The organism is Brenneria roseae subsp. roseae (assembly GCF_003115845.1).
GTDB lineage: Bacteria > Pseudomonadota > Gammaproteobacteria > Enterobacterales > Enterobacteriaceae > Brenneria > Brenneria roseae.
The window spans coordinates 57,672-115,342 of sequence record NZ_KZ819030.1; the positions used below are offsets into that span (position 1 = coordinate 57,672).

A 57,671-nucleotide genomic window follows, 5' to 3' on the forward strand; every position below is an offset into this window, starting at 1 on the left:
GGATACCGCCCCGCGACACCACGTTCGTATCCGGATTGTGCGCCATCAGCACAAGTAGCGTGTGCAATAGCGCCGTTTCTTCATCAGCTCCCGCCGCGATGGCCCGCTTCAACGCCGGTAATGAAAACTGGCGAACGGTATTGAAGCCGCTGGCCGCCTCCCCTCTTGCACCGGTTAATCCATAACGGCGATACAGGTGTTCGCCGGCCGTTGCCGCACGCCCCCCGCGTTCCAGTTCGTTGTGGACCAGGTCGCGGCACATTTCCGATACGCTCAGGCATAGCCCCTGCTGCGTCACGCACTGCCCCCTGCCGGCCAGCCATCCGGCCGCCGAGCAAAGCAGTCCAAAAGCAAAGATCCCGCCTTTATGCGTATTGACGCCTTTTGTCGCTGCAAACATCGCTTGTTCACAGGCCATCCCGATGGGTCTGACCTGTGGAAGCAATTGTTGCAGGGGTAAACAGGCATAGCGCCAGCCAGCCTCGGTAAAACGACGAAACCAGGGAGATACCGCGCGAATGCTGCGCTGAAACAACGCGAGATCCATATCGCGATGAGCCCCGTTGTTCGCCCGGTCCACCAGTCCTGGTTTAGGCGTCAGCGTCACTTCTATCGTCAGTGCCCGCGTTACCCAACGATCAATATCAGGCAAGGTAGCGGGCAGCGGCGCCTCTTCCGGGTACGCCGGGAAGACCGAGGCCAATAATTCAGGCTGGATTGAAATAGGCATTAAGCATTCCCTCAATGTGCTGAACCAGCTCCGGCAAGGGATGGCGTCGTGAACGGCTGCACGCGTGAGCCGCCTGTTCGCACAACAGGCAGCGGCGCCCGCCATGCGCCAACATGGAACGGCCGATCGCGCCTTCCTGCGGACAGAACACATCGACATCCCATAACCGGCCTAACGGGTGCCGATCTTCCAGCGCGATCGTGGCCGCTTTCACCGTCAGCGCATCTTTATTGATCGCCCAAAAACCTTCAGCGCCGGTCGCCAGCCAGTGAATCTGTTGCTCCAGCACTGGCCAACCGCGCGACTGGCAGAGCGCATTCAACGCATTTATCGCTTCGGTCATGGCACGACGATACCGTTCGCTGTCTTTTATCGGTCCCGGCGTGACCAGCGTCAAAGACACCAGCGTCGCGTCATACTGCGTTAATAACGCATGCTGCCGCGCTGCGCGGCGTTCCTTCGCCGCGAGCAAGTTTTCCAGAGAAATGAATACCGGGTCTGTCATTGTCCGATCCTTGATTCATTCATCTGTTTCTTTCACTTGACGAACCACATCGATCACGCGGCCATCACGGTAGCGGATCACGCCGACAATGCGGTCATGAAACTCGATCGCCCGGGGTTCGCCGACCAATTCAATGGCGCGTTGATACAAATCCTCGATCGACATCATCGTCAAGCCCGCCTTTTGCAGACGTTCAGCCACTTCCGGGCGTTTCGGGTTCACGGCAATACCGTGATCGGTAACCAGAACATCGATACTTTCCCCCGGCGTCACACGGGTTGTGACCTGACGAACCACGGTCGGGATACGACTGCGGATCAGCGGCGCCACAACAATCGTCAGATTCGCGGCGGTGGCAACATCGCAATGGCCGCCCGACGCTCCGCGCATCACGCCGTCCGAGCCGGTAATGACGTTAACGTTAAAGTCGGTATCGATCTCCAGTGCGCTGAGGATAACCACATCCAGCTGATCGCAGCAGGCGGCTTTTGATGTCGGGTTAGCGTAGACATTGGTCGAAACTTCAACATGATTCGGATTTTTAGCCAGTGAAGCCGCGGCGTTGGCGTCAAAACACTGGGTGTCGATCAGTTTCCCGATGAGTCCTTTTTCATGCAAATCAACGATACTGCCGGTAATACCGCCCAACGCAAAGCTGGCCACGATATTCTGCTGGCGCATTTTATCTTCCAGAAAGCGGGTACAGGCCGTGGACGCGGCGCCAGACCCCGTCTGAATGGAAAAGCCGGATTTGAAATAGCCGGAATGTTCGATGACGTCGGCTGCGGAACGGGCGATCAGCAGTTCACGCGGATTGCTGGTCACGCGCGCCGCCCCCACGCTGATCCTGGCCGGGTCGCCCACTTCATCGACCTGCACGATATAGTCCACCTGATCCTGTACGATGCTCGCAGGCATGTTCGGGAACGGCACCAGGCTTTCCGTTAGCAGCACCACTTTGCGTGCATACCGGGCGTCCACCATGGCATATCCCAGTGAACCGCAGCTTGATTTTCCCACCGTACCGTTGGCATTGCCGAATTCATCGCTGCACGGCACGCCGAGAAATGCCACATCCACGTTCAGCTCACCGCTTTGCAGCAGATGCACCCGCCCGCCGTGCGAGTGAATCTGAACCGGCTCTTTCATCAAACCGTGGGAAATGGCATCGGCTAGCTTGCCACGCATACCGGACGTATAAATGCGGGTGATCACGCCGGCTCGAATATGTTCAATCAGCGGCGCATTGCAACTCATCAGAGAGCTGGAAGCCAGCGTCAAATTTTTGAATCCCATCTGCGCCAGCGTGTCCACCACCAGATTAATCACTTTGTCGCCTTCGCGGAAATGATGGTGGAAAGAGATCGTCATGCCATCTTTCAGACCACTTTTACGAATGGCATCGATCAGATCGGCACAGAGTTTACGTTCATGTTTCTGCGTCACATCGTTCAGCCAGGGGGTCTGGTGGTTTGCATTCACAAAAGGTTGCAGATGGTGAGTTTGCGGATATTGCTGTTGCAGCGCTTCAATAAAGTTACTCATTGTCTAATCCTGTGATTCCTGAGGTCTGTCGTTGCCGGGTCGTCGGGCAACGATCATTTACGAACGCCGGAAGCCTGAGCGCGTTCCAATACCACTCTGGCGTGATTGATGATCGGGCCATCGATCATTTTCCCGTTCAGGGAAATCACGCCCAACCCGGCACGTTCTCCCTCTTCCGCGGCGTTGATCACCAGATGGGAATAATCCACTTCATCCTGCGTCGGCGCATAAGCGTTATGTAACAACTCAATCTGACGCGGATTAATCAGGGATTTGCCGTTGAACCCCAGTTTGCGAATCAACTCGACTTCCCGCAGGAAGCCCGCATCATCGTTCACGTTGGAATAGACGACGTCGAACGCGTCAATACTCGCCGCGCGCGCGGCATGCAGCACGGCACAACGGGCGTAGAACAATTCTGTGCCATCGCCTCGTTCGGTCTGCATATCCATGACATAGTCGAATGCCGCCAGCGCAATCCCGATCATACGTTCTGACGAGCGGGCAATGGAGACGGCGTTAATCACCCCCACCGCCGACTCAATCGCCGCCATGATGCGGGTTGAGCCCACTTCACGCCCGCACGCTTTCTCAATACGAGCCAGATGATGTTCCAGTTCATCCACGTCATCGGTCGAATCGGTTTTCGGCAAGCGGATAACATCCGCACCACCGCGCACGGCAGCTTCCAGATCCAGCAGGCCGAACGGCGTACTCAGTTGGTTAATTCGCACCACGGTTTCAATATCGCGGTACATTGGATGCTGTAACGCATGGAAAACCAGCAGACGGGCGGTGTCTTTTTCGCGCAGGGAAACCGCATCCTCCAGATCGAACATGATGGAATCGGCTTTATAAATGAAGGCATTTGACAACATGGCAGCATTCGCTCCCGGCAGGAATAACATACTGCGGCGCAACTTTTTCATTATAATTTCTCCCATTCCACCTGCTGAACATCTGCGGCGCGTAATATCGCGCTTTGCACCCGGGCACGAATAACGCAATCCAGCGCGCCTTTATCGTCAACAATGATCGTCCCCTCCGTAACGTGCAGACCTTTCAATGTTTCATTCACTACGTGTCTTATTTGATGGCCGAATTGTTTTATCACTTCACTATTAACCACCACGGTGAGTGTCCCTTCAGCCGGTGCGACCTTAACCAGCAAATCGCTGGATTCAAAGGTCCCGGCCAGAGACGCCTTAATAATCTTCATAGAGTTTCCTGATTAATTTAATTAAGCGTATTCAGGTTGGTAATAGTGCTGCAAATGCGCCAACGTTGAGGGCGGCACAATTTCCTGAATACGGCTGTACTGCCGAAGCGTTAATAACCTTCTGACCTCTGAGGCGGAAATCGCCAGTCCGGAAAGTTCTCGTTTGCGATCAATTTCAATCACGTTCAACGCTGGCGCTTCTACGGTCAGATCTTTTTCCAGCCAGTAATGCATATCCTGATTATATTGATGCGTTACCGGACAAAACGGTTCTGTACCAACAAAGCGCTGCGTAATACCTAACGCCGGGGCGATGTATTTTCTGAAAATAATTAAATCCAGCGCCGCATGCGCACGCGTAATTAATTTTTCCTCTTTCAGAAAATAACCCGGGAAAGTGGCCTTTGAGATCATATATGCCGATCCGGCATGCACCGTCAGATTTTGAATATGCTCAACGCCCTGCCGCACCATTTCCAGACGTTCGCTAAAAGGGAAAAAAGACACATCTTCCCGTACCACGAAAACGTGCAGCCAGTCACACGACTGCGCCGCATGCTCAGCCAGATACCGATGTCCAAGCGTGAACGGATTGGCATTCATCACAATGGCTCCGATGTTTTTCCCGGGTCGGGAAAACGTCGCCAGAGACTGGCAATACTGTTTAATACCAATCGGGGTGTTTTCCATCAGCACCGCCGTATCTTGATATTGCGCCAGCGGATAAAAACCGCATCCGCGAAAAATGGCGATATTTTCCGGTTTGGTATAGAGGAAAAGATGAAAATGGCCGCGCAGTGCCGCCTGCTGAACCACTTCATTAACCACCTGAACGCCCAGATTCAGATCCCGGTATTCCGGGGCAACCGCGACACATTTAATGGTGTTTGACGCCATGCCGGCACAGGCCACCCGCTTGCCGTCTAACCGGCCGACGACAAACGTCTCGATATCGTTATCCATGCCGAGTTGGCACTGCGCCAGAAACTGGCGAATTCCCGCCATCTCCCGGGGCTGCATGCGAACATCCAGCGTGTCAAAAAAGATGGAATCATTGGCATACATAACGGTTAATCCTGCATCTGGCGGTTATTCAATATAAAAACATTCGCAAACCTCCGGGTTATCCCGGAGGCTTATCGCTTAGTGCGCAGCCGCAACAGATGCGCCTTCAGCCGGCTTCATCGTCTGGCCGGCATCAACCACGACATTGCGTAAATGACCAATGTTCTCAATCTCAACTTCAATGCAGTCACCCGCTTTCATGAAAAGAGGCGGGTTGCGTTTTTTGCCTACCCCTCCCGGCGAACCGGTAATGATGACGTCGCCAGCGCTCAGCGCGGTGAAGGTACTGATGTATTCAATCAGTTCGGCTACCTTATGGATCATGCTGCCGGTATTGTCATCCTGCACCATCCGGCCATTCAGATAAGTGCGAATCGCCAGCACATGCGGATCGGGAATTTCATCCGCCGTTGTCAGATAAGGGCCAAATGCGCCCGTTTTCTGCCAGTTTTTACCTGCGGTAAACCAGCTGTGCTGCCAGTCGCGCGCGGAACCGTCCATATAGCAGCTGTAACCGGCAACGTGAGAAAGCGCCGCATCGCGGGAAATATTTTGTCCGTCCTTGCCGATAATGACCGCCAGTTCCCCTTCATAATCAAACTCGTTGGAGTAATGCGGTTTAATAACGGGCGTAGCATGCCCGGTTTGTGAATCAGCAAAACGGACAAATAATGTCGGCGCGGGATTCACTTCATCAAACTCTTTGCGTTTTGCCGCATAATTCATACCGACGCATAATATTTTTCCCGGCTCGACAATCACCGGTAAAAATGTCACATCCGATACCGGTACATCCGGCGTGGCATGAATAAACTCTTGTGCGACATTTAATGCATCCTGCATGAGCAGCGATTTTAAATCAGCGTACTGGCGCCCTATTTTACTGCCGAGATCGATTAAGCCGGTCGGTGTATAAATACCGTAGCTGTTCTTACCGTTATAACGGTAGCTTGCAAGTTTCATAATATTTCCCGTTGAAAATAAGCCCACGATAAACCGCAGCGTTATTTCTTTTCGATAGTGTGCTCAGACTAAAAAATTGGCCAATATCAGCAGTGCAACCGATACGTTAATCGCCCCGCCGATACGCGTTGCAATTTGTGCGAACGGCATCAGAACCATACGGTTACCCGCCGTCAGGATCGCCACATCCCCCGTACCGCCCTGTCCGCTCTGGCAACAGGAAATAATGGCAACATCAATAGGATGCATCCCGATTTTCTTGCCAACAAAGAATCCCGTCATTACCAGCGCAGTAACCGTGGAAACGATCACCAACAGGTTTTGCAGCGTGAATGCATTCACCAATTCCTGCCACGGCGTAATGGCAACCCCTACGGCAAACAGAATCGGATAAGTGACTGACGTCTGGAAGAATTTATAGACGACCTGCGAACCTTCGAGCATTTTCGGCGACACGCCGTGAAGCAGTTTCACCAGCACCGCAACAAACAACATCCCTACCGGTGCGGGCAGACCGATCATTTTGTGTCCCAGCATGCCAATCATATAGAGCAGAATGGCCAGCAGGGCGCCCGACGCGATGGTCGTCACATCGGCTTTACCGCTGAAACCCGCTACAGGCGTGCCGCTGTCGGTTTTTCCCAGCTCATTGCCTTTATTCGGCATCAGTTCGCCTTCGCCCGTCAGATGCGGATAACGCTTGCCAAGTTGGTTCAACATGCCGGCAATAATAATCGCGGTCAGGCTGCCCAGCATGACGACAGGAAGGATTCTTCCCAACGCAACACCTTGTTCCATATGCAGAATAGTGGCATAGCCGATCGATAGCGGGATCGCGCCCTCTCCGACGCCACCGGCCATAATAGGCAGAATCAGGAAGAAGAAGATTTGGAACGGGTCCATACCTAATGCGATACCAATCGCCATACCAATCAGCATACCGGCGACTTCACCACATAACATCGGGAAGAAAATTCGCAGAAAGCCCTGAATCAGCGTTTGCCGATTCATGCTCATAATGCTGCCGACAATAATGCAGCAAATATAGAGGTAGAGAATATTGGTGCTTTTATAGAACTTGACCGTGGATTCAACCACGACATCCGGCAGCAGACCGTAATACACCATTGCTGATGGAATAAAGGTGGCGCAAATTGCCGCCGCGCCCATTTTGCCGATAATCGGCAGACGCTTGCCAAACTCACCGCAGGCAAAACCGAAGAACGCCAGTGTGGCGACCATCACCACAATATCACTCGGCAGTTTGCCATTCAGACAGTCAATGCCGATTAATGCGCCGGCCAGTAAAAAGAGTGGGACAGGTATAATACCTACCTTATAGGTATCAAGAATGTGCCACCATTTTTCCTTTAATGAAACCTTACCCGTCGTTTCATTATTTACCACAATATATGAATCATCAGTTGTACTCATAACCCAATCCCCTTTGTATTTTGTTTGCGCATCATAGGGAGTCGATCATTATTATTATGTGATTATCTTCAAATTAAAAAATGAGTTTTAAAGGCACTTATGGTTTTTATGGGTTATATTAATAAAGACTTTACAAAACAAATAATTATGAATTTTTAACGAAAAATATAAATTTTATGGTTTATATGGGTTTTATGGTTTTTATTTCCTAAAAAGAATTATGTTGGTAAAAAGTAATTAAGTTGTTTATTAAAAAAGAATTTACGTTTAATTTTTTATAACGTAAAGCGACTGAAACAGCTAATAACAAAATTTAAACGTGGAATCGCTCACAAGTTTCTTTTTCCTTCTGCCTGGCTATTCTCATTCATGTTAAATTACCGGCTATTTTCAGCTAATCAGACGGACTGGCTTTTATCATGCCATTGAAAATTTCTTTTCATATCAAATTATTTATCTATTTGATTGTTTTTTTCTCTATATTGCTGACATTGGCCGGCGTCTATTACTACCATGATATTGATAAACAACTTTATTCCGAAATGGGCGCCCGGGCGCAGGTTCAGGCCCGGGAAATTGCCGTCATTCCTTCGCTGGTCGAGTCGGTGAGAAACCAGGATATCGATCAGATTGATACCCTCGTTCGTCAGTTGAAACAACGCAGCGATGCCAGCTATATCGTCATCGGCGATAGCCGGGGCCGACATCTCTTTCATTCGGAAGACAGCCGACAGATAGGCACCGCCATGGTCGGCGGGGATAATCCCGAGGTCCTGGCCGGGAAAAGTATTATCTCCGTTCGTCGTGGCGGAATTGGCATTTCTCTGCGCAGCAAAGCCCCGATTATGGATGGTGACAGAGTCATCGGCATTGTGTCGGTCGGCTATCTGAAAACGCACATCGATAACCTCACCTTCGCCAAACTGGCACGCATTTTACTGGTCATCCTTACCATGTTTGTTGCGCTGTTTATTTTTTCGTGGTGGTTCTCCCGTAACCTGAAAAAGCAGATGTTCGGTCTGGAACCTCATGAAATCCGCCTGTTGGTTCGACAACAGAAAGCCTTGCTGGAATCGATTTATGAAGGCGTGATTGCCATTGATAAGCAGCATCGGATTGCGGCAATCAATCATGCCGCCAAAGAAATTCTGACCCTCACCGAACCCTCTAACCGGCTGCGGGGCCGGCCGATTGAAGAGGTTATCAAACCCGTTCCCTTTTTCTCCGGCGAAGAGATGTGGATAAACGATACGCACGACGAAATTTGCCGTTTCAATCATGCCACGGTGATCGCCAGTCGCGTGCGCATCATGCTGGAGGATGAACTGCAAGGCTGGGTCATCAGCTTTCGGGGAAAAAATGATATTCACACCCTCAGCATGCAGCTCAGTCAGGTAAAACGGTATGCCAACAGCCTGCGGATTTTACGCCATGAGCAGTTGAACTGGACCGCCACACTCGCCGGGCTGTTGCATTTGAAACGCTATGATGAAGCGGTTCGTTACATCGAAGCACAGTCGGAAAGCGCTCAGGTGATACTGGACTTCATTTCCCGGCGTTTCTGTTCACCGGCACTGTGTGGATTGCTGCTGGGTAAATACGCGGCGGCCAGAGAAAAAGGCATTGAAATGATCTTCGATCCCCGCTGTCAGCTGACTCACATTCCTGCGGCGCTGAGTGAAACCGAACTGATGTCCATCATCGGGAACCTGCTGGACAACGCGGTGGAAGCCACGCTTGCGAATCAAACGCCGCACTATCCGATAGAAATTTATATTCACGACGGCGAGCAGGAATTGGTCATAGAAATCGCCGATCAGGGAACCGGGATCGATCCGGCCATCGCCGACAACGTATTCGAGCTGGGCGTTACCAGCAAAACGCAGGGCGATCACGGGTTGGGGCTGCATCTGGTCGCCAGCTATGTCAATCAGGCCCAGGGGTTTATTGAAGTCTCGGCCAATCAGCCGCAGGGCAGCGTATTTTCCATTTTTATACCTAAAAAATCTTCCGCCTATACCCACTGTATTTCAAGCTGATGGGTATGACACTAACAGGGATTCAGAGAATGATGCACACTGATAATTTCGATGTCTTAATCGTTGAAGATGAGAAAAGGCTGGCAAATATTCATGCTGAATTTATTGAAAAAAATTTCGGCTTACGCGTCGTTGGCATCGCCGCGACGCTGTCGGACGCCAAAAGATTACTGCAACAACATAAGCCCCGCCTGATTCTGCTGGATAATTATCTGCCGGACGGCGAAGGCGTTTCGCTCATTGAGAGCGAATGGCTCAAAGGGCTTAATTGCTCGGTGATTTTCATCACTGCCGCCAGCGATATGAACACCTGCGCCCAGGCAATCCGCTGTGGCGCGTTTGACTATATCATCAAACCCGTGTCCTACCCGCGGCTACGCTCATCGCTGGAGCGCTTTATTCAGTTTGTCAAAACCCAGCACACATACAAGTTTGTCGACCAGCAAAACGTCGATATTCTCTACCAGTTGCAATCCTCTGGATCAGCGGCGGGTTCTGTGGGCAAAGGCATCGAAGAGAATACGCTGGGCCTGATTCGGCAGATTTTTGTCAATGACGACGAAGACCTGCTCTATTCCGTGGATGATGTGGTAGCGAAAACCGGTTTAAGTAAAACGACCGCGCGTCGCTATCTGGAATATTGCGTGGAAAGCCACTTTCTCGATATCGAAATGCGCTATGGAAAGATTGGGCACCCTCGGCGGCTATACCGCAAAAAACCGACTGAATAACCGACACGCCCGGTCACTCTGGCGATCCCACGGTAATAAAATAGCCGATTGGGTTAATTCAGCGGCATCGTCATCGGGTCGGGGTATTGATATTCAAACCCGAGCTCATGACAAATGCGCTGTCCGTCAACCAGACGCCCCGGAGCATTATTGTCGTCCGCAACAAACTGCGGCGGGGGCAGATTTAATTTGCGAGCCTGATCGGGATAGTAGTCCCGTTTGGCAGGATGTTCCAGCGCACAAAGGTTATAAAGATGTCCGCCATGCGGTCGTTTCAGCAAGAGTTGAATGGCCGACATCACATCTTCCTGATGAACCAGATTCACGCCCTGAGAGCCGTCACGCAATCCCGTTTTCCCCGCCAGAAAACGCCCCGGATGACGCTCTCCGCCAACCAGTCCCGCCAGGCGCAGAATATCCACCGAAGTATCAGGCAAATGTTGCAACCATTGCTCAAGCGCTACCAGCACTTTACCTGCGGTAGTGACAGGGTTGAGCGGCGAGTTTTCTTTTACCGTCCCCGCAGTGCTGCCATAAACAGACGTTGAACTGGTAAAAATAATGCGAGGCACATGAAAAACGCGGGCCGTATTGACCAATTGCTGCACTGCCTGGGCATAACTTTCCCCGCCTTGCGCAGTCCGGCTGACCGGAAGCGTGATAATAAGCACATCCACTTGCAATAACGCACTCAGTTCATTGGCATCACACTTCAGTTCGGGAGTAAGCAGAAGCGGATAACATTCGATGCCGCTCAGCCGGGCGGCTTCCACGCCATCAATCGTCGTTTTACTGCCGACGACCTGATAGCCTTGCCCATTCAGCGCCAGTGCCAGCGGCATACCCAGCCAGCCTAATCCGATAATCGCCACTTTTTTCATCATTTGCTCTCCCAGATAAGGAATCCCCTAACTTGGGTCATCGAGAATGTATAGCCAAGATAGCTTTACTATAATATCGCTTCAGAAGGTAATGCTGATTTCTTTTTAATTTTTCCAAACATTCGCCCTTGCCGACCTTCCCCTATTCAGTAAAAAAGTGTTGCATACATACCCGCACATGGTTTAGGTTATCCGACAGGCAGTATTACACAGATATAACCAAGAGACATTTTATGACATGCGTTCTGTTTAACCACCATCATCACCATCATCCTGACTAGTCTTTCAGGCGATTGGTGCTGGAAGACGTTCAGATCTTCCAGTGGCGCAGAACGAAAAGAGAGCCCTCGGAAGATCACTTCCGAGGGCTTTTTTATTGGCCCACATTTTTGAAAATAAGTATTTAATTTGACAGGTTAATGAGGTTTCCATGCTGGATAAAACACGTTTACGGATAGCAATGCAAAAGTCAGGTCGTCTGAGTGACGATTCACGCGAACTGCTGGCACGTTGTGGTATTAAAATCAATTTACATCAACAACGTCTTATCGCTTTTGCTGAAAACATGCCGATCGATATTCTGCGCGTCCGCGATGATGATATCCCTGGTCTGGTCATGGATGGTGTTGTCGATTTAGGTATTATCGGTGAAAACGTGCTGGAAGAAGAACTGCTTAACCGCCGCGCCCAAGGCGAAGATCCGCGCTACTTTACGCTGCGTCGGCTGGATTTCGGGGGATGTCGTTTGTCTCTGGCCATGGCGCTGGACGAAGAATACACCGGACCGCAATGCCTGCAAAACAAACGTATTGCGACCTCCTACCCTCACCTGCTCAAGCAATATCTCGATCGTAAATCCATCAGTTTCAAATCCTGTCTGCTGAATGGCTCCGTTGAAGTCGCGCCACGCGCCGGATTGGCGGACGCCATCTGCGATCTGGTATCAACCGGTGCAACACTGGAAGCGAACGGCCTGCGCGAAGTCGAGGTTATCTACCGTTCCAAAGCCTGCCTGATTCAGCGCGATGGTGAAATGTCCGCCGATAAGCAGGAATTGATTGATAAATTGCTGACGCGTATGCAGGGCGTTATTCAGGCCCGCGAATCAAAATATATTATGCTGCATGCGCCAAGCGAGCGCCTGGACGACGTTATTTCATTATTACCGGGCGCCGAACGCCCCACCATTCTGCCGCTGGCCGGCGATCAAAGCCGCGTCGCCATGCACATGGTCAGTAGCGAAACTCTGTTCTGGGAAACCATGGAAAAACTCAAATCACTCGGCGCCAGCTCAATTCTGGTGTTGCCGATTGAAAAAATGATGGAGTAATGTCGATGCCCAACAACATGCCCAATACCAACACAACCGGCAGCTTCAATACGCTCATCGATTGGCAGAACTGCTCGGTTGCAGAACAACGCCAGCTGCTGACGCGCCCGGCTATCTCCGCATCAGACCGCATCACCAGTATCGTCAACGATATTCTGGCAAATGTGAAAAGCAGCGGTGACCGCGCATTACGCGAATATAGCGCGACCTTCGATAAAGTTCAGGTTGACGCTATCCGTGTTTCCAGAGAAGAAATCGCTGCCGCGTCAGCGCGTCTGAATGAAGAGGTAAAACAGGCAATGGCGGTGGCCGTGCGCAACATTGAAACCTTCCACAATGCGCAGAAACTCCCCACGGTTGACGTTGAAACTCAGCCCGGCGTGCGCTGCCAGCAGCTCACTCGCCCGATAGCCACCGTCGGTTTGTATATTCCGGGGGGGTCGGCCCCCCTGCCGTCAACGGTGCTTATGCTGGGTACGCCGGCGCGCATCGCCGGTTGCAAACGCGTCGTCTTATGTTCACCGCCGCCGATTGCCGATGAGATCCTGTATGCCGCTCAACTATGCGGAATTCAGGAAGTGTTCCAGCTCGGCGGCGCGCAAGCGATTGCCGCCATGGCTTTCGGCACGGAAAGCGTACCTAAAGTAGATAAAATATTTGGTCCTGGTAACGCCTATGTCACGGAAGCCAAACGTCAGGTCAGCCAACAACTTGATGGCGCGGCGATTGATATGCCCGCCGGTCCTTCAGAGGTGCTGGTGATCGCCGATAGCGGCGCCACACCGGCATTCGTGGCGGCCGATTTACTCTCTCAGGCCGAACACGGCCCGGACTCACAGGTTATCTTGCTGACGCCCGATGCGGCTATGGCCAAAGCCGTTGCCGACGCGGTAGAGCAACAGCTCACCCAGCTTTCACGCGCCGGGATTGCCCGTCAGGCATTATCCAGCAGTCGCGTTATTGTCGCCCGCGATTTGGCGCAATGTATTGAAATCAGTAACCAATATGGTCCTGAACATTTGATTATCCAGACGCGTAACGCGGAGTCGCTGGTCGATAGCATTACCAGCGCGGGTTCCGTATTTCTGGGGGACTGGTCGCCTGAATCTGCGGGCGACTATGCGTCAGGCACCAACCACGTGTTGCCGACCTACGGTTACACGTCGACCTATTCCAGTCTGGGACTGGCTGACTTCCAGAAGCGTATGACGGTGCAACAGTTGACCCCGCAAGGCTTGCTGCAACTGGCGCCGACCATTGAGACGCTGGCACAGGCTGAACAACTTACCGCACATAAAAATGCCGTCACTCTCCGTGTCGCCGCGCTGAAGGAGCAAGCATGAGTATTGAAGAACTGGCGCGCGCCAATGTTCGCGCCCTGACGCCTTACCAGTCGGCGCGCCGTTTGGGAGGCAATGGCGATGTCTGGTTGAATGCCAACGAGTACCCGGAGGCTCCGGAATTTCAACTGACGTTGCAGACGCTGAATCGCTACCCTGAGTGTCAGCCGGCGACCGTGATAAACCGCTATGCGGAATATGCCGGCGTGCAGCCGGAGCAAGTTTTGGTCAGCCGCGGCGCGGATGAAGGGATTGAGCTGCTGATTCGCGCGTTCTGCGAACCCGGCAAAGATGCCATTATGTTCTGCCCGCCGACCTACGGCATGTATGCCGTCAGTGCGGAGACGTTTGGCGTTGAGCGCCGCACCGTCGACAGCAAACCGGACTGGCGGTTGGATCTGGACGCCATTGCCGCACAGCTGGACGGCGTTAAAGTCATCTATGTTTGCAGCCCGAACAATCCGACCGGCAATCTGATCCCCCAGGATGAATTACGTCAACTGCTCGCGCTGGCGCAGGGTAAAGCCCTGGTGGTTATTGATGAGGCCTATATCGAATTCAGCCCTCAGGCGACAACCGTCGGCTGGCTGGAAGCGTACCCGCATCTGGTTATTCTGCGTACCTTATCAAAAGCCTTTTCTCTTGCCGGTCTGCGCTGCGGTTTTACGCTGGCTAACGCCGATCTCATTCAGTTACTGCTGAAGGTGATCGCCCCTTACCCGCTGTCTACGCCGGTCGCCGATATCGCTGCACAGGCACTGAGTCAGAAGGGGATCGCCAAAATGAAAGCGCAGGTGGCGGAAATCACTGAGAACCGGGCATGGTTCAGTCAGGCCCTGGAAAACATCGCCTGCGTTGAAAAAGTTTATCCCAGCGAAAGTAATTATCTGCTGGTTCGCTTTACCGCCGCGCCCTCTGTGTTTAAAACGCTGTGGGATCAGGGCATTATCCTGCGAGATCAAAATAAGCAACCCGGACTTGCCGGTTGCTTGCGCATTACTATCGGCAACCGTTATGAATGTGAGCGCGTGCTCGACGCGTTACAATCATTACCGGGCATCAACGCTTAATCCTAAGGAGCCAATGTGAGCCAGAAATACCTCTTTATTGACCGTGACGGAACATTGATTGCTGAACCTCCTGAGGATTTTCAGGTTGACCGACTGGATAAACTGGCACTTGAACCCGACGTGATCCCATCGCTGCTGGCGCTGCAAAAAGCGGGCTATACGCTGGTGATGATCACCAATCAGGATGGTCTGGGAACCGCCAGTTTTCCGCAGGAAACCTTCGATCCGCCGCACAATCTCATGATGCAGATTCTGACTTCTCAAGGTATTCATTTTGAGGAAATTCTGATTTGCCCTCACCTGCCGGCCGACAATTGCGAGTGCCGTAAACCCAAAACCGCGTTGGTGACGAAATATCTGCAAGATGGCGTGATGGACCTCACTCACAGCTATGTCATCGGGGATCGGGAAACCGATTTGCAACTGGCGCAAAACATGGGCATTACCGGATTACGGTATCAGCGTGAAACCCTGAACTGGCAGGAAATCACCCGCCAGTTGACGAAACGCGAGCGTCAGGCGCATGTTACCCGCGTGACGCGTGAAACGGCCATCGACGTTAACGTCTGGCTGGATCAGGAAGGCAACAGCAAAATCAATACCGGTGTCGGCTTTTTCGACCACATGCTGGATCAAATCGCCACCCACGGCGGTTTCCGTATGCAAATCGACGTCAAAGGCGATCTGTATATTGACGATCACCACACCGTAGAAGATACCGGACTCGCACTGGGTGAAGCGTTGAACAAGGCGCTGGGAGACAAACGCGGTATCGGTCGTTTTGGTTTCGTGCTGCCGATGGATGAATGTCTGGCGCGCTGCGCGCTGGATATCTCCGGGCGTCCGCATCTGGAATACAAAGCCGAGTTCAGCTACCAGCGCGTGGGCGATTTAAGCACGGAAATGGTAGAACACTTTTTCCGCTCACTGTCCTATGCCATGGGGTGTACTCTGCACCTGAAAACCAAAGGACGTAACGATCACCACCGGGTAGAGAGTCTGTTCAAAGTCTTTGGCCGGGCGCTGCGCCAGGCTATCCGCGTAGAAGGCGATACGCTGCCGAGTTCTAAAGGGGTGCTGTAATGAAGGTCGTCATTCTGGATACCGGTTGCGCCAACCTCTCTTCGGTTACCTATGCCGTGCAACGTCTGGGCTACCATCCGATTGTCAGCCGTGAAGCCGAAATTGTGCTGCATGCCGATAAATTGTTTCTGCCCGGTGTAGGCACCGCGCAGGCGGCCATGAACCAGTTGGCTGAACGCAATCTGATCGACCTCATCAAAGCCTGTACCCAACCGGTACTCGGTATTTGTCTGGGTATGCAGTTGCTCGGTACCTCCAGCGATGAAAACGGCGGTATTCAAACGCTGGGCATCGTTGATGCACCCGTGAAACTCATGCTCGATCATGGGCTGCCGTTACCACATATGGGCTGGAATCAGGTGACCCCGCAGGCCGGACATCGCTTATTCCGCGATATCGACGACGGCGCCTATTTCTATTTCGTACACAGCTACGCCATGCCGGTCTGCGCCAATACCATTGCCCAGACCCTCTATGGCGAAGCGTTTACCGCGGCGGTGGAAAAAGACAACTTCTTTGGCGTCCAATTCCACCCTGAACGCTCTGGCGCCGCCGGCGCTCAGTTGCTGAAAAATTTTCTGGAGATGTAAATCGTCATGATTATTCCCGCATTGGATCTGATTGACGGACAGGTTGTCCGTTTACATCAGGGCGATTATGGTCAACAGCGTCAGTACGGCAGCGATCCGTTGCCTCGGTTACAGGATTATCAGCAGCAAGGCGCGCAGGTTTTACATCTGGTTGACCTGACCGGCGCCAAAGACCCTGCCGCACGCCAGATCCCTCTGCTCAAAAAACTGTTGTCGGGCGTCGATGTCCCGGTACAGGTGGGTGGCGGTATCCGTAATGAACAAGACGTTGAAGCGTTGCTGGAAGCCGGCGCCCGCCGTGTGGTGATCGGTTCCACCGCCGTCAAAGAGCCGGCCCGCGTACAGCAGTGGTTCACCCGCTATGGCGCCGAAGCGCTGGTTCTCGCATTGGATGTTCGTATTGATGCCGATGGCGTCAGGCAGGTGGCGATCAGCGGATGGCAGGAAAATTCCAATGCGACGCTTGAGCAAATCGTCGAGCAATATCTGCCCTTCGGATTGAAGCATGTGCTGTGCACCGATATTTCCCGCGACGGCACGCTAAGCGGCTCGAATGTCGAGCTTTATCGTGAAATCAGCCAACGCTACCCGCAAGTCGCCTTCCAGGCTTCCGGCGGCATCGGCAACCTGACTGACATCGCCAATCTGCGCACCAGCGGCGTTCAGGGCGTCATCGTCGGACGTGCGCTGCTGGAAGGTAAATTTAACGTAGCGGAGGCTATTTCATGCTGGCAAAACGGATAATCCCTTGTCTGGACGTGCGTAACGGGCAGGTTGTTAAAGGCGTACAGTTTCGCAATCACGAAATCATCGGCGATATCGTACCGCTGGCGCAGCGTTATGCTCAGGAAGGCGCTGACGAACTGGTATTTTACGATATCACCGCGTCATCTGACGGCCGCGTTGTCGATAAGAGCTGGGTATCCCGCGTAGCGGAAGTTATCGATATCCCTTTCTGTGTCGCTGGCGGAATTAAAAGCGTCGAAGAAGCAGGACAAATTCTCTCTTTCGGCGCGGATAAAATCTCCATCAATTCGCCTGCGCTGGCCGATCCTGAATTAATAACCCGGCTGGCCGATCGTTACGGTGTACAGTGTATCGTTGTCGGCATTGATACCTGGCATGATGCGGCCACTGACCGATATCACGTCAATCAATACACGGGCGATGAAGCACGGACCAAAGTCACGACCTGGGAAACGCTGGACTGGGTTGAAGAAGTGCAAAAGCGTGGCGCAGGTGAAATTGTCCTGAACATGATGAATCAGGATGGGGTGCGCAATGGGTATGATTTGCACCAGTTAAATCTGGTACGTCGCGTTTGCCACGTCCCGCTCATCGCTTCCGGCGGTGCGGGTACCATGGCGCATTTTCTGGATGCGTTCCAGACGGCTCACGTTGACGGCGCACTGGCTGCATCAGTGTTTCATAAGCAGATCATTAATATTGGTGAGCTGAAACAATATCTTAAACAACAAGGCGTGGAGATTCGGGTGTGTTAAGTGACGAACCTTTTTTAAACGACGAACAAAGAAACCAACTTGATTGGGAAAAAACGGATGGAATGCTGCCTGTAGTGGTGCAACATGCCGTTTCCGGTGAAGTATTGATGTTGGGATATATGAATCAGGACGCGCTGAAAGCGACCGAAGAAAGCGGTAAAGTGACGTTCTTTTCACGAACCAAACAGCGGTTATGGACAAAAGGCGAATCTTCCGGTCATTTTCTGAACGTGGTTTCCATCACGCCCGACTGTGATAACGATACCCTGCTGATTCTGGCCAATCCCATCGGGCCTACCTGTCATCTGGGCAACAGCAGCTGTTTCTCACCTGCCGCCAGCGACTGGGCATTCCTCTATCAGTTGGAGCAGCTCATTGCCGAGCGCAAACACGCCGATCCAACCAGCTCTTACACCGCTCGTCTCTATGCCAGCGGCACCAAGCGTATTGCGCAAAAAGTCGGCGAGGAAGGTCTGGAAACGGCGCTGGCTGCTACCGTGCACGATCGCGAAGAGTTGACCAATGAAGCGGCCGACCTTATGTACCACCTGCTGGTTCTGTTGCAGGATCAAGATTTATCGCTTGCCGCCATCATTAACCGTTTACGTGAACGGCATAAATAACAGGCTGTCGTCGTCGATTGGCTCTGGATCTGTATGGGGTATTTTCGGCATTCGGCGCCGGTGGGACAGATGTTGAATCCCCCGACGCCGACAGCATAGCGCTTTTCCTCGTAATATCTCTCTTACCGTCTCTTCCTGTGATGGTGTGAAAGAGCCGCTAGGGGGAAAAGCTTTTCATTCGCTAATGTTGTTGCCCAATCGCGATCGCCGGTGGTAAAGCAGTCTGATCGTCAAGCTTAAAGGCGGCCATTGCCATCACCAGTTGCCGGGACTGCTCTTCAAGAGAGCGCGTCGCCGTCGCGGACTCTTCCACCAGAGCGGCATTCTGTTGCGCCACCTCCTCCATCTGGTTTACCGCGACGTTAATCTGATCTATACCATGGCTTTGTTCCTGAGATGAATGGGAAATTTCCTTCATCAATACGTTGACGTTAAGGATTTGTTCCGCGATGGTGGACATGGTTTCGCTGGCCCGGGAAGCCAGATGAGTACCTTCACTGACGCGCAAATTGGAATCGCTAATCAGTGCATGAATCTCTTTCGCTGCCTGCGCACTGCGCTGAGCCAACGTCCGCACCTCGTTGGCCACCACGGCAAAACCCCGTCCCTGTTCTCCCGCACGGGCGGCCTCAACTGCCGCATTCAGAGCGAGGATATTGGTCTGAAAAGCAATGCCGTCAATGACGCCAAGAATACCGGCAATGCTGTTCGCGCTACGAGATATCTCCTGCATTTTGTCCATTACATCACGTACCACAGTACTACCCTGATTCGCTATATCAGCCACGTTCTCCGTCAGTTCATGCCCTTGCTGCGCGTTGTCCGCATTATGTTTAACCGTTGCGGTCAACTGTTCCATACTGGCGGCAGTCTGTTCCAGCGAAGAAGCGGATACTTCAGTTCGGCGCGATAGATCGTCGTTTCCCAGGGCTAATTCACGGCTACCCACGTCAATTTGCAGACAGGCATCGCGCACATGAGAAACGGAAGTAACCAGCGATTGCCGCATCGCTTGCAGAGCGGCATTTAACCGCCCAAACTCGTTGTTACCAGCGGGAGGCAGCGCCTGTGTCAGGTCGCCAGATGAGACAAACTCCAAATGGTGAATCGCGGTATTGAGCGGATTAAGCAGCATTTTTCTCAGCACCACCCAAGAAAAAATGATCAGCAGCACGACCAACAGGCAGCAGAAACCAATAAGCATAATCATTTGCTTTCGATCATTGCCGGCCTGAGTCACCTGTTCAATACCCATTTGCTGTGCATAATCGAAAAATGCTTTATTCGCCTTATCAAACTCGGTTCCCAGCGGTCGCAGCTGGTTCTCAATCAAATGATAATACGTCTGGGCATCCTGCCGGTTCAGCGCTTCCAGCATAGGGGCAATTCCCTGCTCATAATAATTCTGGTAGGCCTGGTTAATCTCATTCGCCAGTATTTCTCCTTGCCCCCTCCCTTTGGTTGCCGTAAAAAAACGCTGCAAATCCTCTTTCGCCGCGTTGGAATACTGAGCGGCCCGCCCCGCGGCCGCGGCCGCCTCCTCCGGCCGATCCGTCTCCATAGCGCGCACGGCAAGCGAAGCGACGACACGAATACGCTGCATGTTAGTATTGCTGCTGGACAGATTTCCTAATTCAATCCCCTGAATCAGATTCACCGAATTGAGAGAATGGTAGCTTTTGTTAATAGCAATAATTCCCATCCCGCTAACACACAGTAATAACGAAGCCATAAGGGCTAATAAAAACAGTAACCCGGTACGAATAGATATTTTTTTTAACATAATAGCACCTGTTTAGATCTGTTTAGATGTGGACTTACTCAAGGAGGGGGTTAGCAAGATCATCGACGAAATAGGGAATAACTTTAGTTTAATAATTACAAATGAATAACCTGCGGGGATTAGGGATTAGGGATTAGGGATTAGGGCAAGTTAACGCGCGCTTATTGCCTATACCAGAAAATAGGATCGTCAGATTTGGATGCACCCAAGATACCGTGCCGCCAATGCAAAAAAATGGCGCCTTTTCAGGCACCATTCTATAAACCATCTTGCAAGCAATACTACAGATAAAAATTAACCGTAGATATTGGCGCGGTCGCGCAATTCTTTACCTGGTTTAAAGTGAGGGACGTACTTACCTTCCAACTCAACTTTTTCGCCCGTCTTAGGATTACGGCCAACGCGCGGTGCACGGTAGTGAAGTGAAAAACTGCCGAACCCACGGATCTCAATACGATCACCTTCAGCCAGCGTAGTGGCCATCTGTTCGAGCATCTCTTTCACTGCATCCTCAACCGCTTTGGCTGGGATATGAGATTGCTGTCCAGCAAGTCTTTCAATAAGTTCAGACTTGGTCATAGTTCCTCCAAGTGCATGGTTATGAATAACCACGATAACTTACTACCGCTCCAAGAATGAGCAACCGAAGTCGCTCACTCCACCGTTATTACTCGCCTTTTGCTGCCTTGAACGCTTCAGCCATAGCGCTAGAGAAATTGCCTTCTTCCTGCTTGTTGTTCACAGTCGCGATAGCATCTTTCTCGTCAGCTTCGTCTTTAGCACGAACAGACAGGCTGACAACGCGGTTCTTGCGATCAACACCGGTATATTTCGCTTCAACGCTGTCACCAACGTTCAGCACCAGAGTTGCATCTTCAACGCGGTCGCGTGAAGCTTCAGAAGCGCGCAGGTAGCCTTCAACGCCGTCAGCTAATTCAACTGTAGCACCTTTGGCGTCAACTGCGGTAACTTTACCAGTAACAATAGCACCTTTCTTGTTTACAGACAGGTAGTTATTGAACGGGTCTTCAGCCAGTTGTTTCACACCCAGGGAGATACGTTCGCGCTCAGCATCAACCTGCAGTACAACCGCGGCGATTTCGTCACCTTTCTTGTATTCGCGAACGGCTTCTTCGCCAGCCACGTTCCAGGAGATGTCGGACAGGTGAACCAGACCGTCGATGCCGCCATCCAGACCGATGAAGATACCGAAATCAGTAATGGACTTGATCTTACCTTCAACGCGGTCGCCTTTGTTGTGGGTTTCAGCGAATTGCTGCCACGGATTGGCTTTGCATTGTTTCAGACCCAGAGAAATACGACGACGTTCTTCGTCGATATCCAGCACCATCACTTCCACTACGTCGCCAACGTTGACAACTTTGGACGGATGGATGTTTTTGTTGGTCCAATCCATTTCGGATACGTGTACCAGACCTTCAACGCCCTCTTCGATTTCAACGAAGCAGCCGTAGTCAGTCAGGTTGGTCACGCGGCCAGTCAGACGAGTGCTTTCCGGGTAACGCTTAGCGATAGCGACCCATGGATCTTCGCCCAGCTGTTTCAGCCCCAGAGACACACGAGTACGCTCACGGTCGAATTTCAGCACTTTAACCGTGATTTCGTCGCCCACATTGACGATTTCGCTCGGATGTTTAACACGTTTCCAAGCCATATCAGTGATATGCAGCAGGCCGTCAACGCCACCCAGATCAACGAATGCACCGTAGTCGGTAAGGTTCTTGACGATACCTTTAACTTCCATGCCTTCCTGCAGGTTTTCCAGCAGTTGATCGCGTTCAGCGCTGTTTTCAGATTCAATAACTGCACGGCGGGAAACAACAACGTTGTTGCGTTTCTGATCCAGCTTGATAACTTTGAACTCAAGCTCTTTGCCTTCCAGATGCAGCGTGTCACGTACCGGACGAACGTCTACCAGAGAACCAGGCAGGAACGCGCGAATGCCGTTCAGCTCAACAGTGAAACCACCCTTGACTTTACCGTTGATAACACCGGTAACCGTTGCAGCTTCTTCGTAAGCTTTTTCCAGCATCAGCCATGCTTCATGACGTTTAGCTTTCTCACGAGACAACAGCGTTTCACCGAAGCCGTCTTCAACAGCGTCCAGCGCTACGTCTACTTCATCGCCAACCTGAATTTCCAGTTCGCCCTGTGCGTTTTTGAATTGCTCTACCGGAATGGCGGATTCAGATTTCAGACCGGCGTCAACCAGTACGACATCTTTATCAATAGCAACAACAACACCACGAACGATGGAACCAGGACGGGTTTCGATTTCTTTCAGGGATTCTTCAAAGAGTTGAGCAAAAGATTCAGTCATGTTGATAATCTTAGGAGTCTTCAATTTAACGTCCATCTGGCATCCTGCTCGATGGGGTTGTTTAACATGCCCCGCTGTGCGTCCTTACAGCGAGGTAAAAATTCGGTTACATGCGATCGTTACGCTAAAACTTCACGGGCATAAGCCAGTGCGCGCGCAATCACTTCATCAATGGTCATTCCCGTCGAATCCAGCACCAGTGCATCAGCAGCGGGCACTAAAGGCGCGACGGCCCGATTACGGTCACGGTCATCCCGTTCCCTTATCTCGGATAAAAGACGTTCAAAGTTAACACTAAAGCCCTTCTCCTGCAACTGTAGCATGCGTCGTTGCGCGCGTTCTTCTGCGCTTGCATCCAGGAAGATCTTCACCGGGGCGTCCGGAAACACGACGGTTCCCATGTCGCGGCCATCGGCAATCAGCCCTGGCGCTTCGCGAAAAGCTCGCTGCCGACGCAATAACGCTTCACGAACCCGGGGGAACGCCGCGGCCTGGGAGGCCGTATTACCTACTGTTTCAGTTCGGATTTCATTGCTGACATCCTCACCTTCTAAAATCACTTTCAGCAGCCCGTCTTCTGAAATGAAGCGGACATCCAGATGAGAAGCCAATGGAACCAGCGCTTCTTCCGAACCAATATCCACCTGATGGTGTAAAGCAGCCAGGGCCAGAACACGATAAATCGCGCCCGAATCCAGTAAATTCCACTGTAAAGCTTCTGCCAGCGCTTTGCACAACGTACCTTTACCTGCGCCACTCGGTCCGTCAACCGTAATCACCGGTGCAGTCACCGCCATCTTTCTCTCCTTTACACTGGGAAATCCCGTTGATGCCGTTTTAGACATTACGGTGCTTCATTATACGCATCAATGACGAGAAAGGTTATATCGACGGGAAAAATAAGACGGTGCCTGATCGTGTCGGAACGGACATTCGGAAAGAATCAGGCCCGATTTCCGGACCTGTTTTATTATGGCTGTACGCTTAGGCGAGCCAGTTGTTCAAAATAGTCCGGGAACGTCTTGGCCGTGCATTTTGGATCAAGAATGGTGACCGGCGTATCAGACAGGGCAATCAGAGAAAAGCACATGGCCATCCGGTGATCGTTATAGGTGCCGATTTCCGCAAACTTCAGCGCGGCTGGCGGCGTGACGCGAATATAATCCTCACCCTCTTCAACCTCGGCGCCGACTTTACGCAATTCAACCGCCATGGCGGTCAGGCGATCGGTCTCTTTAACCCGCCAGTTGTATATATTGCGCAGCGTCGTGGTTCCGCCCTGAGCAAATAACGCCGTGGTCGCGATGGTCATGGCGGCATCCGGGATATGGTTCATATCCATATCAATGGCATGGAGTTCGCCACGCTGGCATTCGATATAGTCATCCCCCCAGCGGATCTGCGCGCCCATTTTTTCCAGCACATCGGCAAAACGGATATCCCCCTGCACACTCCCGCGGCCTACGCCGGTGACACGCACAGTTCCCCCTTTAATTGCCGCGGCGGCCAGAAAATAAGACGCAGAAGAAGCATCGCCTTCCACCAGATAATCCCCCGGAGAACGGTATTGCTGGCGGCCGGTCACCGAGAACCGCTGGTAGTTCTCATTACGTACGTCAATGCCGAACGTTTTCATCATGTGCAACGTGATATCGATATACGGCCTGGAAACCAGATCGCCCTGAATGCTGATCTGTGTGTCTTGTGCCGCCAGTGGCGCCATCATCAGAAGTGCGGTGAGAAACTGGCTGGAAACACTGCCATCAACGCTGATTTCGCCGCCACGGAAGCCGCCGCGCAAACGCAGGGGCGGATAATTTTCCTGTTCGAGATAATCAATTTTCGCGCCGCCCTGACGTAGCGCATCAACCAGATGCCCAATCGGACGTTCTTTCATCCGCGGCTCACCCGTCAGCACGATATCGCCTTCGCTCAGGCAAAGGGCCGCCGCCAATGGGCGCATCGCCGTTCCGGCATTCCCCAGAAACAGTTCGGTAGGTTGGGAAGCTTTCAATACGCCGGCCAGACCGGTAATTTCACACTGCGTGCGATCGGCAGAAAGCTGATAGTCCACACCCAGTGCTTTCAACGCATTCAGCATGTGGCGAACATCGTCGCTATCCAGCAGGTTGGTCAGCCGGGTTGTTCCTTCAGACAGGGCGGCCAGTAAAAGCGCGCGATTTGATACGCTTTTTGAGCCGGGGAGGTTAAGCGTGCCGTTAATCAGTTTAATAGGCTGTAGAGTCAGGGATTCCTGCATGTGAAACATATTCTCCAATCGTGAACACAAAAACCCCGGTTTAGCCGGGGTTTTCAAAAAGCAGGCGTTGGACGCCATTAGACCATTAACCGTGGCGACGCTCAAAGTCAGCCATGAAATCGGTCAGTGCTTTGACGCCTTCAATTGGCATTGCGTTGTAGATGGAGGCGCGCATACCACCCACCACACGGTGTCCTTTCAGCGCGTGTAGCCCCGCAGTCTGGGCCTCCTCAAGGAACACTTTATCCAGCGCGGCATCGGCCAGCAGGAACGGCACGTTCATACGGGAGCGGTTGGCTGCTGCGACATCATTACGATAGAAGTTACTGTTATCAATGGCGCCGTAAAGCAGATTCGCCTTATCCTTATTGCGTTTTTCCATTTCCACCAGGCCGCCATGCTCTTTCAGCCATTTGAAGACCATGCCAGAAAGATACCAGGCAAATGTCGGCGGGGTGTTAAACATGGAAGCATTATCAGCCAGAATCTGATAATTGAGGATAGAAGGCAATTCACGACGCGCTTTGCCCAGCAAATCGTCACGCACGATGACCAGCGTCAACCCCGCCGGACCAATGTTCTTCTGCGCCCCTGCGTAGATAACGCCATAACGACTGACATCAATAGGACGAGACAGGATACTGGATGAATAGTCCGCCACGACAATCTTGTCGCCGAAGTCTGGCATTTCTTCAATCGCCACACCGTCAATGGTTTCATTCGGGCAATAGTGCACGAAAGCGGCATCATCAGATAATTGCCATTCGCTCATCGGCTTCACGCCGCGCAAGTCGTCCACGCGGGTTTTTACATCAACGATATTGGGAGTACAGTATTTTTCTGCTTCATTGATCGCGCTGTGCGCCCAGTAACCACCGTCGATGTAATCTGCGTGAGATTTATCCCCCAGCAGATTGAGCGGAACGGCAGCGAACTGCGCCCGGGCTCCGCCGTGACAAAACAGGACTTTATAGTTGGAGGGGATTTTCAGCAGATCGCGCAGATCTTGTTCGGATTCAACCGCAACCTGCATAAATTCTTTACTACGGTGGCTGATTTCCATTACCGATGTACCCAGCCCATGCCAGTTACATAATTCCTGTTCAGCCCGACGTAATACTTCAACCGGCAGCATCGCTGGACCGGCGCTAAAATTAAAAACCTGAGTCATTTCCCCTCACCACATCTGAAAAATAGCGACTGTTTTATCACAACACGCTGGTTATAAACACAACGCGCTAGACGCACTGTTTTACCCTGCTATCGGTTTTATCACTCGTCACTCGCGGCTGCAACGCTTATTGCTCTCTATCATACAAAACACGTTGGCAAACAAAACGCCATGTCACCGGGCAAACACTCTCTGTTATCAAAGTGTTTAGAATAAATAGAGTCCGAGTTAAAAAGCCCGTATCATGCTCCTCCTGTTAATACATAACTAAGTGGAAACCATGACCCAAACATTTATCCCAGGAAAAGACGCCGCCCTGGAAGACTCCATCGCCCGTTTTCAACAACAACTCCAAGACCTGGGGTTCAACATCGAAGAAGCCTCATGGCTGAATCCGGTGCCAAATGTCTGGTCCGTGCATATTCGCGATCGTGAATGCCCGCTGTGTTTTACCAATGGCAAAGGCGCCAGCAAGAAAGCCGCACTGGCTTCGGCGTTAGGGGAATACTTCGAGCGGCTGTCGACCAACTATTTTTTTGCCGATTTCTACCTGGGCAAAACCATTGCGAATGGTGAATTCGTTCATTATCCAAATGAAAAATGGTTCCCGATCCCTGCGGATGATTCGCTGCCTGAAGGTATTCTGGATGCCCGCCTGCGTGAGTTCTACGATCCGGAACAAGAGCTGAACGCCAGTAACCTGATCGACCTGCAATCCGGCAACGACGCGCGCGGCATTTGCGCCCTGCCGTTTACTCGTCAGTCCGATCAGCAAATCGTTTATATTCCGATGAACATCATCGGCAATCTTTATGTTTCCAACGGTATGTCGGCAGGAAACACCGCCAATGAAGCCCGCGTTCAGGGACTATCAGAGGTTTTTGAGCGCAGTATTAAAAACCGTATCATTGCCGAATCCATTAGCCTGCCGGAAATTCCGCAAGACGTATTGAACCGCTACCCGGGCGTCGTGGAAGCGATTGCCACGCTGGAAAAAGAAGGCTTCCCGATTTTCGCTTACGATGCATCGCTGGGTGGAAAATATCCGGTTATTTGCGTTGTACTATTTAACCCGGCCAACGGCACCTGTTTCGCCTCGTTCGGGGCGCATCCTGATTTTGGCGTCGCGCTTGAGCGTACCGTGACCGAACTGTTACAAGGGCGCGGTCTGAAAGATCTGGACGTTTTCACTCCACCGACATTCGACGACGACGAAGTCGCCGAACACGCGAATCTGGAAACCCACTTTATCGACTCAAGCGGTCTGATTTCCTGGGATATGTTCAAAAACCAGGCCGACTATGCGTTCGTCGACTGGAGTTTCAGCGGCACCACCGAAGAAGAATTTGCCATACTGATGGCCATTTTCCAGCAGGAAGATAAAGAAGTTTACATCGCTGACTATGAACATCTGTCCGTTTACGCTTGTCGCATACTGGTTCCCGGTATGTCAGATATTTATCCTGCCGAAGATCTGCTGTTAGCGAACAACAGCATGGGGGCACACCTGCGCGAAACGCTGCTTGCCCTGCCTGACAGCCAATGGGAAAAAGAAGCATATCTGGCGTTGATCCAGCAACTGGATGACGAAGGCTTTGATGACTTCACCCGTGTGCGCGAGCTATTGGGTATTGCAACCGGCAAGGATAACGGCTGGTTCACGCTGCGTGTCGGTGAGCTGAAAGCGATGCTGGCACTGGCAGGCGGCGATCTGGAGCAGGCATTAATCTGGACCGAATGGACACAGGATTTCAACGATTCTGTCTTTACAGCACCACGCAGCAATTATTATCGTTGCCTGCAAACACTCTTGCTTTTGGCGATGGAACCTGAGCGCGACTCCGCCGAATATTATGATGCTTTTGTCAAAATGTACGGACGCGAAACGGTCGATGCCGCCAGTGCCGCCATCAATGGCGAGCAAAGTTTCTACGGCCTTTTCGCCGTGGATGATGGCTTCACTACATTGCCCGCCCACCGGTCTCTGCTGGCCGCTTACGAGAAGCTGCAACAGGCGAAACGCCGGTATTGGCAGAGCAAATAATGCGGCTATTTGCCGGTGGACAATAACAAAGGCAGCAGAGAAAACAGCATTCCACGCTGTTATTTAACCTTGCCATAATTTATCAAAAAGACTTAAATAGCCCTTATTTTACAAGGGCTATTTTTATTGATGAAAAGTATTTTTCTGACAGTAAGACACATAAAAGACATATTGTTATTAAACGGTAAATATTTAATTAAATTACATCAACCAGACGGTACTTAAAATACACAAAACATTATTTTCATTAACGCTAAATCGGGTGCTAATCCCCTTTAGCTTCAAATCTTTTTGTAAAGTTTAAAATATTTTTTCTTGTTAAAAATCAATGCATTATTCGATAAAAAACCCTTTCCTGACGCACTGGAGCACCGACCAGTTTAGCGCAACATGATCCACGTCAATTTTTGCCGTATACTGCTTTGTTAGTATCTCAACGCTGATAATTTTTAAGAGAGAGTTAGTGTGAAAGCTGACAACCCCTTTACGCTATTACTACCGGCCGCAATGGCAAAAGTCGCCGAAGATGCCGGTGTCTATAAAGCAACGAAGCATCCGTGGACAACCTTTTATTTAGCAATTACTGCGGGCGTTTTTATTTCGATTGCCTTTGTCTTTTATATTACCTCTACTACCGGTACGGCGACGATACCTTTTGGCATCGCCAAATTGATCGGTGGTATTTGTTTCTCTCTGGGGTTAATGCTGGTCGTCGTTTGTGGCGCAGACTTATTCACTTCTACCGTACTGATCGTCATTGCCAAAGCCAGTGGACGTATCACCTGGAAGCAACTAGCCTGTAATTGGATCAATGTCTATATCGGTAACCTGTTTGGCGCACTGTTTTTTGTTGCTCTGATCTGGTTCTCTGGCGAACATATGGTCTCTAATGGCGCATGGGGGCTCAACGTCCTGCAAACGGCGGAACACAAGCTTGAGCACACATTTGTCGAAGCGCTGTGTCTGGGGATTCTGGCAAACCTGATGGTCTGTCTGGCCGTGTGGATGAGCTATTCCGGTCGCACCCTTACCGACAAAATGTTTGCGATGATTTTACCAGTCGCCATGTTTGTCGCCAGTGGTTTTGAGCACAGTATCGCGAATATGTTCATGATTCCCATGGGGATCGTAATCAAAAACTTCGCAGCACCAGAATTCTGGCATGCCATCGGCATGGTGCCATCTCAGTTTGAGCATTTAACCGTCAGCCATTTCATTACCGCTAATCTGATCCCTGTAACCATTGGGAACATCATCGGTGGTGGTTTACTGGTAGGATTAACATACTGGGTAATTTATTTGCGCGGTGAAGACAAGCACTAAGGTGCTATTGACCGCAACACGCAACATCGGGTTCTAAGAAATCCATATCAAAGGTAGGTGTAAAATGACCGAGCTGAATGAAAAATTGGCCAACGCATGGCAAGGTTTTAGCAAAGGTGAATGGCAGGATGGAGTTAACGTTCGTGACTTCATTCAGAAAAACTACACGCCGTATGAAGGTGATGAGTCTTTCCTGGCTGGCGCCACCAAAGCGACTTCTTCGCTGTGGGACAGCGTTATGGAAGGAGTCAAACAGGAAAACCGTACCCACGCGCCTGTTGATTTTGATACCAACGTTGCTGCAACCATCGTTTCCCACGATGCCGGCTACATCAACAAAAGCCTGGAAAAAATTGTTGGTTTACAAACTGATGCTCCGCTGAAACGCGCGCTGATCCCATTCGGCGGCATCAAAATGGTTGAAGGTTCCTGTAAGGTTTATGGCCGTGAACTGGATCCTCAACTGAAAAAAATCTTCACCGAATACCGTAAAACGCACAACCAGGGTGTTTTTGATGTTTATACCCCTGACATCCTGCGTTGTCGTAAATCAGGTATTCTGACTGGTCTTCCTGATGCCTATGGCCGTGGCCGTATCATTGGTGACTACCGTCGCGTAGCGCTGTACGGTATCGACTACCTGATGAAAGACAAGTTCGCTCAGTTCACTTCTCTGCAATCCAAACTGGAAAACGGTGAAGATCTGGAAGCGACCATTCGTCTGCGTGAAGAAATTGCCGATCAGCATCATGCGCTGAACCAAATCAAAGAAATGGCCGCCAAATACGGTTGTGACATTTCTGGCCCGGCAACGACTGCGCAAGAAGCGGTACAGTGGACCTACTTCGGCTATCTGGCCGCGGTTAAATCTCAGAACGGTGCGGCGATGTCCTTCGGTCGCGTATCCACCTTCCTGGATATCTACTTCGAACGCGATCTGAAAGCTGGCAAGATCACTGAAGAAGTGGCTCAGGAACTGATTGACCACCTGGTCATGAAACTGCGTATGGTTCGTTTCCTGCGTACGCCTGAATATGATGAACTGTTCTCTGGCGATCCGATTTGGGCAACCGAATCTCTGGCCGGTATGGGTCTTGATGGCCGTACGCTGGTCACCAAAAACAGCTTCCGTTTCCTGAACACCCTGTACACGATGGGGCCGTCTCCGGAACCGAACATGACCATTCTGTGGTCTGAAAAACTGCCGTTGAGCTTTAAAAAATACGCAGCTAAAGTGTCCATCGATACTTCTTCTCTGCAATACGAGAATGATGATCTGATGCGCCCTGACTTCAACAATGATGACTATGCCATTGCTTGTTGCGTAAGCCCAATGGTCGTTGGTAAGCAAATGCAGTTCTTCGGCGCCCGCGCCAACCTGGCGAAAACCATGCTGTATGCTATCAACGGCGGCGTGGACGAAAAAATGAAAATGCAGGTTGGCCCGAAATCTGAACCGATCAAAGGCGATTTGCTGAACTATGACGAAGTGATGGAGCGTATGGATCACTTCATGGATTGGCTGGCTAAACAGTATGTCACCGCGCTGAACATCATCCACTACATGCATGATAAGTACAGCTACGAAGCATCACTGATGGCTCTGCACGATCGTGATGTATTCCGTACGATGGCATGTGGTATCGCCGGTCTGTCTGTTGCTGCCGACTCCTTGTCCGCCATCAAGTACGCCAAAGTTAAACCAATCCGTGACGAAGACGGTCTGGCGATTGACTTTGATATCGAAGGTGAATATCCGCAGTTCGGTAACAACGATGCTCGCGTCGATGAACTGGCTTGCGATCTGGTTGAACGTTTCATGAAGAAAATTCAGAAACTGAATACCTACCGCGGTGCGACGCCAACTCAGTCTGTTCTGACCATCACTTCCAACGTGGTATATGGTAAGAAAACAGGTAACACCCCTGACGGACGTCGTGCTGGCGCGCCATTCGGCCCAGGTGCCAACCCGATGCACGGTCGTGACCAGAAAGGTGCGGTTGCTTCACTGACATCCGTTGCCAAACTGCCGTTTGCCTACGCGAAGGATGGTATTTCCTATACCTTCTCAATCGTGCCAAACGCACTGGGTAAAGATGATGATGTTCGTAAAGCCAACCTGGCTGGGCTGATGGATGGTTACTTCCACCATGAAGCCAGCATCGAAGGCGGTCAGCATCTGAACGTTAACGTGATGAACCGTGAAATGCTGCTTGATGCCATGGAAAACCCGGAAAAATATCCGCAGTTGACTATCCGCGTATCTGGTTATGCAGTGCGTTTCAACTCACTGACTAAAGAACAGCAGCAAGACGTGATTACTCGTACCTTCACGCAGTCAATGTAAGTTTCCCTGACTGTCTGAAAGGGCGTAAAATAAAGGCTCCACGACTGTGGGGCCTTTTTCTCACCTTTCAGATCGTGACCTAAAACGAATCAACCGGTAGCAACCATAGCGTAACGATAACCACAGTATGCAGACTGCCTCGTTAACTCTATAATATTAAACCTGTTTTGCCAGCCCGCTACGTGTCCTGTCACAGCAATGGTGTGGATGGCTGGCAAAACAGATTCGACGCAGCATCAGGCCAATGGGCGTGCGCTGTCAGGCTTACTGGCAGGATAGCCGTCTAACGACTTATGACTGCGCTCATAAAGACCGCTATTGATCGGTCAAACTTGGAGAAAACCTCGCAATGTCAACAATCGGTCGCATCCACTCTTTTGAATCCTGCGGTACCGTTGATGGTCCCGGAATTCGCTTCATTGTGTTCTTTCAAGGCTGCCTGATGCGTTGCCTGTATTGTCACAATCGGGATACCTGGGATACGCACGGCGGCAAAGAAATTACTGTCGAAGAGTTGATGAAAGAGGTCGTGACCTATCGGCATTTTATGAATGCATCAGGCGGCGGTGTAACGGCTTCAGGCGGGGAAGCGATTCTACAAGCGGAGTTCGTGCGCGACTGGTTCCGGGCCTGCCGGGAAGAAGGCATTAATACCTGTCTGGATACGAATGGCTTTGTACGTCGTTATGAGCCGGTTATTGATGAGTTGCTGGACGTTAGCGATCTTGTCATGCTCGATCTGAAACAGATGAACGACGATATTCACCAGAATCTGGTGGGCGTATCAAATCATCGGACGCTGGACTTCGCCCGTTATCTGGCAAAACGTAATCAGCGTACCTGGATCCGCTATGTTGTTGTTCCGGGCTGGTCTGACGATGACAAATCTGCCCATATGCTGGGTGAATTCACAAAAGATATGTCCAATATCGAAAAAATCGAATTACTGCCCTATCACGAACTCGGCAAGCATAAATGGATAGCCATGGGCGAAGAGTACAAACTGGACGGCGTCAAACCGCCCAAAGCTGATACGATGGAACGCGTCAAAGCGATTTTAGAAGGCTACGGACATAAGGTCATGTACTGATGCGATAATGGTGTCGCCATCCCTTTCAGAAGGCTGGATCTCCTCCACATCGCCCCGGAACCGTTCAAACTGGCCAGCGCTCTCTGGCCAGTTTGAAATAACAGACTCAGGCAGCGGCCAGCGGCGTCGGGTGGTGATCCGCTTTTTTAAGCAACATGACCAGATAACACACCGCCACCATGGCAATCAGCACAAACAGCAACCGGTCGGAATACGTTTGCATCAACACTGCCGCAAGACTTGGACCGCACAGACTACCAAGGGTATAACTCAGCAATAATGCCTGATTCATTGCCACCAGTTCGTCTGGGTGGACCTTCTCGCACGCCCACGACATGGCCACCGGGTAAAGCGTGAACCCGGCGCATCCAAGCATGAACAGCGCTGGCGCCATGGCATAGTGGCTAATACTCAGCATCGCAAGACAGCCAATAATCACCACAAAGACCAATACCCGCAGTACCAACAGGCGGCCATATCGATCGGCCATTCGTCCGACGGGCCATTGACCCGCGATACCCGCGCTAATCAACAATGCCATCCAATAACCGACCTGCGCATCACTCATCCCCTGATGCGAAAGATAGAGCGGCATTAAGCCGTACAGCGATCCCAAAATCACCCCGGAAATCACACAGCCGTGCACACCCAGTCTGGCGCTTCGATATTTGAGCATCTGCCACACATTCACGCGACGCCCCTGGGTGGAGGGCCCCGGAATTCGGGTGAACAACAAGGGCAATATCGCCAGAATAATTAACGCGGTAACCCAGGGCAACACACTCAACAGCTGCGTCGGTAAAGCACCGAGCAGCAGTTGTCCAATCACGCTGCCAAGGTAATAGGCCATCATGTAGGCGGCCAATAGTTGTCCGCGCTGGGAAGGGGTACCGCTGCAAAGCAGTGCGCTTTCAACCACGACCCATATCAGAGCGCATCCTATCCCGGCCAGGAAACGCCAGAATAGCCAACTCCAGAAATCAACAGAAATACCCAACCCGATAGCGGCGATACCAAACAACAAGGCGGCAAAATAATAACTACGATTAAAACCATAACGTCGGATTAGCTTACCCGCTAATAATGTCCCCACCAGATTACCGGTGAAATAAGACGAACCAACCATACCCACCTGCCAGACAGGGATATGTTGATAATTAAGCCAAAGTGGTACCAGCGTATTCAGTACAGCAATACAAACCGTCAGCAGCAAAAGACCGCAGAGCAAAAAGCGCACTGGGTGAGAGTAAGCAGGCATAATGAAGTGGATAACCAGACAACCAAGAGAAAAGTGAGCGCATCATGCCACTACCTATTTAAAAGTCAATCCGGACAAAATGAGAAAAACAGACGGTATAATCACATTGATTTAAATAATTAATCAATAACACGACGGTGCTGTCCACTTGTCCATAAAGGGTATTTATATAATTATGATTTTAAATACATTTGGCGGCTAAAATAAAACGCAGGCCACCTGACGAAGCAGAAAAATAACTTTCTCGATTAAAAAATATCGCCGAGCCATAGCATAAAAAAAGCGCCATAAAGGCGCTTTTTTAATAGAACAATATAAATCAGCCAATAAATTCCAGACCGCCCATATAAGGACGCAATACTTCAGGAATTTCAATTCGCCCATCGGCCTGCTGATAATTCTCAAGTACGGCAACCAGTGTGCGGCCTACCGCCAGCCCTGAACCATTCAGGGTATGCACCAGACGTGTTTTCTTGTCGCTCTTGCTACGGCAACGCGCCTGCATGCGGCGAGCCTGAAAATCCCACATATTGGAACAGGAAGAAATCTCACGATATGTATCCTGCGCCGGCAACCAGACTTCCAGGTCATAAGTTTTGCTGGAGCCAAATCCCATGTCTCCGGTGCACAGCAATACTTTGCGGTACGGCAATTTCAACAACTGCAATACGGTTTCTGCATGGGTGGTTAATTCTTCCAGCGCCTGCATGGAATCTTCTGGACGAACAATCTGTACCAGTTCAACTTTGTCAAACTGGTGCATACGGATCAAACCACGGGTGTCGCGGCCATAAGAACCGGCTTCCGAGCGAAAACATGGCGTATGTGCCGTCATTTTCAGGGGTAATGATTCTTCTTCCAGAATTTCGTCACGAACCAGATTAGTCAGCGGAACTTCTGCCGTAGGGATCAGCGCATAGTTGCTGGTATCCGCTTCTTCGCTTAACGGTTTGGTATGAAACAGGTCTTCGCCAAATTTTGGCAACTGCCCCGTGCCATACAGCGTCGCATGATTGACCAGGTAAGGCACATATGCCTCCTGATACCCGTGCTGCTGAGTGTGCAGATCCAGCATAAACTGAGAGAGCGCACGATGCAGGCGGGCAACCGGTCCTTTCATCACCACAAAACGAGCGCCGGTTAATTTTACACCGGCGGCAAAATCCACCCCATCGGCCATCTCTCCGAGTTCCACATGATCGCGTACAGGGAAATCGAACTTACGGGGCTCGCCCCAACGGCTGATTTCTTTGTTATCGAGCTCATCTTTACCCAGGGGCACCGAGTCATCCGGCATATTAGGAATCGTCAACGCCAACTCACGGATTTCATTCTGTAGTTGGTCCAGCTCTGTTTTAGCCGCATCCAACTTCTCACCCAACTCGTTAACTTCGCGACGCAATGGTTCAATATCTTCACCACGCGCTTTCGCTGCACCAATCTCTTTCGATCGGGAATTACGCTGAGCCTGCAAATTTTCAGTTTCTACCTGTAGAACTTTGCGGCGTTCTTCCTGCTTACGCAGGGTATCCACATCCAGTTTAAAGCCTCTGCGAGCCAGTAGCTTTTCGGCGACTGCGTCTAGCTCATTACGCAGTAAATTGGGATCGAGCATGCTAATCCTGTGCTTATGATTATCAAATGAAATGTTATCGAATCCGGCAAATCATATCTCGCCGGATTGCAGAAAATGTCCTGTTAACCTTACCGCAACGCTTAGTTCAGCGGTAGCGTTTTGTCGGGCTATTTTGATCCTGAGCGGCAAGCCAGGCGAGCTTTTCACCAATTTTACCTTCAAGACCACGCGATGACGGGGTGTAATAGCGGGTTTCCGCCATTTCCGGCGGGAAATAGCTCTCTCCGGCAGCATAAGCGTTAGGTTCATCATGGGCATAGCGATACTCCGCACCCAACCCCATATCCTTCATCAGACGCGTGGGGGCATTACGCAAATGCTCGGGAACATCATAATCCGGCTTTTCACTGGCATCATGCATAGCGGCTTTGAAAGCAGTGTAAACCGCATTACTTTTCGGCGCACACGCCAGATAAACGATGGCCTGTGCAATGGCTCTCTCTCCCTCTGCCGGTCCTACGCGGGTAAAACAATCCCATGCGGCAATCGCCACCTGCATTCCGCGAGGATCGGCATTCCCGACATCCTCGGAGGCAATCGCCAATAGACGACGGGCCACATACAACGGATCGCCACCGGCCGTAATAATACGCGCATACCAATACAAAGCGGCATCCGGCGCCGATCCCCTGACCGATTTATGCAAAGCGGAAATCAGATCGTAATAACGATCGCCTTTATTATCAAAGCGGGCGCTGCGTTCGCCAGAGACTTCTTTAAGCAATGCTGGGGTTAACGTGCGGATGCCTTGTGCATCCACCTCCGCCATATCCGCCATCATTTCCAGACTGTTCAGCGCCCTTCTGGCATCACCGTTGACCAGTTCAGCCAGCAAACGGCGAGTTTCATCCGGTAGCACAATATTCTGTCCACCATATCCTCGTTCACCGTCCGCCATCGCCTGCTGCAATACCTGCTCAATATCTTCCGCCGTCAGCGCCTTCAGCAAATATACGCGGGCGCGTGATAACAGTGCGGAATTGAGTTCGAAAGACGGATTTTCAGTCGTCGCACCAATGAACGTGATGGTGCCATCTTCAATATGCGGCAGAAAAGCATCCTGCTGACTCTTATTGAATCGATGAACCTCATCAACAAACAGAATCGTCCGGCGTCCGGCATTGCGATTCTGTCGCGCCCGTTCAATCGCTTCACGAATTTCTTTGATACCGGATGTCACTGCCGAGATCCGCTCAACATCGGCCTGTCCATAATGACCGATTAATTCTGCCAGCGTGGTTTTCCCCGTACCTGGCGGTCCCCATAGAATCATTGAGTGGAGTTGGCCCGCTTCAATCGCCCGTGGCAAAGGTTTACCGGCGCCGAGCAAATGTTGTTGGCCTATATACTGACCCAATGTCGCTGGCCGCATACGTGCGGCCAGCGGCTGGAATGCATTGTGGGAAAAATCCAGTGACAGATTACTCACTCAGACCTCACTGACGCTGATCGTCCAGCGTCACACCTTTCGGTGGAGTAAAAGTAAATTTCGCTGAATCAACCGCGCTATTTTGCTGATTTTTCAGCACGTAAGTACTGCGCTGTCCATCCTGTTCCGTCGCAGTGAATGTCTTGATCGTTCCGCCAGGCGTCACGCTGATTGAGAACTGTTTCAGGTTCCCGCTGGCGGACTTCGGCGTCAATTCGAAATCGTCCCCTTTCTGCTGCACCTGATACTGACTCCAATCGCGGGCATCATTGCGGGTAATCAGCATAAATGGCGTATTCCCTGTCGCATCCTTCAACCAGGTTGCCGTGACTTGTTCAACAAAGGGGTTGTAAAACCACAACGTTTTGCCATCAGAAACCAGTACGCTTTCATCCGGAGAAGTCGTCTGCCAGTTAAACAAATTGGGACGTTTCAGCCACAGCTCGCCCTCACCTTCCTGAACGGCGGCACCATCCGCACTGGTCACCGTTTGGCTGAAGCTGGCGTGAAAACTGTTTACTTTATTAAGTCGGCTTTGCAAATCCCCGGCCGCATCGGCATAGACTGCTGCCGAGGTCATACCTGACACCAGGCAACCGGCGACTAACCATTTCTTCATCATACAAAATCCTTCGAATTCTCTGATATCACGAGTCACCATGGTGAAGCATCAGACTCGTCGTGTGGTCAATATTTTAGCTGAAGCGACTCGGGCTGTAATAGGTGAATTGTCTGCTAATTGCGGCTTTTACGCTTCTTTGCATAAGGGCTGCAAACGCAGCCCTTATTCTTTACTCCATTGACGGGGGAGCCAGCACTTCACGGTTACCGTTATGGCCCGGTGAGCTTACAATCCCTTGCGCCTCCATCTGTTCGACGATCCGTGCGGCACGGTTATAACCTATGCGGAACTGTCGCTGTACACCGGAGATAGACGCTCTGCGTTTCTCAACCACAAACGCAACCGCCTGATCAAACAAGGGATCGAGTTCCTCATCCCCATCCAGACCAAAGCCGCCGCCTTCACCCTCATCACCGCCGCTGACGATATTATCAATATATTGGGGCCGTCCGCGGGCTTTCCAATCCTGAACCACCGCATGCACTTCCTGATCGCGGACAAAAGCACCGTGAACGCGTACGGGTATTGATGAGTTAGGCGCCATGTAAAGCATATCTCCCATCCCCAGCAAGGATTCTGCGCCGCCCTGATCGAGAATGGTACGCGAGTCAATTTTACTTGATACGGTAAAGGCGATACGCGTCGGGATGTTGGCCTTGATAAGACCGGTAATGACATCAACCGAAGGACGCTGTGTCGCCAGCACCAGATGAATACCGGCCGCGCGGGCTTTCTGCGCCAGTCTGGCAATCAATTCTTCAACTTTCTTGCCAACCGCCATCATCAGGTCGGCGAACTCATCGACCATCACCACGATATACGGCAGTTTTTCCAGTACGGGCGGCGTCATATCCATGCTATCGCCAGGCTTCCAGAAAGGATCGGGGATCGGACGTCCCATCGCATCCGCTTCTTTAACCCGCTCGTTATAACCGGACAGGTTACGTACCCCCAGCGCCGACATCAGTTTGTAGCGACGTTCCATTTCCCCCACGCACCAACGCAATGCGTTAGCGGCGTCTTTCATATCCGTCACAACTTCCGTCAGCAAATGCGGGATGCCTTCGTAAACAGAAAGCTCCAGCATTTTCGGGTCGATCATAATAAAGCGCACATCTTCCGGCGTCGCTTTGTACAGCATACTGAGAATCATCGCGTTAACGCCGACCGACTTACCGGAACCGGTCGTGCCGGCAACCAGCAAATGCGGCATTTTCGCGAGATCGGCCACCACCGGCTCCCCGGCAATATCCTTGCCCAACACGATCGTCAGCGGTGACGGATTATCACGGAAGCGGGCACAATCCAGGACTTCTCTCAGATAGACCGTTTGGCGATGCTGGTTCGGCAATTCCAGCCCTACAAAAGTTTTTCCTGGAATCACTTCGACAATACGCACCGCGACCACAGATAAGGAACGCGCCAGATCCCGGGACAAATTTGAGATTCGCGCCGCTTTCACGCCTGGCGCCAGATCCAGTTCGTACCGGGTAATCACCGGCCCAGGATAATGATCGACAACATCTGCTTTTACCCGGAAATCCGCCAGCCGGGCCTCAATCAAGCGAGCGGTTTGCTCAAGCGCAAAATTGTCTACCGGCGCTTCGCTGGCTGGCGGAGGCGTCAATAAATCCAACGTCGGCAACGGTGTCGTCGGCTTTTGCAACGGTTGATCGTTACGCATCAGGAAAGGATGAATCAGGCTATCCATGATGGACTGGCGAGGCGTTTGTTCTTCCTGTGGCTCATCCGTAGCTGGATATGACTCCGCACTGCCGCCGGCTACAGCATTATCATCCTCGACGGATGGCTCACCCACATGCGGTTGGGCTGAAGGCGTGAATAACGGCTCGCTCGGCGTATCGTCAACCAGATCCGCATACGGCGAGAATCCGAATTCACGACGCTCGGTCGATAACGCCGCCAGCACACGCTCATCCAATACCGGCCCTTGATGCTGAGCGGCATGCCCTTCATCGATATCCTTGTTATCCGCCTCCTGCGCATAGGATGAACGTTCATCTACAGCATGCCCGTCTGCATGACCATAACGGCTCTGCTGCCGATCGGCGAAATCTTTCGCCAATTGCGCCTGTAGCAAGGCGTCTTCATTATCTTCCCGCTGGGTATAATCTTCACCATAACGTTGACGCTGCTGTTCGATATATTGCTGCTGCAATGCCGCTTCCTGCTGAGCGATATCGTCCTGCTCATCCGCTCCCCCGCTGCCGGCCGGTGTAACGTCTTCCCATTCATGCTGGGGTTGAGCCTGCTTCGCCTGCTCTTCCGCCAATCGCTGTGACGGCAATTTGATGCCATAGGAGGCCAGTTCACGACGAGTCGGAATACGTACCGGATTTGGACGGGGCAGCTCCGGACCGGCGCCTTGTTTCACCTGCGGATTGTCATCATCGCCGCCCGTTGCGGTGAAAGCAGGCATAAAGGTATTGTTTGTCTTATATGCGGCGCTTCCTGCCGCCACAACGGCTTCGGCTTGCGCCAGGTTCGGCCTCTGTTCGACAGGCGGTATTGCCAGTGGCGAAGTGATCGGCGGTACATCCTTACTACCGTACGGCGCATACGCATCGGCACGGCCATGATGATCCTCCGCAGAAGAAGGCAATTCAAACGAATACAGCGGCGGGTTCATCGAAGGATCGGTGTCAATCTTTTGCGGTGACGCGAATTGCTGATCCGCGGGTTGCCCCGGCGTCATTGCCGCTGGCTCAACAGATGCCTGAGGCTCTGAAACCGGCGCATCAGCATTCAAATCCGCAGCGGCGATGTCGGACTCATTATTCTGCGTGGATGCAGCCGTCAGCGTGTCAGCAACAGAAGGGGCGGAGAAAAGCACATCATCATCGGACGGAGAATCAGCCTGTTCGACCGATTCTGTCTCTGGCGAAGATTCAAGCACATCATCGTCATCACGGCGCGAACGGTTAGACATAAAGGTCAAACATCCCAGCACGCCCGCCCCTATTTTTTCCGCAATCGTCAGCCATGACCAGCCGGTAAACAGCGTCAGCCCAGCGGCCCAGACGCACAAAAGAATCAAGGTCGCGCCCATACTGTTAAAACGGGGAACCATGGAGCTACTCAGCAAGCTTCCCAATACGCCGCCGGAAGCAAAATAGTAAAGATCGTCAACATTCAGCGCGGCCAAACCGCAAGACGTAAGAATCAGCGCCAATGTACCAATCAGGCGCAGGGAAAAAGTGAAGTAATCGACGGAATTCTGGTTATCGCGCTGACGGAACGCCGCCCAGCACAGGCATAACATGATAGGCGGAATGGCATAAGCCAACACACCAAAAATAAAAAACAGGGTATCCGCCATCCAGGCACCCGCCACCCCGCCAAGATTGTGAATGGGCTCATGCCATGCAGTCTGTGACCAACTGGGATCGGAAGGGCTGAAGCTGAGTAATGCGACACCAAGATAAACGGCAAAAAGCGCCACTACGATTAAAATCGCTTCAAGCAAACGTCGGGTACCGCTGAGTTTTTTCAGGGTAATATCTTTATCTTCTGTATATTCCTGGCTCAAGCGTCTCTCCAGGGGCCTGTAAAGGTTTATGACAAAGCGCCGAGAAAACCCCGGCGCTGGAACTGTATAAATTCACAGGAGTGTAGCTGAATTTATCGGGTTTTGCACCCATTGCATTATCGTGTCTTAATGACCAACCGATTGCTCTGTTTAACTTCTTCCATCACCACATAGGTACGCGTATCGTTCACCCCCGGCAGGCGCAGCAGCGTCTCACCCAACAGTTTACGATAAGCGGACATATCCGGCACACGTGTTTTCAGCAGATAGTCAAAGTCGCCGGAAACCAGATGACACTCCTGAATTTCCTCCAGCCTTTGCACTGCTGAATTGAACTGTTCAAACACATCCGGCGCACCGCGGTTCAGCGTTATTTCAACGAACACCAGCAGCGAAGCATCCAGATAATGTGGATTCAGCAGCGCGGTATAGCCGTTAATAAACCCTTGTCTTTCCAGCCGGCGCACGCGCTCCAGGCAAGGCGTCGGCGACAATCCCACGCGTTTGGAAAGCTCGACATTGGAAATGCGTCCATCTTTTTGTAATTCGTTCAGGATGTTACGATCAATACGATCGAGATCTTTTCCTGGTCGTTTTTTAGTGTCTACCATTATTATTGTCTCTCTTCACTTTTCCCTGCACCTGCTACACTCCGACAGATTTCAATGTATCAGAGCCGCCCTAAAGAAGACCCACTGTCTATTTTGTATATCAAAAGTCATTATCTTTCTGTACTTACCGTCATCGCCCTGTCTGTTTAGTCAATATCAGAACCGACAAGAACGATGTTTCCATGGCGCAAAGACCAGCCGGACAGCACATGAATGAAAAGCCGAGCTTTTAACTGTTCACATACAAAAAATTTCCTCTTACCCAGATGTTTTCGCAAAAGCCCAGCCGATTGTCAAAGCAAAACAACTAAAATCAGAAGAAAGTACCAGATTAAATAAGATAAAACGCGCTTAAGACCTACTTTCAATCATTTTACTTATGAATGTGGTTGTTCTATCAGCAGATTGTGCCCCAATAGCTATCAGCGATTAAACAAATAGCTAACAATTTTTCCTCATACTTTTTTTACTCTGGTAATTTCCTTACAATCACTGCCATTGTCCGTCATCGTGAAATGAGGAACTCATGAGTACCGTTAAACACCACAAGCTATTGATTCTGGGTTCAGGCCCGGCTGGATACACTGCCGCGGTTTATGCTGCACGGGCTAATCTCAACCCGGTATTGATCACCGGTATGGAAAAAGGCGGTCAGTTGACGACCACGACCGAAGTGGAGAACTGGCCCGGTGACGCAGACGATTTAACCGGTCCGCTGCTGATGGAGCGTATGCACGCCCACGCTGAAAAATTCAATACTGAGATTGTATTCGATCACATCCAGCGCGTTGATTTGCAAACGCGTCCGTTTCGTTTATTCGGCGATAGCGACGAGTACACCTGTGATGCGCTGATCATCGCAACGGGTGCATCAGCACGCTATTTAGGTCTTCCTTCCGAAGAGGCGTTCAAAGGCAAAGGCGTTTCTGCCTGCGCGACGTGTGACGGATTCTTCTACCGTGGTCAGAAAGTGGCGGTTGTTGGCGGAGGGAACACGGCCGTTGAGGAAGCGCTCTATTTATCCAACATTGCGGCAGAAGTGCATGTGGTTCACCGCCGCGACAGTTTCCGTTCAGAAAAAATCCTGATTGACCGACTGATGGATAAAGTAAAAAACGGCAATATCGTTCTTCATACCAACCGCACGCTGGATGAAGTTCTCGGTGACAATATGGGCGTTACCGGTGTGCGCTTACGCGATACGAACAGCGGCACGACAGAAGATCTGGAATTGGCCGGCGTCTTTATTGCCATCGGCCACAGCCCCAACACCGCGATATTCGGCGGCCAGCTTGAACTGGAGAACGGCTACATCAAAGTACAGTCAGGAATTCACGGCAATGCGACCCAGACCAGCATTCCCGGCGTCTTCGCCGCAGGCGATGTGATGGACCACATCTATCGTCAGGCCATTACTTCTGCTGGCACAGGCTGTATGGCCGCACTGGATGCAGAACGCTATCTGGACGGTTTGAGCGCAGCAAAATAATCCACTCCCCCTGCATCCGGGTCGCGCTTATCTTTCCCGGATGCATTATTCTTTTTTCTCCGCCAATACGCAAAAATTGATCATTCCCCCCATTTCACTCGTCCTTTTGATTTGCAGCCCGTCGTTGTCGAGGTAACATGACCGCATTCTGAGTGTCAGTGGATGAATTTGTTAACTAACGGTTATGTAAACATTATTTTTCCATTACCACTATTTATGCAACACGACGACCTGGTGCCTGATGAAAAAAACCAGACAACAAGAACTGACCCATTGGCTTCGGCAACAAAGCAAACTGGCGCAGCGTTGGTTACGCTTTTCACTTTTACTCGGTTTTTTGAGTGGCGCATTAATCGTGGTGCAAGCATGGCTGCTGGCTACGTTGCTCCAGGCCTTGATTATTGAGCACACGCCTCGCGAATCACTGCTTATTTATTTTTTACTACTCGGTGCAACCTTTTTACTACGCGCCCTCAACAACCTGTTGCGTGAACGCGTCGGTTTTATATGCGGACAAGCGGTACGACAGCAAATCCGCAAGTTGGTGTTGGATAGATTGCAACAGTTAGGCCCCGCCTGGGTGCAGGGAAAGCCGGCGGGAAGCTGGGCCACCATGATTCTGGAACAGGTGGAAGATATGCAGGATTACTATTCCCGTTATCTTCCACAAATGTATCTGGCCGCCTTGATTCCGGTGCTTATTCTGATCGCCATTTTCCCCATCAACTGGGCCGCCGGCCTGATTTTGCTGCTCACCGCACCGTTGATTCCTTTATTTATGGCATTGGTGGGTATGGGCGCGGCCGATGCCAACCGACGTAATTTCCAGGCTCTGGCTCGGTTGAGCGGTCATTTCCTTGACCGTTTGCGTGGGTTGGAAACGCTGCGGTTGTTTAATCGTGGTCGTGCAGAAACCGATCACATCAGTAAAGCCTCTGAAGAATTTCGCAGCCGGACGATGGAAGTCCTGCGCATGGCCTTTCTTTCATCGGGCGTGCTGGAATTTTTTGCCTCTATTTCCATTGCGGTGGTAGCCGTTTATTTTGGTTTCTCTTATCTGGGAGAGCTGAATTTTGGTCACTACGGAGCCGGAGTCACGCTCTTTGCCGGATTTTTAGTGCTGATTCTGGCGCCGGAGTTTTTCCAGCCATTACGCGATCTGGGTACGTACTATCACGCGAAAGCGCAAGCGGTGGGCGCGGCGGAATCACTGGTAACCTTTCTGGCGACGGAAGGAGAAACAGTCGGCTTTGGCGAACAGGAATTCCATAGTCATGGCCCAGTTGAAATTCGCGCTACCGATCTGGTGGTGCTGGCGTCAACCGGCACGCCATTGACTCAACCGCTGACATTTACGGTAAATGCGGGGAAACGTATTGCGTTGGTCGGTATCAGCGGTGCGGGGAAAAGCTCTCTTTTAAATGTATTACTGGGGTTTCTGCCCTATCGCGGCTCGCTCACCGTTAACGGCACAGAATTGAATACCCTGTCTCCGGACTCATGGCGTAAACAGTTAAGCTGGGTCGGACAAAATCCTCATCTGCCTGAGCAGACGCTACGTGCGAATATTCTGCTGGGTAAACCGCAGGCAACCGATGAAGCGCTACAGCAGGCGATTGAACGTGCCTATGTGCACGAATTCCTCCCCCAGTTGCCGCAAGGATTGGAAACCGCAATTGGCGATGGCGCCGCCCGGCTTTCGGTCGGTCAGGCACAGCGTATCGCCGTTGCTCGTGCGCTGCTCAAACCATGCGCCCTGCTGCTGCTTGATGAACCCAGCGCCAGTCTGGACGCCCACAGCGAACGGCGCGTGATGGGCGCCTTAAACGAGGCTTCACGCCACCAGACAACGCTGTTGGTGACCCATCAGTTGCATGACACCATCGATTACGATGCCGTCTGGGTCATGGATGACGGCCGTCTGATTCAGCAGGGAGATTATCTGTCACTCAGTACACAATCCGGCGCCTTTGCCGATCTGATGGCGCAACGACAGGGAGAGCTATGATATGTCCCGTACCTCGATACCGCGAACCACAAGACAGGTTTTAAAACCCTTTCTTACGCTCTACCGTCGACACATCTGGCGATTAAGCCTGGGTATTATTTTGGCCATCGTCACCCTGCTGGCGAGCATCGGTCTGCTCGCCCTATCCGGCTGGTTTTTGGCCGGTGCCGCTTTGGCAGGCGTTGCCGGGCTTTATACGTTCAATTATATGCTGCCGGCGGCTGGCGTCAGAGGCGCGGCGATTACCCGAACGGCGGGACGCTACGCCGAAAGGCTGGTCAGTCACGATGCGACCTTTCGCGTATTACAGCACCTGCGCGTCTTTACTTTTTCTCGCATCCTGCCGCTGTCTCCAGGCGGGATCGCTCAATTCCGTCAGGCTGAATTGTTGAATCGGCTGGTTGCCGATGTCGACACGCTTGATCATTTATACCTGCGCGTCATTTCGCCGCTGGTCAGCGCATTGCTGGTCATTCTCATCGTTACCTACGGACTCAGCTGGCTGGACGTTTCGCTGGCGTTGACGCTATGCGCCATTACGCTGGCGCTGCTGCTGATTCTGCCCGTGGCGTTTTATCAGGCAGGCAAAACCATCGGACAGGATTTAACAACCCTGCGGGCGCAATATCGTATTCAATTGACGACCTGGTTACAGGGTCAGGCTGAACTGACGGTATTTGGCGCCTTATCCCTCTTCCGCCAGCAGTTGGCACGATTAGAAAGCCAATGGTTACGACGTCAGCAGCAGCAGACCAATTTAGCAGGGCTGTCGCAGGCACTTATGATTCTGTGCAGCGGATTGACCGTGACGCTTATTCTCTGGCTTGCGGCTGCCGGCGTGGGTGGCGATACCCAGCCCGGCGCGCTGATCGCGCTGTTTGTTTTTGCCTCGCTGGCCGTTTTTGAAGCGTTAGCCCCGGTTGCAGGCGCTTTTCAGCATATGGGACAGGTTATCGCCTCCGCCACCCGCGTCGATCACATCATTCGTCAGACGCCGATGGTGACATTCCCACCGCAGGGGCCGCCAACCGTTGCCGCGGCGTCCCTTGTTTTACATAACGTCGGCTTTACCTACCCTGGGCAGCCATTGCCTGCCTTACAGGGGATCTCACTGACTATACGCGCAGGCGAACACATTGCCCTGCTTGGCCGTACCGGATGCGGTAAATCCACTCTGCTACAACTCCTCACCCGAGCGTGGGACGGTGGACAGGGTGAAATAGCATTGAACGGTCAGCCTCTTTCTTCCTGGGCGGAAGATGAACTACGCGCCATGATGAGCGTCGTCCCCCAACGTGTCCATATTTTCAGCGCCACGCTGCGCGACAATCTGTTACTTGCCGCGCCAGATGCGAATGACGAACGGCTTGCTGCCGTGTTACAGCAGATCGGCCTGGATAAGCTGCTGGAAAACGAAGGGCTGAATAGTTGGTATGGCGAAGGCGGGCGTCAGCTTTCCGGCGGAGAACAGCGCCGTATCGGACTCGCACGAGCGTTGTTGCACTCCGCGCCGTTGGTGCTTCTGGATGAACCGACGGAAGGTCTGGATGCCGAAACTGAACGGCGTATTTTGCGGTTACTGCGTCAGCATTGTGCCGGGAAAACGCTAATTGTGATTACCCATCGCCTGTATGAACTCGAATCCATGGATCGCATCTGCGTAATGGATGGCGGGCAAATCATTGAAGAAGGCAGTCATCGAACGCTGATGGAGCAGCAAGGCCGTTACTGGCAATTTCGTCAGAACGTCAATGCGCACCAGGCTTAGCAAGACGCCACTTTTTATCTTATACCCGGAATATTATGCGACTGTATCAGCTTTCTCCCGACTCGCTTTACTTTCCCGACCCGTCTAACGCCCTGGATGAACCTAACGGGCTATTGGCTTTTGGCGGCGATCTGTCTCCGGAGCGGCTAAAGAGGGCTTATCGGCAAGGTATTTTTCCCTGGTACTCCCCCGGCGAGCCTATTTTATGGTGGTCCCCAAACCCTCGCGCCGTTTTATTTCCCAATGGATTCCATATCAGCCGCAGTATGAAGAAATTTCTGCGTAATCATGATGTTAAGATCACCATAAATCATGCATTTAATGAAGTTATTACTGCATGCGCCAACGAACATGCGGGTGGAACCTGGATCACAACGGAAATTATCTCGGCTTATCGCGAACTTCATCAGTCTGGACAAGCACATTCCATCGAAGTGTGGCAGAATAGCGCACTTGTTGGTGGGCTATACGGTATTGCGCAAGGCAGTTTATTTTGCGGCGAGTCGATGTTCAGTCGGACAGATAACGCCTCCAAGTATGCTTTGCTGACATTTCAGCAACATTTTATTCATCATGGCGGCTCGCTGATTGATTGTCAGGTACTGAATTCACATACTGCCTCGCTGGGCGTTTGTGAAATACCCCGCGAACGCTTTTTGCAATTTCTTTTTCAACTGCGGGATACCCCTGTAGATGACCGTTGTTGGTTGCCACAAACGCTGGCTGAACCGACACCGTAGGATTGATGCGTCGTTCGTAAATAATACTCAGTTTATGAACGCTTCTTTACATAATGTGGGTTTTTCGGCATTATCTTGCCGGTTAAAAACAAAGGTAGTTAGACCTAGAGGATTCGATGGCCAAAGAAGACAATATTGAAATGCAAGGCACCGTGCTTGATACGCTGCCCAATACCATGTTCCGCGTTGAATTGGAAAACGGGCACGTGGTTACCGCTCATATCTCCGGTAAAATGCGTAAAAACTATATCCGCATCCTGACGGGTGACAAAGTCACTGTAGAGCTGACCCCGTACGACCTGAGCAAAGGCCGCATTGTCTTCCGCAGCCGTTAACCGGTTCGCCCATCGCTGACGTACAGCGATCTCCGAGGATGTTCCATCTCCGCAGCCCTTTCCGTTATCGGCAAGGGTTGTTGCGTTTGTGGGCGACTTATTAATAAAAATCGGGAATAAAACCAACCGGGCTTATACCTTGATATTGTCACCGATTCATTCATCGCCATATAAAAAAACGCCCTAGCGACGGCCCGCAGGGTGGCGGGCAGAACCGCCCGCCATAAAAAAGGTGACGCGTCAGCATCACCTTTTTAAGTACGACGGATGGTGTCAGCTCACACCATTATGGATTAATGAACCGCTCCTTCGTCCGCTTTACGTTTCTGCGCACTCAGGAAACCATAAGTTAACTGCTGAGTCGCCTTATCCAGTTCTACCTTGACGGAACCGCCGTCAACTAATGAACCAAACAGCAGTTCGTTGGCCAACGGTTTTTTCAGGTTTTCCTGCATAACGCGAGCCATCGGACGAGCCCCCATGGCTTTGTCGTAGCCTTTCTCCGCCAGCCAGTCGCGAGCTTCATCACTGACTTCCAGTGAAACGCCCTTCGCATCCAACTGTGCCTGTAACTCAACAATGAATTTATCCACCACCTGCTGAATAACTTCAGGAGACAGATGGTTGAACCAGATAATGCCATCAAGACGGTTACGGAATTCCGGCGTAAACACTTTCTTGATCTCTTCCATCGCATCGCTGCTGTTATCCTGATGGATAATCCCGATGGATTTACGCTGAGTTTCCCGTACGCCGGCATTGGTGGTCATCACCACGATAACATTGCGGAAGTCGGCCTTGCGTCCGTTATTGTCCGTCAACGTGCCGTTATCCATCACCTGCAACAACAGATTAAACACGTCTGGATGCGCTTTTTCGATTTCATCAAGCAGCAGCACCGAATGCGGATGTTTAATCACCGCGTCCGTCAGCAGACCGCCCTGATCGTAACCAACGTATCCCGGAGGCGCGCCAATCAGACGGCTGACGGTGTGGCGTTCCATATATTCAGACATGTCAAAACGCAGCAGTTCAATATCCAACGCTTTGGCCAACTGCAAGGTCACTTCCGTTTTACCCACGCCTGTCGGCCCGGCAAACAGGAAAGAACCAACCGGTTTACGCTCATGCCCCAATCCTGCCCGGCTCATCTTGATGGATTCAGACAGCGCTTCAATGGCTTTATCCTGGCCGAATACCAGCATTTTCAGGCGATCGCTCAGATTTTTCAGCACATCGCGATCGCTGGCGGATACGGTTTTTTCCGGAATACGGGCAATACGCGCGACCACAGATTCGATATCCGCCACATTGACCGTTTTCTTGCGTTTGCTGATCGGCATCAGGCGACTGCGGGCCCCCGCTTCGTCGATGACATCAATCGCCTTGTCGGGCAAATGACGATCGTTGATGTATTTCACCGCCAGTTCGACTGCCGCGCGCACCGCTTTCGCCGTGTAACGCACGTCGTGGTGAGCTTCATATTTCGGTTTCAGCCCGTTAATAATCTGTACGGTTTCTTCCACGCTGGGTTCAGTGATATCAATTTTCTGGAAACGCCGCGCCAGCGCTCTGTCCTTTTCAAAAATATTGCTGAATTCCTGATAGGTCGTAGAACCGATAACCCGAATCTTACCGCTGGAGAGCAGTGGTTTTATCAGGTTTGCCGCATCGACCTGACCACCCGACGCCGCGCCTGCGCCGATGATGGTATGGATTTCGTCAATAAACAGAATACTGCTTTGATCCTGTTCCAGCTGTTTCAGCAACGCTTTGAAACGTTTTTCAAAATCACCGCGGTATTTCGTCCCTGCCAGCAGAGAACCAATGTCGAGAGAATAAAGCGTGGCATCGGCCATGACTTCAGGGACATCGCCCTGCACGATCCGCCATGCCAGACCTTCCGCAATCGCCGTTTTCCCCACGCCGGATTCGCCCACCAACAGCGGGTTATTCTTGCGGCGGCGGCAAAGCACCTGAATGGTTCTCTCCAGTTCCCGTTCCCGGCCAATAAGGGGATCGATACCGCCAACGCGGGCAAGCTGATTCAGATTGGTGGTGAAGTTTTCCATACGGTCTTCCCCTCCGGCCTGTTCTTCATTGACAGGGTTTTCCGGGGTAGGTGCCTGCCCGGATTCTTCTTTACGCGTCCCGTGTGAAATAAAGTTCACTACGTCGAGACGGCTGACATCATGTTTGCGCAACAGATAGGCGGCCTGCGACTCCTGCTCGCTGAAAATGGCAACCAGCACATTCGCCCCGGACACTTCACTGCGCCCTGATGATTGGACGTGGAAGACCGCGCGCTGCAACACACGTTGGAAGCTGAGCGTCGGTTGCGTTTCACGCTCTTCGTCGCTCTGCGGTAATGTAGGCGTGGTCTGTTCGATAAACGCTTCAAGCTCCTGGCGCAAGGCGGCCAGATCTACCGTACAGGCTTCCAATGCTTCACGCGCGGCCGGATTACTGAGCAGAGCCAATAGCAAATGCTCCACGGTCATAAACTCATGTCGGTGCTCACGCGCTCTGGCGAAAGCCATATTGAGACTGAGCTCCAGTTCTTGATTGAGCATAGGCACCTCCCCCAATAAATTGCCTGACTTCAGGCTTTTTCCAGCGTACAGAGCAACGGGTGCTCATTTTCTCTGGCATAACGATTTACTTGTACAACTTTAGTCTCGGCCACTTCAGCGCTGAATACACCACAAATCGCCTTTCCCTGATAATGAACAGTCAGCATCAGTTGCGTTGCACGTTCAATATCATAAGAAAAGAACTTTTGCAGAACGTCAATAACAAATTCCATCGGTGTATAATCATCGTTGTTTAACAGCACTTTATACATCGATGGAGGCTGTAGTTTTTCTTTGTGTTGGTCGGCAGTCTGCTGTTCCGACTGTGACCACGTTCCGTTGTTTCCCATTCTCTGCCCAATGTCATCTCAATATCATTACCCTGTATTTACAGTAGCACGTATGGTTTTTATTTTTCCATCCAGGTAATGAAATGGTGGTCGGAAAGCCAAAATTCAATCTCTGTTATCTCGCGAATTTTCTGCGCCCCCTTGAACCATCGCCACCAATAGCGTTACCTGCATCAAACTTTGAAAAACTCCCCCCGCCCCTCAAATGCGGATCGCTTGACGCCGGGATCGATTTCACTAAAGTGTACTGTTGAATTGACGAGGTTTTAATCAATTCGTATTCACTTTAACCAAATAACCTCACCTTACTTATAAAGAACACTCTTGCGAAGGATGTCGATGCATGGAGACAGGTACTGTTAAATGGTTCAATAATGCCAAAGGTTTTGGCTTTATCTGTCCTGAAGGCGGCGGCGAAGATATTTTCGCTCACTACTCAACTATTCAAATGGACGGATATCGAACGCTAAAAGCCGGGCAGGTTGTCAGATTTGATGTTCACCAAGGACCAAAAGGTAATCATGCCAGTCTGATTGTACCCCTGGTGAGCGAAGCTGTTTCCTGACCCTCACCGTCTTACCCCTCAACAAATAGTGGACATTAGCCGGGTAAGACAAAAATGCTGGCCTGCAAGCGGCCAGCATTTTTTATTTGCGGTCCGGCGCTTCGTCATTCGTAATGCGCTAATCGGCCCGACCGCGGGCCAGCCATAACACGCGGGAAAACATGCTGCGAATCAATGGCGGGATCGCATCACCGCCCATGGATGCCGCTTCCATTGCTACTTCAATCGCCAAATCCGGCTTTGACGAGCGATGAATCGCCTTGACGATGATTTTATGCATGGAGAGCGGGACTTTTTCTGGCAGTTGCGCAATTCGATGGTAAACATGGCTGAACCCCTCGCGGTACATATAGTGCTCCATATCCAGCGCCGGCAGTACCGTCAGATGATCCCGTTCGCTGTCTCCCTGCTGATGAGATAGCATACCTTTCGCCGTGGCCGCATACTTTTTCCCCGCCTCATCACCATCCACCAGCACATGCCACTCTATGCCCATCCGACGGGCAAATTTCACCAACGGTCTGAGTCCCGACTGGGCAAATTCGATCACCTTAACGCCTTCCGCTTCAAAATGGTGGCCGCACTGGCGCGCCAGTTCATTGAGCATCCAGACTTCGGTTTCCCCTTCAACCAGCAACCAGCATCGGGCGAACAGTGACGCCGGACGATTAAGGCGGATATGGAAAGCAATGCGGCGGCTATCTTCCGCACTCATCCCCTGCGGACCAATGCGGAACGTCGCCACGCGGGAAGATTCCCGCACCAGACGGCATACCTGCTCCATTGGCACCAGCGACAGGAGTTCGCCGGAATTTGTTGTGGTGACTTTCTGCAACGGCAACTGCGTCAGTAATCCCCACGCCACCGACAACATGATCGGATGTAGTCGCGTTTCAGGGTCTTCGATCAGCAGAAGAGGACGGGCATGCGGATCCAGCGCCACCGACCCTTTTGCCTGTAGCAGCGTGGAAAAAAGCCCCAACAGAATAATCCGACGGCTGCGGCTGTTCGGCTCGGCAATCAGCCGATTGATGTTATCCAGAGAACGCCATGATTTACCGTTATGCGCCCGCTCATGCCGATGATGACGTTCACTGGTGACCGACCCCTGTTCAGAAAAATAGTGTTCCAGCAGCTGTTGTATTGCTACCAGCCCCTGGCGCAGCTCTTTATCCGTCAGCTTCTGCGGATTATGTGCCAGTTCACGCATCAGTTGCTCGAACTGCTGTGCCAGCTTTTCATTGCTGTTATCCATGGTGGCAGCCAGAGTCCCTGTCCGCAAGCGCCGTATAAAACGGGCATCCCGCAGACGCAGTACGGGATGGAGACGAATGACTTCCCGCGCCAGCCCATCAATGTCGTTCAGTTTAATCGGATGCCCTTCGGCATCAAGAAAACTGCGCCAGGTAAAGACGACCTGACTTTCATCTACTTCACCTTCCAGACGATAAAAAATCCGGTGTAGCGACTCCTTGCCTTCAACCCAGACACGCTTGAGCGGACGATAACGCGGTGCAAGGTGGTGCCCAGGCCCGGTTTCGCAGAAGGTGAAAATGATCTGCAAATGGCGTTCGCGACTGTTTTCATCACCCGGATTAAAATAGAAATCCTGCAAATCAAAATGATAAAGGGGTAATGTCGGGGCCAACAACAACGACAGCGCATCAAGCAGGCTGGATTTCCCCCAGGCGTTCTCACCAATCAGTACGGTATTATCACCCAGCATTAATGACAGGCGGTTAATGCCCCGGAACCCCAGTATCTCTATATTTTCCAGATACATCCGTATCTCCTGTTTTCGTTTCGCTGGTGGTGGCGTAATAATCCTCCTCCCACAATCCGTTATCTCTCAAGCCACCGATAGGTTGATGTCCTTATCCAGCCCTTTAGGATCACAGTAAGCAAGCATTAAATCTGATCCTGACAGATTTGCCACCTACGTTGGCCGATGGATTATCTGAATGTTTCGCTTCTTCTCGCTGCCGACACTTTACTCGCGATGATTAATTGTTTAATTTTAATAGATTATGTCTTTTTCCCCTCCAGTTATCCGCTTTTCTGTTTAAGGACGTCAATTCTGTGATGTATTCGGGATTATTAATTATTTTACTGCCGCTTATCTTTGGCTATCTGGTGCCTTTGCGCGCGAAAAAAGCATTACAGTCAATTAACCAACTGCTGAGCTGGATGGTGTACGTCATTCTGTTTTTAATGGGGATCAGTCTGGCTTTTCTGGATAATCTCGGCAGTAATCTGTTACTGATTTTTCGTTATGCCGCCGTTTTCTTTGTTTGCATCATTGCCGCTAATGCCACGTCCCTGTGGCTATGGGGCAAACATGATGTCTGGCCGGGAAAATTCGAGCAGGAGGCGCCTCCCTCGCGCCTGCATATGATTCTGGACTCTTTAAAGCTGTGTCTGGTCGTATTTGGCGGTTTTCTGCTGGGATTAACCCAATGGACGGGTCTGATCTATGCCAGTCAGGGAAGCGAATATGCGCTGATTTTATTACTGTTTTTCGTAGGCATACAGTTACGCAACAGTGGGATGACGCTGCGTCAGATCGTATTGAACCGTCGCGGCATGACGGTTGCGCTGGTTGTCGGTATCAGTGCGCTGGCGGGCGGCCTACTCGCCGCCTGGGTTCTCGGCCTGCCATTCAGAACCGGGCTGGCGATCGCGTCCGGCTATGGCTGGTATTCGTTATCCGGCATTCTGTTGACTGACGCCCTTGGTCCAGTGATCGGCAGTGCGGCCTTTTTTAACGATCTGGCACGCGAACTGTTGGCGATTATCTTGATTCCCGCCCTGGCACAACGTAACCATTCCTGCGCACTTGGGCTTTGCGGCGCGACGTCGATGGATTTCACGTTGCCGGTGTTACAACGCAGCGCCGGCGTAGATATGGTTCCAGCGGCCATTGTACATGGCTTTTTGTTGAGCCTTGCCGCACCGGTACTGATGGCGTTGTTTTCATCATAGCCTGTCGTTTCATGATGTTTTCCCCGTTCCGTCGGACAGTGATTGAGAGTCATTTTCATTGTCCACATTCAAAATTGCGCTAAATCAAAGTTATTTAAAGTTGCATTAAAAAAGCCTTTTTGGATATGTCGCGACCCTCTATGCTTTTAAACAAGTATTTTAAATGCAACTTTAAAAAAGGACGTCATATATGTTTTGCGTGCAATGTGAACAAACAATTCGTACCCCGGCGAAAAATGGCTGCTCTTATGCTCAGGGCATGTGTGGTAAAACCGCAGAAACTTCCGATCTGCAAGACCTTCTGGTTGCCGTGTTGCAGGGGCTATCCGCCTGGGCGCTGAAAGCCCGCGAGCTGGATCTTATCGATCATGATATCGACAGCTTTGCGCCACGCGCCTTTTTCTCCACGCTGACTAACGTTAACTTCGATTCACAGCGGATTATTGGCTATGCGCGGGAAGCGATCGTGCTGCGTCAATCGCTGGCGGTTCGCTGTCGTCTGCTTGATGAACAGGCGACTGTCGATCATCCCATGGCGGATCTGCAACTGGCGGGGAACGATATCCCGACGTTGCTGCAACAGGCGGCCGATTTCGCACTGGACAGTGATAAAGTCAAGGTCGGTGATGATATCCATGGTCTGCGTATGCTCTGCCTGTACGGGCTGAAAGGTGCCGCGGCGTACATGGAGCATGCTCATGTGCTGGGTCAATACGACGAAACCATTTACGCGCAATATCATACTTTTATGGCCTGGCTAGGCACACAGCCCTGTGATGTGGATACCCTGCTGAATAACGCAATGGGTATCGGCCAGATGAACTTCAACGTGATGGCGATCCTCGACCGAGGCGAGACAGATGCCTATGGTCATCCTACCCCCACTTCCGTCAACGTCCGTCCCGTCGCCGGTAAAGCCATTCTGATCTCGGGTCATGATCTCAAAGACTTACGTATGCTGCTGGAGCAGACGGAAGGAACCGGAGTCAATATCTATACGCATGGCGAAATGTTGCCTGCTCACGGTTACCCGGAACTGAAAAAATTCAGGCATCTGGTCGGCAACTACGGCAGCGGCTGGCAGAACCAGCAAACAGAATTCGCCAAATTTCCCGGCGCCATCGTCATGACGTCCAACTGTATTATCGACCCGAATGTCGGCAACTACGGCGATCGCATCTGGACACGCAGCATCGTTGGCTGGCCGGGCGTAAATCATCTGACAGGCGATGATTTCAGCGCGGTGATTGCTCAGGCACAAAGCCTGAGCGGTTTCCCTTACAGTGAAATTGAACACCGGATCACCGTCGGTTTTGGCCGGGAAACCCTGTTAAGCGCCGCCGATACCGTGATCGATCTGGTGGCACAAAAGCAATTGCGCCACGTCTTTTTGGTCGGCGGCTGTGATGGCAGCCGCGAAGAACGCAGTTATTTCACCGACTTTGCCGTCAACGTGCCGGATGATTGCCTGATCATGACGCTGGCCTGCGGCAAATACCGCTTCAACAAGCTGGATTTCGGTACGCTGCAAGGCCTACCTCGCCTGCTGGATGTCGGTCAGTGCAACGATGCCTACTCCGCCATTATTCTGGCCGTGAAGCTGGCCGAAAAACTGGGATGTGGCGTGAACGATCTGCCGCTCAGTCTGGTGCTGTCCTGGTTTGAACAAAAAGCCATCGTCATTTTGCTGACCCTGCTGTCACTTGGCGTGAAAAATATTTATACCGGCCCGACCGCACCGGGATTCCTGACAGAAAATCTGCTGGCCATTCTGAACGAGAAATTTGGCATGCGGCCAATCACCACCGTTGAACAGGATATGAACGCTATTCTGGCCGCCTGATGAATTAGGGCGGGTCGGCGCCGATCCGCTTTCTTATGGAGATTTGTTATGACCATGCCGACACCGCTTTGCCCAAATCGCATGCAGGTGCACTCGATTACTCAGGAAACATCCGACGTCTGGACAATTTCTCTGATTAATAATGATTTTTATCCCTATCAGCCAGGGCAGTATGCGCTGGTCAGCATCGCCAACCGTGCTGATACGCTGAGAGCTTATACGCTGTCTTCCTCTCCGGGCCTGAGCCGTTTTATTACATTGACGGTGCGACGACTGGATGACGGCATCGGTTCCCGCTGGTTAACCCGGCAGCTTAAACCGGGCGATTATCTGTGGCTGTCTGATGCACAAGGCGAGTTTACCTGCGCCAATGCCGGCAGCGATCGTTATCTGATGGCGGCGGCGGGTTGCGGCGTTACTCCAATTATGTCGATGTGCCGCTGGCTGCTGGCGAATAAACCCCAAACCGATATTCAGGTGATTTTTAACGTACGCAGTCCACAACAGATGATCTTTGCAAACGAATGGCAAGCGCTGGTACATCGTTACCCACAGCGCTTACGCCTGACGCTGGCGGCGGAAGAGGATGCAGCCGCCGGCTTTCTGACCGGTCGCATCAGTCAGGAACTGCTATCCCAACAGGTGCCGGATATTGCCAGCCGAACCGTGATGACCTGCGGTCCTGAGCCTTATATGCAGCAAGTTGAAACGTTCTGCCAGCAGTTCGGCGTACCTGCTGAACGTTTCTTCAAAGAACGCTTCCATACGGTTGACGAAGCGGTTGATAGTGACAGCAAACCGTTGACGCTGACCATCAACCGTCCGCTGCAAACGCTGCGTGTTCCGGTCGGCATTAGCCTGCTGGCTGCATTGGAGGCCAACAAATTGCCGGTGCTGGCGGCC

Annotated in this window: 47 protein-coding genes and 1 other annotated feature (2 of these 48 cut by a window edge); of the genes, 23 read left to right on the forward strand and 24 right to left on the reverse strand. The window is 51.6% G+C overall.

All coding sequences use genetic code 11. The features are described from left to right. The 8 genes from citG to DDT52_RS13320 form a co-directional block, all read right to left on the reverse strand. Window positions 1-730, reverse strand: the 5' portion of a protein-coding gene (gene citG, locus DDT52_RS13285; protein ID WP_136156773.1) for a triphosphoribosyl-dephospho-CoA synthase CitG. The gene continues 170 nt to the left of window position 1, outside the view; only the first 730 of its 900 coding nucleotides appear in the window; its start codon is at window positions 728-730; its stop codon lies beyond the left edge, outside the window. Beyond that, window positions 708-1,235, reverse strand: coding sequence for a citrate lyase holo-[acyl-carrier protein] synthase (gene citX / locus DDT52_RS13290; protein WP_136156774.1), 528 nt, complete (start codon window positions 1,233-1,235; stop codon window positions 708-710). Before citX ends, citG begins: the two co-directional genes overlap by 23 nt. Window positions 1,236-1,250: 15 nt before the next feature. Beyond that, window positions 1,251-2,780 (reverse strand): citrate lyase subunit alpha, encoded by a 1,530-nt coding sequence (citF, locus tag DDT52_RS13295; protein ID WP_136156775.1) that lies wholly within the window; start codon window positions 2,778-2,780, stop codon window positions 1,251-1,253. A gap of 53 nt (window positions 2,781-2,833) precedes the next feature. Continuing rightward, window positions 2,834-3,709 carry a citrate (pro-3S)-lyase subunit beta gene (gene citE, locus DDT52_RS13300; protein WP_136156776.1) on the reverse strand — a complete coding sequence of 292 codons (876 nt, stop codon included), beginning with the start codon at window positions 3,707-3,709 and terminating at the stop codon, window positions 2,834-2,836. Further along, window positions 3,709-3,999 carry a citrate lyase acyl carrier protein gene (citD, locus tag DDT52_RS13305; RefSeq protein ID WP_136156777.1) on the reverse strand — a complete coding sequence of 97 codons (291 nt, stop codon included), beginning with the start codon at window positions 3,997-3,999 and terminating at the stop codon, window positions 3,709-3,711. The genes citE and citD overlap by 1 nt, the downstream gene beginning before the upstream one ends. 21 nt (window positions 4,000-4,020) lie before the next feature. Beyond that, window positions 4,021-5,064: a [citrate (pro-3S)-lyase] ligase gene (gene citC, locus DDT52_RS13310; protein WP_136156778.1), complete on the reverse strand. Its 1,044-nt coding sequence runs from the start codon at window positions 5,062-5,064 to the stop codon at window positions 4,021-4,023. 78 nt (window positions 5,065-5,142) lie between these two features. Then, a complete protein-coding gene (locus DDT52_RS13315; protein WP_136156779.1) occupies window positions 5,143-6,027 on the reverse strand; it encodes a fumarylacetoacetate hydrolase family protein in 885 nt (294 codons plus the stop codon). 63 nt (window positions 6,028-6,090) lie between these two features. Further along, window positions 6,091-7,461 (reverse strand): 2-hydroxycarboxylate transporter family protein, encoded by a 1,371-nt coding sequence (locus DDT52_RS13320; RefSeq protein ID WP_136156780.1) that lies wholly within the window; start codon window positions 7,459-7,461, stop codon window positions 6,091-6,093. Between the two features lie 419 nt (window positions 7,462-7,880). Between DDT52_RS13320 and DDT52_RS13325 the strand changes: the two genes are divergently transcribed. Both DDT52_RS13325 and DDT52_RS13330 read left to right on the forward strand, forming a co-directional pair. Next, window positions 7,881-9,500 carry an ATP-binding protein gene (locus tag DDT52_RS13325; RefSeq protein WP_136156781.1) on the forward strand — a complete coding sequence of 540 codons (1,620 nt, stop codon included), beginning with the start codon at window positions 7,881-7,883 and terminating at the stop codon, window positions 9,498-9,500. Window positions 9,501-9,529: 29 nt separating this feature from the next. Then, the gene (locus DDT52_RS13330) at window positions 9,530-10,231 is read left to right on the forward strand and encodes a response regulator (RefSeq protein ID WP_136156782.1); all 702 of its coding nucleotides are present in this window, start codon (window positions 9,530-9,532) and stop codon (window positions 10,229-10,231) included. A gap of 53 nt (window positions 10,232-10,284) precedes the next feature. Here DDT52_RS13330 and DDT52_RS13335 read toward each other — a convergent pair whose 3' ends face one another. Further along, window positions 10,285-11,112 (reverse strand): SDR family oxidoreductase, encoded by an 828-nt coding sequence (locus tag DDT52_RS13335; protein WP_136156870.1) that lies wholly within the window; start codon window positions 11,110-11,112, stop codon window positions 10,285-10,287. Window positions 11,113-11,368: 256 nt separating this feature from the next. Continuing rightward, window positions 11,369-11,489, forward strand: a sequence feature (His leader region). Between the two features lie 53 nt (window positions 11,490-11,542). On the opposite strand from DDT52_RS13335, the gene hisG reads away from it, so the two are divergent. From hisG to hisIE, 8 genes are read left to right on the forward strand one after another with little or no spacing between them, the layout of a single operon-like run. Continuing rightward, window positions 11,543-12,442 carry an ATP phosphoribosyltransferase gene (gene hisG / locus DDT52_RS13345; RefSeq protein ID WP_136156783.1) on the forward strand — a complete coding sequence of 300 codons (900 nt, stop codon included), beginning with the start codon at window positions 11,543-11,545 and terminating at the stop codon, window positions 12,440-12,442. Window positions 12,443-12,447: 5 nt separating this feature from the next. Next, on the forward strand, window positions 12,448-13,785 hold the full coding sequence (gene hisD, locus DDT52_RS13350) for a histidinol dehydrogenase (RefSeq protein WP_425591553.1): 1,338 nt from the start codon (window positions 12,448-12,450) through the stop codon (window positions 13,783-13,785). Then, window positions 13,782-14,852, forward strand: a complete 1,071-nt coding sequence (gene hisC, locus DDT52_RS13355) for a histidinol-phosphate transaminase (protein WP_136156785.1) — start codon at window positions 13,782-13,784, stop codon at window positions 14,850-14,852. Before hisD ends, hisC begins: the two co-directional genes overlap by 4 nt. A gap of 15 nt (window positions 14,853-14,867) precedes the next feature. Then, window positions 14,868-15,935, forward strand: coding sequence for a bifunctional histidinol-phosphatase/imidazoleglycerol-phosphate dehydratase HisB (gene hisB, locus DDT52_RS13360; protein ID WP_136156786.1), 1,068 nt, complete (start codon window positions 14,868-14,870; stop codon window positions 15,933-15,935). Beyond that, window positions 15,935-16,525: an imidazole glycerol phosphate synthase subunit HisH gene (gene hisH, locus DDT52_RS13365; protein WP_136156787.1), complete on the forward strand. Its 591-nt coding sequence runs from the start codon at window positions 15,935-15,937 to the stop codon at window positions 16,523-16,525. The genes hisB and hisH overlap by 1 nt, the downstream gene beginning before the upstream one ends. Before the next feature lie 6 nt (window positions 16,526-16,531). Further along, window positions 16,532-17,269 carry a 1-(5-phosphoribosyl)-5-[(5-phosphoribosylamino)methylideneamino]imidazole-4-carboxamide isomerase gene (gene hisA / locus DDT52_RS13370; protein ID WP_136156788.1) on the forward strand — a complete coding sequence of 246 codons (738 nt, stop codon included), beginning with the start codon at window positions 16,532-16,534 and terminating at the stop codon, window positions 17,267-17,269. Beyond that, a complete protein-coding gene (gene hisF, locus DDT52_RS13375; protein WP_136156789.1) occupies window positions 17,251-18,027 on the forward strand; it encodes an imidazole glycerol phosphate synthase subunit HisF in 777 nt (258 codons plus the stop codon). Before hisA ends, hisF begins: the two co-directional genes overlap by 19 nt. Continuing rightward, window positions 18,021-18,650, forward strand: a complete 630-nt coding sequence (hisIE, locus tag DDT52_RS13380; protein WP_136156790.1) for a bifunctional phosphoribosyl-AMP cyclohydrolase/phosphoribosyl-ATP diphosphatase HisIE — start codon at window positions 18,021-18,023, stop codon at window positions 18,648-18,650. The genes hisF and hisIE overlap by 7 nt, the downstream gene beginning before the upstream one ends. Before the next feature lie 181 nt (window positions 18,651-18,831). Here the strand turns inward: hisIE and DDT52_RS13385 are convergent, their stop codons facing one another. From DDT52_RS13385 to serC, 6 genes are all read right to left on the reverse strand, one after another. Then, on the reverse strand, window positions 18,832-20,433 hold the full coding sequence (locus tag DDT52_RS13385; protein WP_136156791.1) for a methyl-accepting chemotaxis protein: 1,602 nt from the start codon (window positions 20,431-20,433) through the stop codon (window positions 18,832-18,834). Window positions 20,434-20,727: 294 nt separating this feature from the next. Further along, a complete protein-coding gene (gene ihfB / locus DDT52_RS13390; RefSeq protein ID WP_109055537.1) occupies window positions 20,728-21,012 on the reverse strand; it encodes an integration host factor subunit beta in 285 nt (94 codons plus the stop codon). Window positions 21,013-21,100: 88 nt separating this feature from the next. Further along, window positions 21,101-22,774, reverse strand: coding sequence for a 30S ribosomal protein S1 (gene rpsA, locus DDT52_RS13395; RefSeq protein ID WP_109055568.1), 1,674 nt, complete (start codon window positions 22,772-22,774; stop codon window positions 21,101-21,103). A gap of 119 nt (window positions 22,775-22,893) precedes the next feature. After that, window positions 22,894-23,571: a (d)CMP kinase gene (cmk, locus tag DDT52_RS13400; RefSeq protein ID WP_109055536.1), complete on the reverse strand. Its 678-nt coding sequence runs from the start codon at window positions 23,569-23,571 to the stop codon at window positions 22,894-22,896. A 173-nt stretch (window positions 23,572-23,744) separates the two neighbouring features. Then, window positions 23,745-25,034: a 3-phosphoshikimate 1-carboxyvinyltransferase gene (gene aroA, locus DDT52_RS13405; protein WP_136156792.1), complete on the reverse strand. Its 1,290-nt coding sequence runs from the start codon at window positions 25,032-25,034 to the stop codon at window positions 23,745-23,747. Between the two features lie 85 nt (window positions 25,035-25,119). Beyond that, a complete protein-coding gene (gene serC / locus DDT52_RS13410) occupies window positions 25,120-26,205 on the reverse strand; it encodes a 3-phosphoserine/phosphohydroxythreonine transaminase (RefSeq protein WP_136156793.1) in 1,086 nt (361 codons plus the stop codon). Window positions 26,206-26,485: 280 nt separating this feature from the next. On the opposite strand from serC, the gene ycaO reads away from it, so the two are divergent. The 4 genes from ycaO (at window position 26,486) to pflA (ending at window position 33,009) form a co-directional block, all read left to right on the forward strand. Further along, window positions 26,486-28,249 carry a 30S ribosomal protein S12 methylthiotransferase accessory factor YcaO gene (gene ycaO, locus DDT52_RS13415; RefSeq protein ID WP_136156794.1) on the forward strand — a complete coding sequence of 588 codons (1,764 nt, stop codon included), beginning with the start codon at window positions 26,486-26,488 and terminating at the stop codon, window positions 28,247-28,249. 465 nt (window positions 28,250-28,714) lie between these two features. Next, complete coding sequence (gene focA / locus DDT52_RS13420) at window positions 28,715-29,572, forward strand: formate transporter FocA (protein WP_109055533.1); 858 nt, start codon at window positions 28,715-28,717, stop codon at window positions 29,570-29,572. A 64-nt stretch (window positions 29,573-29,636) separates the two neighbouring features. Continuing rightward, complete coding sequence (pflB, locus tag DDT52_RS13425) at window positions 29,637-31,919, forward strand: formate C-acetyltransferase (RefSeq protein ID WP_136156795.1); 2,283 nt, start codon at window positions 29,637-29,639, stop codon at window positions 31,917-31,919. Between the two features lie 349 nt (window positions 31,920-32,268). Then, window positions 32,269-33,009: a pyruvate formate lyase 1-activating protein gene (gene pflA, locus DDT52_RS13430; RefSeq protein ID WP_136156796.1), complete on the forward strand. Its 741-nt coding sequence runs from the start codon at window positions 32,269-32,271 to the stop codon at window positions 33,007-33,009. 106 nt (window positions 33,010-33,115) lie between these two features. Here the strand turns inward: pflA and DDT52_RS13435 are convergent, their stop codons facing one another. From DDT52_RS13435 to lrp, 6 genes are all read right to left on the reverse strand, one after another. After that, the gene (locus tag DDT52_RS13435) at window positions 33,116-34,267 is read right to left on the reverse strand and encodes an MFS transporter (RefSeq protein WP_136156797.1); all 1,152 of its coding nucleotides are present in this window, start codon (window positions 34,265-34,267) and stop codon (window positions 33,116-33,118) included. 319 nt (window positions 34,268-34,586) lie between these two features. After that, a complete protein-coding gene (serS, locus tag DDT52_RS13440) occupies window positions 34,587-35,882 on the reverse strand; it encodes a serine--tRNA ligase (RefSeq protein ID WP_136156798.1) in 1,296 nt (431 codons plus the stop codon). 106 nt (window positions 35,883-35,988) lie between these two features. Continuing rightward, window positions 35,989-37,332, reverse strand: a complete 1,344-nt coding sequence (locus tag DDT52_RS13445) for a replication-associated recombination protein A (protein ID WP_136156799.1) — start codon at window positions 37,330-37,332, stop codon at window positions 35,989-35,991. Between the two features lie 7 nt (window positions 37,333-37,339). Next, window positions 37,340-37,951 carry an outer membrane lipoprotein periplasmic chaperone LolA gene (gene lolA, locus DDT52_RS13450; protein ID WP_136156871.1) on the reverse strand — a complete coding sequence of 204 codons (612 nt, stop codon included), beginning with the start codon at window positions 37,949-37,951 and terminating at the stop codon, window positions 37,340-37,342. Window positions 37,952-38,123: 172 nt separating this feature from the next. Further along, a complete protein-coding gene (locus tag DDT52_RS13455) occupies window positions 38,124-41,504 on the reverse strand; it encodes a DNA translocase FtsK 4TM domain-containing protein (RefSeq protein ID WP_136156800.1) in 3,381 nt (1,126 codons plus the stop codon). Between the two features lie 116 nt (window positions 41,505-41,620). Beyond that, window positions 41,621-42,115, reverse strand: a complete 495-nt coding sequence (lrp, locus tag DDT52_RS13460; RefSeq protein ID WP_109055526.1) for a leucine-responsive transcriptional regulator Lrp — start codon at window positions 42,113-42,115, stop codon at window positions 41,621-41,623. Between the two features lie 526 nt (window positions 42,116-42,641). Between lrp and trxB the strand changes: the two genes are divergently transcribed. The 5 genes from trxB to infA all read left to right on the forward strand — a co-directional run bounded on the left by trxB (window position 42,642) and on the right by infA (window position 48,455). After that, entirely contained in the window at window positions 42,642-43,604 is a 963-nt protein-coding gene (gene trxB / locus DDT52_RS13465) for a thioredoxin-disulfide reductase (RefSeq protein ID WP_136156801.1), read from the forward strand. A 241-nt stretch (window positions 43,605-43,845) separates the two neighbouring features. After that, on the forward strand, window positions 43,846-45,612 hold the full coding sequence (cydD, locus tag DDT52_RS13470) for a heme ABC transporter permease/ATP-binding protein CydD (RefSeq protein WP_136156802.1): 1,767 nt from the start codon (window positions 43,846-43,848) through the stop codon (window positions 45,610-45,612). Window position 45,613: 1 nt separating this feature from the next. Next, on the forward strand, window positions 45,614-47,380 hold the full coding sequence (cydC, locus tag DDT52_RS13475; protein ID WP_136156803.1) for a heme ABC transporter ATP-binding protein/permease CydC: 1,767 nt from the start codon (window positions 45,614-45,616) through the stop codon (window positions 47,378-47,380). Between the two features lie 35 nt (window positions 47,381-47,415). After that, window positions 47,416-48,120 carry a leucyl/phenylalanyl-tRNA--protein transferase gene (aat, locus tag DDT52_RS13480; RefSeq protein WP_136156804.1) on the forward strand — a complete coding sequence of 235 codons (705 nt, stop codon included), beginning with the start codon at window positions 47,416-47,418 and terminating at the stop codon, window positions 48,118-48,120. Between the two features lie 116 nt (window positions 48,121-48,236). Then, window positions 48,237-48,455: a translation initiation factor IF-1 gene (infA, locus tag DDT52_RS13485; RefSeq protein WP_002211347.1), complete on the forward strand. Its 219-nt coding sequence runs from the start codon at window positions 48,237-48,239 to the stop codon at window positions 48,453-48,455. 293 nt (window positions 48,456-48,748) lie between these two features. Here the strand turns inward: infA and clpA are convergent, their stop codons facing one another. Continuing rightward, on the reverse strand, window positions 48,749-51,028 hold the full coding sequence (gene clpA, locus DDT52_RS13490) for an ATP-dependent Clp protease ATP-binding subunit ClpA (RefSeq protein ID WP_136156805.1): 2,280 nt from the start codon (window positions 51,026-51,028) through the stop codon (window positions 48,749-48,751). Window positions 51,029-51,057: 29 nt separating this feature from the next. Then, window positions 51,058-51,378 carry an ATP-dependent Clp protease adapter ClpS gene (gene clpS / locus DDT52_RS13495; RefSeq protein WP_136156806.1) on the reverse strand — a complete coding sequence of 107 codons (321 nt, stop codon included), beginning with the start codon at window positions 51,376-51,378 and terminating at the stop codon, window positions 51,058-51,060. Window positions 51,379-51,721: 343 nt separating this feature from the next. Between clpS and cspD the strand changes: the two genes are divergently transcribed. Next, window positions 51,722-51,943 (forward strand): cold shock-like protein CspD, encoded by a 222-nt coding sequence (cspD, locus tag DDT52_RS13505; protein ID WP_109055519.1) that lies wholly within the window; start codon window positions 51,722-51,724, stop codon window positions 51,941-51,943. Window positions 51,944-52,061: 118 nt separating this feature from the next. Here the strand turns inward: cspD and DDT52_RS13510 are convergent, their stop codons facing one another. Next, window positions 52,062-53,726, reverse strand: coding sequence for an ATP-dependent endonuclease (locus tag DDT52_RS13510; protein WP_136156807.1), 1,665 nt, complete (start codon window positions 53,724-53,726; stop codon window positions 52,062-52,064). A gap of 299 nt (window positions 53,727-54,025) precedes the next feature. Between DDT52_RS13510 and DDT52_RS13515 the strand changes: the two genes are divergently transcribed. From DDT52_RS13515 to hcr, 3 genes are all read left to right on the forward strand, one after another. Continuing rightward, window positions 54,026-54,925, forward strand: a complete 900-nt coding sequence (locus DDT52_RS13515) for a LysO family transporter (RefSeq protein ID WP_136156872.1) — start codon at window positions 54,026-54,028, stop codon at window positions 54,923-54,925. 190 nt (window positions 54,926-55,115) lie between these two features. After that, window positions 55,116-56,768 carry a hydroxylamine reductase gene (gene hcp / locus DDT52_RS13520; RefSeq protein ID WP_136156808.1) on the forward strand — a complete coding sequence of 551 codons (1,653 nt, stop codon included), beginning with the start codon at window positions 55,116-55,118 and terminating at the stop codon, window positions 56,766-56,768. Between the two features lie 48 nt (window positions 56,769-56,816). After that, window positions 56,817-57,671, forward strand: the 5' portion of a protein-coding gene (gene hcr / locus DDT52_RS13525) for an NADH oxidoreductase (protein WP_136156809.1). 153 nt of this gene lie beyond the right edge of the window; only the first 855 of its 1,008 coding nucleotides appear in the window; its start codon is at window positions 56,817-56,819; the stop codon falls past the right edge of the window.

Coding starts and splice junctions, on each gene's coding strand:
- citX (WP_136156774.1), bottom strand. CDS start 1,235: ATGACAGACCCGGTATTCATTTCTCTGGAAAACTTGCTCGCGGCGAAG.
- citF (WP_136156775.1), bottom strand. CDS start 2,780: ATGAGTAACTTTATTGAAGCGCTGCAACAGCAATATCCGCAAACTCAC.
- citE (WP_136156776.1), bottom strand. CDS start 3,709: ATGAAAAAGTTGCGCCGCAGTATGTTATTCCTGCCGGGAGCGAATGCT.
- citD (WP_136156777.1), bottom strand. CDS start 3,999: ATGAAGATTATTAAGGCGTCTCTGGCCGGGACCTTTGAATCCAGCGAT.
- citC (WP_136156778.1), bottom strand. CDS start 5,064: ATGTATGCCAATGATTCCATCTTTTTTGACACGCTGGATGTTCGCATG.
- DDT52_RS13315 (WP_136156779.1), bottom strand. CDS start 6,027: ATGAAACTTGCAAGCTACCGTTATAACGGTAAGAACAGCTACGGTATT.
- DDT52_RS13320 (WP_136156780.1), bottom strand. CDS start 7,461: ATGAGTACAACTGATGATTCATATATTGTGGTAAATAATGAAACGACG.
- DDT52_RS13325 (WP_136156781.1), top strand. CDS start 7,881: ATGCCATTGAAAATTTCTTTTCATATCAAATTATTTATCTATTTGATT.
- DDT52_RS13330 (WP_136156782.1), top strand. CDS start 9,530: ATGATGCACACTGATAATTTCGATGTCTTAATCGTTGAAGATGAGAAA.
- DDT52_RS13335 (WP_136156870.1), bottom strand. CDS start 11,112: ATGAAAAAAGTGGCGATTATCGGATTAGGCTGGCTGGGTATGCCGCTG.
- hisG (WP_136156783.1), top strand. CDS start 11,543: ATGCTGGATAAAACACGTTTACGGATAGCAATGCAAAAGTCAGGTCGT.
- hisD (WP_425591553.1), top strand. CDS start 12,448: ATGCCCAACAACATGCCCAATACCAACACAACCGGCAGCTTCAATACG.
- hisC (WP_136156785.1), top strand. CDS start 13,782: ATGAGTATTGAAGAACTGGCGCGCGCCAATGTTCGCGCCCTGACGCCT.
- hisH (WP_136156787.1), top strand. CDS start 15,935: ATGAAGGTCGTCATTCTGGATACCGGTTGCGCCAACCTCTCTTCGGTT.
- hisA (WP_136156788.1), top strand. CDS start 16,532: ATGATTATTCCCGCATTGGATCTGATTGACGGACAGGTTGTCCGTTTA.
- hisF (WP_136156789.1), top strand. CDS start 17,251: ATGCTGGCAAAACGGATAATCCCTTGTCTGGACGTGCGTAACGGGCAG.
- DDT52_RS13385 (WP_136156791.1), bottom strand. CDS start 20,433: ATGTTAAAAAAAATATCTATTCGTACCGGGTTACTGTTTTTATTAGCC.
- ihfB (WP_109055537.1), bottom strand. CDS start 21,012: ATGACCAAGTCTGAACTTATTGAAAGACTTGCTGGACAGCAATCTCAT.
- rpsA (WP_109055568.1), bottom strand. CDS start 22,774: ATGACTGAATCTTTTGCTCAACTCTTTGAAGAATCCCTGAAAGAAATC.
- cmk (WP_109055536.1), bottom strand. CDS start 23,571: ATGGCGGTGACTGCACCGGTGATTACGGTTGACGGACCGAGTGGCGCA.
- aroA (WP_136156792.1), bottom strand. CDS start 25,034: ATGCAGGAATCCCTGACTCTACAGCCTATTAAACTGATTAACGGCACG.
- serC (WP_136156793.1), bottom strand. CDS start 26,205: ATGACTCAGGTTTTTAATTTTAGCGCCGGTCCAGCGATGCTGCCGGTT.
- ycaO (WP_136156794.1), top strand. CDS start 26,486: ATGACCCAAACATTTATCCCAGGAAAAGACGCCGCCCTGGAAGACTCC.
- pflB (WP_136156795.1), top strand. CDS start 29,637: ATGACCGAGCTGAATGAAAAATTGGCCAACGCATGGCAAGGTTTTAGC.
- pflA (WP_136156796.1), top strand. CDS start 32,269: ATGTCAACAATCGGTCGCATCCACTCTTTTGAATCCTGCGGTACCGTT.
- DDT52_RS13435 (WP_136156797.1), bottom strand. CDS start 34,267: ATGCCTGCTTACTCTCACCCAGTGCGCTTTTTGCTCTGCGGTCTTTTG.
- serS (WP_136156798.1), bottom strand. CDS start 35,882: ATGCTCGATCCCAATTTACTGCGTAATGAGCTAGACGCAGTCGCCGAA.
- lolA (WP_136156871.1), bottom strand. CDS start 37,951: ATGAAGAAATGGTTAGTCGCCGGTTGCCTGGTGTCAGGTATGACCTCG.
- lrp (WP_109055526.1), bottom strand. CDS start 42,115: ATGGTAGACACTAAAAAACGACCAGGAAAAGATCTCGATCGTATTGAT.
- trxB (WP_136156801.1), top strand. CDS start 42,642: ATGAGTACCGTTAAACACCACAAGCTATTGATTCTGGGTTCAGGCCCG.
- cydD (WP_136156802.1), top strand. CDS start 43,846: ATGAAAAAAACCAGACAACAAGAACTGACCCATTGGCTTCGGCAACAA.
- cydC (WP_136156803.1), top strand. CDS start 45,614: ATGTCCCGTACCTCGATACCGCGAACCACAAGACAGGTTTTAAAACCC.
- aat (WP_136156804.1), top strand. CDS start 47,416: ATGCGACTGTATCAGCTTTCTCCCGACTCGCTTTACTTTCCCGACCCG.
- infA (WP_002211347.1), top strand. CDS start 48,237: ATGGCCAAAGAAGACAATATTGAAATGCAAGGCACCGTGCTTGATACG.
- clpA (WP_136156805.1), bottom strand. CDS start 51,028: ATGCTCAATCAAGAACTGGAGCTCAGTCTCAATATGGCTTTCGCCAGA.
- clpS (WP_136156806.1), bottom strand. CDS start 51,378: ATGGGAAACAACGGAACGTGGTCACAGTCGGAACAGCAGACTGCCGAC.
- cspD (WP_109055519.1), top strand. CDS start 51,722: ATGGAGACAGGTACTGTTAAATGGTTCAATAATGCCAAAGGTTTTGGC.
- DDT52_RS13510 (WP_136156807.1), bottom strand. CDS start 53,726: ATGTATCTGGAAAATATAGAGATACTGGGGTTCCGGGGCATTAACCGC.
- DDT52_RS13515 (WP_136156872.1), top strand. CDS start 54,026: ATGTATTCGGGATTATTAATTATTTTACTGCCGCTTATCTTTGGCTAT.
- hcp (WP_136156808.1), top strand. CDS start 55,116: ATGTTTTGCGTGCAATGTGAACAAACAATTCGTACCCCGGCGAAAAAT.